59 protein-coding genes (2 of these 59 running past the window's edge) are annotated in these 55,353 nt (G+C 60.6%); 23 read left to right on the top strand and 36 right to left on the bottom strand.

Annotation, left to right across the window (positions count from 1 at the left end; genetic code table 11):
• The 9 genes from K0P03_RS34075 to tnpB form a co-directional block, all read right to left on the bottom strand.
• Nucleotides 1-267: the beginning of an ExeA family protein gene (locus K0P03_RS34075; protein ID WP_003501092.1), read on the bottom strand. 714 nt of this gene lie to the left of the window's left edge; 267 of the gene's 981 nt are visible here — the first part of the coding sequence; the start codon lies at nucleotides 265-267; the stop codon falls past the left edge of the window.
• Entirely contained in the window at nucleotides 264-1,916 is a 1,653-nt protein-coding gene (locus K0P03_RS34070; protein ID WP_003501095.1) for an IS481 family transposase, read from the bottom strand. The genes K0P03_RS34075 and K0P03_RS34070 overlap by 4 nt, the downstream gene beginning before the upstream one ends.
• Nucleotides 1,909-2,511 (bottom strand): recombinase family protein, encoded by a 603-nt coding sequence (locus K0P03_RS34065; RefSeq protein WP_003501098.1) that lies wholly within the window; start codon nucleotides 2,509-2,511, stop codon nucleotides 1,909-1,911. Before K0P03_RS34065 ends, K0P03_RS34070 begins: the two co-directional genes overlap by 8 nt.
• A 340-nt stretch (nucleotides 2,512-2,851) precedes the next feature.
• Nucleotides 2,852-3,772, bottom strand: a complete 921-nt coding sequence (locus K0P03_RS34060; RefSeq protein WP_003501100.1) for a LysR family transcriptional regulator — start codon at nucleotides 3,770-3,772, stop codon at nucleotides 2,852-2,854.
• Between the two features lie 12 nt (nucleotides 3,773-3,784).
• Nucleotides 3,785-4,783: a phosphonate dehydrogenase gene (locus K0P03_RS34055; protein ID WP_003501101.1), complete on the bottom strand. Its 999-nt coding sequence runs from the start codon at nucleotides 4,781-4,783 to the stop codon at nucleotides 3,785-3,787.
• 13 nt (nucleotides 4,784-4,796) lie between these two features.
• Nucleotides 4,797-5,603: a phosphonate ABC transporter, permease protein PhnE gene (phnE, locus tag K0P03_RS34050; protein ID WP_006473411.1), complete on the bottom strand. Its 807-nt coding sequence runs from the start codon at nucleotides 5,601-5,603 to the stop codon at nucleotides 4,797-4,799.
• A 70-nt stretch (nucleotides 5,604-5,673) separates the two neighbouring features.
• Nucleotides 5,674-6,522 (bottom strand): phosphate/phosphite/phosphonate ABC transporter substrate-binding protein, encoded by an 849-nt coding sequence (gene phnD / locus K0P03_RS34045; RefSeq protein WP_046802286.1) that lies wholly within the window; start codon nucleotides 6,520-6,522, stop codon nucleotides 5,674-5,676.
• On the bottom strand, nucleotides 6,519-7,328 hold the full coding sequence (gene phnC / locus K0P03_RS34040; protein WP_006473175.1) for a phosphonate ABC transporter ATP-binding protein: 810 nt from the start codon (nucleotides 7,326-7,328) through the stop codon (nucleotides 6,519-6,521). Before phnC ends, phnD begins: the two co-directional genes overlap by 4 nt.
• 208 nt (nucleotides 7,329-7,536) lie before the next feature.
• Nucleotides 7,537-7,731, bottom strand: a complete 195-nt coding sequence (gene tnpB, locus K0P03_RS34035) for an IS66 family insertion sequence element accessory protein TnpB (protein ID WP_006473174.1) — start codon at nucleotides 7,729-7,731, stop codon at nucleotides 7,537-7,539.
• A 252-nt stretch (nucleotides 7,732-7,983) separates the two neighbouring features.
• On the opposite strand from tnpB, the gene K0P03_RS34030 reads away from it, so the two are divergent.
• Both K0P03_RS34030 and K0P03_RS34025 read left to right on the top strand, forming a co-directional pair.
• Complete coding sequence (locus tag K0P03_RS34030; protein WP_272792098.1) at nucleotides 7,984-8,424, top strand: hypothetical protein; 441 nt, start codon at nucleotides 7,984-7,986, stop codon at nucleotides 8,422-8,424.
• Nucleotides 8,425-8,650: 226 nt separating this feature from the next.
• The gene (locus tag K0P03_RS34025; RefSeq protein ID WP_272792097.1) at nucleotides 8,651-9,460 is read left to right on the top strand and encodes a hypothetical protein; all 810 of its coding nucleotides are present in this window, start codon (nucleotides 8,651-8,653) and stop codon (nucleotides 9,458-9,460) included.
• On the opposite strand, the gene K0P03_RS34020 is transcribed toward K0P03_RS34025, so the two are convergent.
• Complete coding sequence (locus tag K0P03_RS34020) at nucleotides 9,457-9,957, bottom strand: DUF488 domain-containing protein (RefSeq protein WP_272792096.1); 501 nt, start codon at nucleotides 9,955-9,957, stop codon at nucleotides 9,457-9,459. The genes K0P03_RS34025 and K0P03_RS34020 overlap by 4 nt on opposite strands.
• 321 nt (nucleotides 9,958-10,278) lie before the next feature.
• Here K0P03_RS34020 and K0P03_RS34015 point away from each other — a divergent pair, with 321 nt between their 5' ends.
• Nucleotides 10,279-11,148: a hypothetical protein gene (locus tag K0P03_RS34015; RefSeq protein ID WP_272792095.1), complete on the top strand. Its 870-nt coding sequence runs from the start codon at nucleotides 10,279-10,281 to the stop codon at nucleotides 11,146-11,148.
• 2 nt (nucleotides 11,149-11,150) lie between these two features.
• On the opposite strand, the gene K0P03_RS34010 is transcribed toward K0P03_RS34015, so the two are convergent.
• Nucleotides 11,151-11,927: a hypothetical protein gene (locus tag K0P03_RS34010; RefSeq protein ID WP_272792094.1), complete on the bottom strand. Its 777-nt coding sequence runs from the start codon at nucleotides 11,925-11,927 to the stop codon at nucleotides 11,151-11,153.
• Between the two features lie 362 nt (nucleotides 11,928-12,289).
• Here K0P03_RS34010 and K0P03_RS34005 point away from each other — a divergent pair, with 362 nt between their 5' ends.
• Entirely contained in the window at nucleotides 12,290-13,060 is a 771-nt protein-coding gene (locus K0P03_RS34005) for a DUF5677 domain-containing protein (protein ID WP_272792093.1), read from the top strand.
• A gap of 162 nt (nucleotides 13,061-13,222) precedes the next feature.
• On the opposite strand, the gene tnpA is transcribed toward K0P03_RS34005, so the two are convergent.
• From tnpA to K0P03_RS33975, 5 genes are all read right to left on the bottom strand, one after another.
• On the bottom strand, nucleotides 13,223-13,549 hold the full coding sequence (tnpA, locus tag K0P03_RS35750; RefSeq protein WP_443020642.1) for an IS66-like element accessory protein TnpA: 327 nt from the start codon (nucleotides 13,547-13,549) through the stop codon (nucleotides 13,223-13,225).
• On the bottom strand, nucleotides 13,533-13,730 hold the full coding sequence (locus K0P03_RS33990; protein ID WP_272792091.1) for a hypothetical protein: 198 nt from the start codon (nucleotides 13,728-13,730) through the stop codon (nucleotides 13,533-13,535). The genes tnpA and K0P03_RS33990 overlap by 17 nt, the downstream gene beginning before the upstream one ends.
• A gap of 36 nt (nucleotides 13,731-13,766) precedes the next feature.
• The gene (locus K0P03_RS33985; RefSeq protein ID WP_272792090.1) at nucleotides 13,767-15,344 is read right to left on the bottom strand and encodes a hypothetical protein; all 1,578 of its coding nucleotides are present in this window, start codon (nucleotides 15,342-15,344) and stop codon (nucleotides 13,767-13,769) included.
• A 434-nt stretch (nucleotides 15,345-15,778) separates the two neighbouring features.
• Nucleotides 15,779-16,426, bottom strand: coding sequence for an SOS response-associated peptidase (locus K0P03_RS33980; protein WP_272792089.1), 648 nt, complete (start codon nucleotides 16,424-16,426; stop codon nucleotides 15,779-15,781).
• Nucleotides 16,427-16,455: 29 nt separating this feature from the next.
• Nucleotides 16,456-17,160, bottom strand: a complete 705-nt coding sequence (locus K0P03_RS33975; protein ID WP_272792088.1) for an SOS response-associated peptidase family protein — start codon at nucleotides 17,158-17,160, stop codon at nucleotides 16,456-16,458.
• Nucleotides 17,161-17,402: 242 nt separating this feature from the next.
• Between K0P03_RS33975 and K0P03_RS33970 the strand changes: the two genes are divergently transcribed.
• The 3 genes from K0P03_RS33970 to K0P03_RS33960 are packed head-to-tail and all read left to right on the top strand — an operon-like array spanning nucleotide 17,403 to nucleotide 22,841.
• Nucleotides 17,403-18,155 (top strand): ImuA family protein, encoded by a 753-nt coding sequence (locus K0P03_RS33970; RefSeq protein ID WP_272792087.1) that lies wholly within the window; start codon nucleotides 17,403-17,405, stop codon nucleotides 18,153-18,155.
• Nucleotides 18,076-19,587, top strand: coding sequence for a Y-family DNA polymerase (locus tag K0P03_RS33965; protein ID WP_272792086.1), 1,512 nt, complete (start codon nucleotides 18,076-18,078; stop codon nucleotides 19,585-19,587). The genes K0P03_RS33970 and K0P03_RS33965 overlap by 80 nt, the downstream gene beginning before the upstream one ends.
• Nucleotides 19,584-22,841, top strand: coding sequence for an error-prone DNA polymerase (locus tag K0P03_RS33960; RefSeq protein ID WP_272792085.1), 3,258 nt, complete (start codon nucleotides 19,584-19,586; stop codon nucleotides 22,839-22,841). Before K0P03_RS33965 ends, K0P03_RS33960 begins: the two co-directional genes overlap by 4 nt.
• A gap of 18 nt (nucleotides 22,842-22,859) precedes the next feature.
• On the opposite strand, the gene K0P03_RS33955 is transcribed toward K0P03_RS33960, so the two are convergent.
• Nucleotides 22,860-23,666, bottom strand: coding sequence for a hypothetical protein (locus K0P03_RS33955; RefSeq protein WP_272792084.1), 807 nt, complete (start codon nucleotides 23,664-23,666; stop codon nucleotides 22,860-22,862).
• A 456-nt stretch (nucleotides 23,667-24,122) separates the two neighbouring features.
• On the opposite strand from K0P03_RS33955, the gene K0P03_RS33950 reads away from it, so the two are divergent.
• The gene (locus K0P03_RS33950; protein ID WP_272792083.1) at nucleotides 24,123-24,383 is read left to right on the top strand and encodes a hypothetical protein; all 261 of its coding nucleotides are present in this window, start codon (nucleotides 24,123-24,125) and stop codon (nucleotides 24,381-24,383) included.
• On the opposite strand, the gene K0P03_RS33945 is transcribed toward K0P03_RS33950, so the two are convergent.
• Nucleotides 24,330-24,839, bottom strand: a complete 510-nt coding sequence (locus tag K0P03_RS33945; RefSeq protein ID WP_272792082.1) for a thermonuclease family protein — start codon at nucleotides 24,837-24,839, stop codon at nucleotides 24,330-24,332. The two genes, K0P03_RS33950 and K0P03_RS33945, sit on opposite strands and share 54 nt — an antisense overlap.
• Nucleotides 24,829-25,458: a hypothetical protein gene (locus K0P03_RS33940; RefSeq protein WP_272792081.1), complete on the bottom strand. Its 630-nt coding sequence runs from the start codon at nucleotides 25,456-25,458 to the stop codon at nucleotides 24,829-24,831. The genes K0P03_RS33945 and K0P03_RS33940 overlap by 11 nt, the downstream gene beginning before the upstream one ends.
• 79 nt (nucleotides 25,459-25,537) lie before the next feature.
• On the opposite strand from K0P03_RS33940, the gene K0P03_RS33935 reads away from it, so the two are divergent.
• The 15 genes from K0P03_RS33935 to K0P03_RS33865 all read left to right on the top strand — a co-directional run bounded on the left by K0P03_RS33935 (nucleotide 25,538) and on the right by K0P03_RS33865 (nucleotide 39,136).
• Nucleotides 25,538-26,098, top strand: a complete 561-nt coding sequence (locus K0P03_RS33935) for a lytic transglycosylase domain-containing protein (protein ID WP_272792080.1) — start codon at nucleotides 25,538-25,540, stop codon at nucleotides 26,096-26,098.
• 48 nt (nucleotides 26,099-26,146) lie between these two features.
• Nucleotides 26,147-26,470 (top strand): TrbC/VirB2 family protein, encoded by a 324-nt coding sequence (locus tag K0P03_RS33930; protein WP_272792078.1) that lies wholly within the window; start codon nucleotides 26,147-26,149, stop codon nucleotides 26,468-26,470.
• Between the two features lies 1 nt (nucleotide 26,471).
• Nucleotides 26,472-26,762 (top strand): type IV secretion system protein VirB3, encoded by a 291-nt coding sequence (locus K0P03_RS33925; protein ID WP_272792077.1) that lies wholly within the window; start codon nucleotides 26,472-26,474, stop codon nucleotides 26,760-26,762.
• Nucleotides 26,759-29,170: a VirB4 family type IV secretion/conjugal transfer ATPase gene (locus K0P03_RS33920; RefSeq protein ID WP_272792076.1), complete on the top strand. Its 2,412-nt coding sequence runs from the start codon at nucleotides 26,759-26,761 to the stop codon at nucleotides 29,168-29,170. Before K0P03_RS33925 ends, K0P03_RS33920 begins: the two co-directional genes overlap by 4 nt.
• Complete coding sequence (locus K0P03_RS33915; protein ID WP_272792075.1) at nucleotides 29,163-30,326, top strand: transglycosylase SLT domain-containing protein; 1,164 nt, start codon at nucleotides 29,163-29,165, stop codon at nucleotides 30,324-30,326. The genes K0P03_RS33920 and K0P03_RS33915 overlap by 8 nt, the downstream gene beginning before the upstream one ends.
• Before the next feature lie 10 nt (nucleotides 30,327-30,336).
• Nucleotides 30,337-31,053 carry a type IV secretion system protein gene (locus tag K0P03_RS33910; protein WP_272792074.1) on the top strand — a complete coding sequence of 239 codons (717 nt, stop codon included), beginning with the start codon at nucleotides 30,337-30,339 and terminating at the stop codon, nucleotides 31,051-31,053.
• A 6-nt stretch (nucleotides 31,054-31,059) separates the two neighbouring features.
• Nucleotides 31,060-31,233, top strand: coding sequence for a hypothetical protein (locus K0P03_RS33905; protein WP_272792073.1), 174 nt, complete (start codon nucleotides 31,060-31,062; stop codon nucleotides 31,231-31,233).
• Between the two features lie 4 nt (nucleotides 31,234-31,237).
• Complete coding sequence (locus tag K0P03_RS33900) at nucleotides 31,238-32,257, top strand: type IV secretion system protein (protein WP_272792072.1); 1,020 nt, start codon at nucleotides 31,238-31,240, stop codon at nucleotides 32,255-32,257.
• Between the two features lie 55 nt (nucleotides 32,258-32,312).
• Complete coding sequence (locus K0P03_RS33895; RefSeq protein WP_272792071.1) at nucleotides 32,313-32,549, top strand: hypothetical protein; 237 nt, start codon at nucleotides 32,313-32,315, stop codon at nucleotides 32,547-32,549.
• Nucleotides 32,550-32,564: 15 nt separating this feature from the next.
• Complete coding sequence (locus tag K0P03_RS33890) at nucleotides 32,565-32,936, top strand: hypothetical protein (RefSeq protein WP_272792070.1); 372 nt, start codon at nucleotides 32,565-32,567, stop codon at nucleotides 32,934-32,936.
• Nucleotides 32,937-33,089: 153 nt separating this feature from the next.
• On the top strand, nucleotides 33,090-33,824 hold the full coding sequence (locus tag K0P03_RS33885) for a virB8 family protein (RefSeq protein ID WP_272792069.1): 735 nt from the start codon (nucleotides 33,090-33,092) through the stop codon (nucleotides 33,822-33,824).
• A complete protein-coding gene (locus K0P03_RS33880; protein ID WP_272792068.1) occupies nucleotides 33,824-34,606 on the top strand; it encodes a TrbG/VirB9 family P-type conjugative transfer protein in 783 nt (260 codons plus the stop codon). Before K0P03_RS33885 ends, K0P03_RS33880 begins: the two co-directional genes overlap by 1 nt.
• Complete coding sequence (virB10, locus tag K0P03_RS33875; RefSeq protein WP_272792067.1) at nucleotides 34,603-36,024, top strand: type IV secretion system protein VirB10; 1,422 nt, start codon at nucleotides 34,603-34,605, stop codon at nucleotides 36,022-36,024. The genes K0P03_RS33880 and virB10 overlap by 4 nt, the downstream gene beginning before the upstream one ends.
• Nucleotides 36,021-37,019 (top strand): P-type DNA transfer ATPase VirB11, encoded by a 999-nt coding sequence (gene virB11 / locus K0P03_RS33870; protein WP_272792066.1) that lies wholly within the window; start codon nucleotides 36,021-36,023, stop codon nucleotides 37,017-37,019. Before virB10 ends, virB11 begins: the two co-directional genes overlap by 4 nt.
• On the top strand, nucleotides 37,016-39,136 hold the full coding sequence (locus K0P03_RS33865; protein ID WP_272792065.1) for a type IV secretory system conjugative DNA transfer family protein: 2,121 nt from the start codon (nucleotides 37,016-37,018) through the stop codon (nucleotides 39,134-39,136). Before virB11 ends, K0P03_RS33865 begins: the two co-directional genes overlap by 4 nt.
• A 134-nt stretch (nucleotides 39,137-39,270) precedes the next feature.
• On the opposite strand, the gene K0P03_RS33860 is transcribed toward K0P03_RS33865, so the two are convergent.
• From K0P03_RS33860 to K0P03_RS33780, 17 genes are all read right to left on the bottom strand, one after another.
• Nucleotides 39,271-40,029, bottom strand: coding sequence for an SDR family NAD(P)-dependent oxidoreductase (locus K0P03_RS33860; RefSeq protein ID WP_443020641.1), 759 nt, complete (start codon nucleotides 40,027-40,029; stop codon nucleotides 39,271-39,273).
• Nucleotides 40,030-40,128: 99 nt separating this feature from the next.
• Nucleotides 40,129-41,562, bottom strand: a complete 1,434-nt coding sequence (locus K0P03_RS33855; RefSeq protein ID WP_272792063.1) for an NAD(P)(+) transhydrogenase (Re/Si-specific) subunit beta — start codon at nucleotides 41,560-41,562, stop codon at nucleotides 40,129-40,131.
• Nucleotides 41,563-41,578: 16 nt separating this feature from the next.
• Complete coding sequence (locus tag K0P03_RS33850; RefSeq protein WP_272792062.1) at nucleotides 41,579-43,153, bottom strand: Re/Si-specific NAD(P)(+) transhydrogenase subunit alpha; 1,575 nt, start codon at nucleotides 43,151-43,153, stop codon at nucleotides 41,579-41,581.
• Between the two features lie 68 nt (nucleotides 43,154-43,221).
• Nucleotides 43,222-43,851 carry a CoA transferase subunit B gene (locus K0P03_RS33845; protein ID WP_272792061.1) on the bottom strand — a complete coding sequence of 210 codons (630 nt, stop codon included), beginning with the start codon at nucleotides 43,849-43,851 and terminating at the stop codon, nucleotides 43,222-43,224.
• Between the two features lie 143 nt (nucleotides 43,852-43,994).
• Nucleotides 43,995-44,693 (bottom strand): CoA transferase subunit A, encoded by a 699-nt coding sequence (locus tag K0P03_RS33840; RefSeq protein ID WP_272792060.1) that lies wholly within the window; start codon nucleotides 44,691-44,693, stop codon nucleotides 43,995-43,997.
• A gap of 78 nt (nucleotides 44,694-44,771) precedes the next feature.
• Nucleotides 44,772-45,704, bottom strand: coding sequence for a 3-keto-5-aminohexanoate cleavage protein (locus K0P03_RS33835; RefSeq protein WP_272792059.1), 933 nt, complete (start codon nucleotides 45,702-45,704; stop codon nucleotides 44,772-44,774).
• An 8-nt stretch (nucleotides 45,705-45,712) separates the two neighbouring features.
• On the bottom strand, nucleotides 45,713-46,720 hold the full coding sequence (locus K0P03_RS33830) for a branched-chain amino acid ABC transporter permease (protein ID WP_272792058.1): 1,008 nt from the start codon (nucleotides 46,718-46,720) through the stop codon (nucleotides 45,713-45,715).
• Nucleotides 46,721-46,724: 4 nt separating this feature from the next.
• Complete coding sequence (locus tag K0P03_RS33825; protein ID WP_272792057.1) at nucleotides 46,725-47,588, bottom strand: branched-chain amino acid ABC transporter permease; 864 nt, start codon at nucleotides 47,586-47,588, stop codon at nucleotides 46,725-46,727.
• Nucleotides 47,589-47,591: 3 nt separating this feature from the next.
• Nucleotides 47,592-48,293, bottom strand: coding sequence for an ABC transporter ATP-binding protein (locus tag K0P03_RS33820; RefSeq protein ID WP_272792056.1), 702 nt, complete (start codon nucleotides 48,291-48,293; stop codon nucleotides 47,592-47,594).
• Complete coding sequence (locus K0P03_RS33815) at nucleotides 48,286-49,014, bottom strand: ABC transporter ATP-binding protein (protein ID WP_272792055.1); 729 nt, start codon at nucleotides 49,012-49,014, stop codon at nucleotides 48,286-48,288. Before K0P03_RS33815 ends, K0P03_RS33820 begins: the two co-directional genes overlap by 8 nt.
• Before the next feature lie 20 nt (nucleotides 49,015-49,034).
• On the bottom strand, nucleotides 49,035-49,697 hold the full coding sequence (locus tag K0P03_RS33810) for a DAPG hydrolase family protein (RefSeq protein WP_272792054.1): 663 nt from the start codon (nucleotides 49,695-49,697) through the stop codon (nucleotides 49,035-49,037).
• An 11-nt stretch (nucleotides 49,698-49,708) separates the two neighbouring features.
• On the bottom strand, nucleotides 49,709-50,974 hold the full coding sequence (locus K0P03_RS33805; protein ID WP_272792053.1) for an ABC transporter substrate-binding protein: 1,266 nt from the start codon (nucleotides 50,972-50,974) through the stop codon (nucleotides 49,709-49,711).
• A gap of 93 nt (nucleotides 50,975-51,067) precedes the next feature.
• Nucleotides 51,068-52,327, bottom strand: a complete 1,260-nt coding sequence (locus tag K0P03_RS33800) for an ABC transporter substrate-binding protein (protein WP_443020643.1) — start codon at nucleotides 52,325-52,327, stop codon at nucleotides 51,068-51,070.
• Nucleotides 52,328-52,381: 54 nt separating this feature from the next.
• On the bottom strand, nucleotides 52,382-53,308 hold the full coding sequence (locus tag K0P03_RS33795) for a 3-hydroxyacyl-CoA dehydrogenase family protein (RefSeq protein WP_272792051.1): 927 nt from the start codon (nucleotides 53,306-53,308) through the stop codon (nucleotides 52,382-52,384).
• Nucleotides 53,309-53,311: 3 nt separating this feature from the next.
• Entirely contained in the window at nucleotides 53,312-54,106 is a 795-nt protein-coding gene (locus K0P03_RS33790) for an SDR family NAD(P)-dependent oxidoreductase (protein ID WP_272792050.1), read from the bottom strand.
• Entirely contained in the window at nucleotides 54,103-54,453 is a 351-nt protein-coding gene (locus K0P03_RS33785) for a cupin domain-containing protein (RefSeq protein ID WP_272792049.1), read from the bottom strand. The genes K0P03_RS33790 and K0P03_RS33785 overlap by 4 nt, the downstream gene beginning before the upstream one ends.
• Nucleotides 54,454-54,498: 45 nt before the next feature.
• Nucleotides 54,499-55,353: the 3' portion of an MBL fold metallo-hydrolase gene (locus K0P03_RS33780; RefSeq protein ID WP_272792048.1), read on the bottom strand. 129 nt of this gene lie beyond the right edge of the window; 855 of the gene's 984 nt are visible here — the last part of the coding sequence; its start codon lies beyond the right edge, outside the window — the gene reads right to left on this strand; its stop codon occupies nucleotides 54,499-54,501.

Here is a 55,353-nt window from a genome sequence, read left to right as displayed (position 1 = left end):
GAGCGATGGCAGCGAAGTGCGCCGCTTGTCGACCGCCAGCGATTTGGCGAGTGCGACCTTGCCGGCTTTGGTGAGTTCGGCCTCGATGCGGCGCAAAAGGTGGGTTTTCCCCGAACCGACCAGGCCGGAGACCACGACAAGCCGACCGGTCTGGACGGCCGCACACACCTCGCGGATGATCGTGCGCTGATGCTCGGTCTCAAAGTTGCCGGCCCCTTGGAAAGGCCGGTCGAGGCCGTAACTGGATTGAACGTCAGCGAGCATCATTCTTCCTTTCTTCGCGCCTGGAAGCGTTCGCGGATACGGGCCGCGATCATCTTTTTGTCGAGTGTTTCTCCAAGCAGTTCATTGATGAAGGCGCGGTCACCGGCATTCATCGCGCCGATCGGCCGGCCGAGCTGGTCGGCGATGGCCCCACGGGCTGCGAGGCCATTTGGATAAGCGGTCTCTATTGCGGGTTCCGGAAACGGTGTCCGCCGTACACTCAGCCCAGCCGTGGTCGGGGGCAGCGAAGGCAATGGACGATCCCCGCCGGTGACCGCGGCGCGGGGGAGCCCAAGTTGGTCTGCCAGGCGCACCACCTTGTCGAGCCGCTCTTCGAGCTTGCTCTTCTGGTATTTGCGATAGCGAAAGAGGGGAACCGCCCCGCGCGAAGGTTGGAATGGACCGAAGCGCTTGCCCTCATGCTCGACGAACAGTTCCTGATCGAACAGGCCCCAGAGCAAGGTCACCGTTTCGCCGGCAAGTTCGGGCTCGACCTCATAGGATGCGCCTTCGACCGATACGGTCGCGTCTCCAGCAACCGTCCGTCGTTCCGGTTCGCGCGCAAAGGCGCAGAACCGCTCCCAGGAGCACATCGCCCGCACCCCGTCAGGAGGAAGATGCCGCAGCCAATCCTCGATGCGTGCATGAGACTCTGTGCGATGGTCGCCGTTATTGTAGGTGACCAAGGCGCGCCTGAGCCAAAGGTTGGCTTCCTCTTCGTCCTTCGGCTTGTGGAAATGATAGAGGGTCTCGTGCACTTCCTTGATCGTGCGAAACGGCCGCTCGACCTTGCCTTTCGCTCGCGCCGGCGTGCGCCGCTCGCTGTCCGACGGGGGCATATGCGTGAGAACCCGGACACCAAGGCTACCCATGACGGACTGGAAAACGCGCGAGCGGCTCACCGGCCCGTTATCCATATGGATGGTCGTTGGAATCCCCTGAAGCGGCAGTTCCGGTTCAGGCTTGGCGGCGAAGGCATTGTAGAGAAAGCGCAAGGCGGACTCCGCGTCCTCGCCGTAGACGGAGCGGTATTCCTGATAGCTCGCGCCGGAGCGATCATCGACCACGGAGAACAGCATCAGCGTCGGCCGGCCGCGCCCTTCCTCGACCCAAAGCGGCGCTTCCACCTGCTTCAGGTCGGACGGGCTCATGTCGAAGTGCCAGAGTTCGTTGGAACGCCGCGCCTGGAATCGGACGGCAGCCACCGGGCGGGTGACGCGCGCATAATCCAGGCCGGAAACACGCAGCAGCCGATCGACCGTTGCGCGTTTCAAGATGCCGGGCGGTGCACGGACCAGGCCATCGGGCGTCACCACGCCGTCTTCCTCAAGCAGCTTGATGGCGCGCGCCGTGGAGATATGCCGCCCCTTCCGGTTCGCCGTTCTGATCTTCAGGGCCGCGATGATTTCGGCATAGGTTTCCATCTCCGGCTGCGGGGCGATCCGGGAGGTTCCGTGATCGGCGCGCCGTACGGATTTCGGGCGGTTCAACTCCCGCAGCGCCCGATACAGGGTCCAGATCGAGATGCCGTAGGCATCGGCGGCACGAGCAACAATCTCGGTACGGCCTGGATCACGGGGAGAAAGCAGCGACAATCGGCGTCGAAGATCGACAAGAGCCTCTCCGGGCGGCCGCTTTCTCCGCTCAGCCATGGACGTCCTCGGATTCCACTGTTTTGGGAGAGCCACCCTTCTTGCCGATATGACGATAGAGGGTTGCAACAGAAACCCCCATGCGCTGCGCAATATTGCGTACCGGTATGCTGCCTTCCTTCATCAGGGCGCGCGCCGCGGCAATATCGCCCGGGCGCATCGCGGGCGGGCGGCCACCCTTGCGGCCACGTTGCCGCGCCTCGACCAGTCCAGCCGTCGTGCGTTCGCGGATCAGAGCACGTTCGAACTGGGCGATCGCACCGAAGACATGGAAGGTCAGCATGCCGCCCGGCGTCGTCGTATCAATGCTCTCGGTCAAGGACACGAGCCCGATCTTCGCGCGCTCCAACTCTTCCGCCGTCGCGATGAGCTTCTTTAGCGATCGCGCCAACCGATCGAGTTTCCAGACAACGAGCGTGTCACCAGTGCGAAGCACGTCGGAGAGAATTCGGCCCAATTCCGGGCGGTCATCGCGAGCGCCTGACCCGCGCTCGGTAAACACCTTCTCGCAACCGGCGCGTCTCAGCGCCTCAAGCTGAAGCTCCGGATTTTGATCGATCGTGCTGACCCTGGCGTACCCGACCCGCATAGCCATCCAAATGTTCTTGAAAGTCGTTGGACACATAGCATTTTGCGACAACCGTTTCTATAACAGTTTTGAGAAGATTCCATCGCGCCATTCAAGGGGCGTGACGGCATGCGCTATGGCATGCTCAAAAACCCTCGTTTATGACAAACGATCCATGGAAACCAACTATGTGTCTGACGGCCGAATATTCGCGACATGGAGCAGGGAACCTTACGCATCGAAAATCGGGCGGTCCCCGATCTTGTCCCCCTTGTATGGGATACTCCGGGAATTGAGGCGGCGATACCAAAGGATGCGGTCGGCCAGGCCGTTACCATGTTCGAGCCGCAGGAATGCGCCAACTACTTCAAATCTTGCGGATATGACCCCGAGTAATGTGGACGTGCTCTAGGTCACCCAGAGGGGCGCTCGCATCGAGTATAACCTTAAGCGCGATTGCTTCCGGTGAACCATCCTCCATATGTACGGGATGTACAGCCCACACAGACTTTTCGAGAACCACATTCTCAACAGAAACCTCATAAAGCCTACCCGACGCGAGCTCATCGAGGACAGTGCTCCTCATCACGATCGAAATGCCGAGACCAGCTCGAACTGCATGCTTCACAGCCTCAGTGCTCCCGACATTGAATGAGATTGGGAATTGCTCTGCCGCTTGGCCGAAGGCCTCGCGGAGCACGGATCCGGTACCGGTTCCACGTTCTCCGCCAATGAGGGACTCTTGAAATAACTCTGCCGCTTCAATTGTTTTTCGCGTCCTCCAATTATGCTGTGGGGATACGATTATTACCAGCTTTTCCTTCCGCCAAAGGCGGGCTTGATATCCTTTTCGATCGTCCCACCATTCGGTAAAGGCTAGATCAATCTCCTTCCTCAAGAGCTTTTCGATGATTTCAGGATTTGAGGCAACGGCCACCTCAGGTGGCCGGCCTTGAGCATCCTGTAAACGCTTCAAGTGGACTGGCAAAATATAGGTACCGATGTTAGTACTGGCACCCAACGTAATCCGGCCGCTGTGCAGGCGGTCCAGAGATCTCTTCGTGACGGTCAAAAGGCTGCGTGCGAATGGCAAGAATACGAGCCCTTGCCGAGTCGGCACACACTTGTCCTTCCTCCTCTCGACCAGCCGCACCCCTAGTATATCCTCCAATCGTTTCACATTATGTGAGACAGTCGGTTGGGATATCTGAAGCCGTCGCGACGCCTCGTGAAAGCTGCCAGTTTCGATTACCTCTATGAATGCTGCGACATGCGAAAGGCTAAACATTACTTTCTCTAATCAAGGAATTAGTTGAACCTCGTTAATTGCCGCACGAGGTCTTCGGCCTTGGACAAAATCTATAATGTTGTCAGCAGCCTCGTGCTCGATAGCCAAACGCGACTTCGCCACTGCTGAGCCTATGTGGGGTGTCAAGATCGAATCATGTTCGCGATTGAGGAGACCCCCGTGGACCTTGTCAGGCCGGTCGGGTCTGGCCCAGTCCTCCATCTCATAAACATCAGCGGCGTAGCCTCCCAAGCGCCCCGCCTGCAATGCAGCGACAACAGCCTCTTCATCAACCACGCTTCCGCGTGCAGGATTAATAAGAAGTGCTCCTTTGGGCATTTTGGCGAGTTGTTCAGCGCCGAGGAGATGCTTCGTTTCGGCCGAAAGCGGGAGTGCACACACAAGAAAGGTAGACGACGAGATCAACTGGTCAAATTCAAGAGGCTTTACGTTCAGTCTGATCTCATCGGCTTTGTCCAGGGATTGACGATCCCAGTACGACACAATGGCGCCGAAGGTACTTAGGCGCTGTGCTATAGCTTTTCCGATCGCTCCCATCCCTAAAATGCCGATTGCTGTGCCCTGCAGCCCAAGGCCGTAAAACCGAGGGCGCCAACCTTTGTAATCCCTCCTGACGCTCTTGTCGCCTGGCAGAATGTGCCGCCCAAGAGCAATCATCAGACCGATTGTAAGTTCGGCTGTCGGGTCAGTGAGAAGATCGGACACTATCGTGACGTGGACTCCACGCTGCGTGCAGGCTTCGATGTCGAAGTTATCGAAGCCTTTCAGCGCACATGCCACAAGTTGAAGATCGGGAGCGTGCGCGAGTACAGACGCGTCGATCATGTCCGGCATGAACGCCATCATCGCCTTGGCGTCGCTCAATTCTGCGAGCAGTTTCTCGCGGGGCCATGTATCATCAGTATCGTTGCAAACTAAACGAGCGTGGGGAGATAGCTTTGAGATAATCTCCTCGTGGACGCGATGGGTGATTACTACCTTTGGGAGCATTTAATTTATCCTTCTATTGCAGCTGGCGGCGGAGGAGAGCGCCGACCTGGTCAACGATGGTGACCATCAGAAGGACAACGAGCATGATCGCAAGAACCTCCTGATAATTCATGATCCGGAGGGATGTCATCAACTCGAAACCGATACCACCAGCTCCCACAGTGCCCAGGATTGTCGAGGCGCGGAAGTTGTACTCCCACCGATAGATGGTCACATCGGCCAATTGCGGTAGAACTTGTGGCAAGATCGCCCGCGTCACGATCTGGAACGGCGACGCACCAGCTGCGCGTGCGGCTTCTATAGGCGCATTATCGCAATGCTCGATCGCCTCCGCAAAGAACTTGCCCACCATGCCAACCGAGTGAAGACCAAGAGCCAGCACGCCTGGGAGCGCTCCAAATCCCACTGCCGCCACGAAGACGATGCCCATAATCAGCTCCGGGATCGACCGTAGACCATTCAACAATCCACGCGAGATCATATAGATGACAGCGTTGGGTGCTGTTTTCCCTGAGGCGAAAAAGCCAACTGGAAGTGATATCAGTACCGCGATCGCAGTCCCAGCTATACTCATCGCCAGAGTGTCGATGAGAGGGCTGATCCACTCCAAGCCTCGGTTGAAATCCGGGGGAAACATTTCCGTACCGAGCTGCCAGAGCGCAGGAAACCCAGATCCCAGACGCTCCAGATCAAGAAGACCGGAGTGATAACTGCTAACAATGATCACACACGCAATTGCCAACGCGATCACGCCAGCTCTGGTCCAAGCTTTGTTTTGATGTTGAAGGATAGAGTCGTAGTCGGCCGACGGCTGTGTCATCACATATCCTGGAAGAAAGGACGCAGGCCAGCGCCTGCGTCGAAAGGTGAGAAACTGTCTCGAACGCGCCTTACTGACTCAGGTCCAAGTTCAGCACTTTACCGAGCTCACGGACGACGTCGTAGGCTTTGTCATCGATCGGAGCGAACCCATCGGCTTTGAAGGATGCCAATACCTTTTCGTCTTTAAGGTCGATGAAGGCTTTGGTGATCGCCTCTTTCAACGAAGTGTCAAGATCCGACCGCATGGTCCAGGGGTACTGCGGGAACGGATCGGACTCGGCGAGGGCGATAACTTTCTTAGGATCAATGGTGCCACGAGCGACCATTGAATTGTAGATGGGCAACGAAAGTCCGCCAATCTGAGCATTGCCATTCTGCACTGCAATAGCCACGGCATCATGCGACCCTACGAAGTTCTCGCTATAGTCTTTTCCAGCCTCAACTCCGGCCTTAAGCAGCATAGATTTCGGGATAAGGTGGCTTGAGGTGGAAGCCACGTCCCCAAACGCGACCTTTTTCCCTTTTGCATCTTCAAGGCTTTCGATGCCAGCCTCTGCATTGGCGACAACTACAGCGCGATAGGTAGTTTCGCCATCCTTCATAACTGCTGCGAAAGGCTCGATATCAGCCTTGGTTTTCGCGAGCGTGTAAGAGAGCGGCCCGAAATAAGCCAACTCAAGCCGGCCGAAACGCATCGCTTCGATCATTGACGAGTAGTCGGTCGTTACGATCAGTTCAATCTCCCGACCGAGTGTCTTCTCAAGATACTCCTCGAGAGGACGATTGTTTTTGATGACAGTGGCGGCGTTCTCGTCCGGTAGCAACGCGACGCGCAATGTCTCTGGATTTGAGCCAGCATGCGCCAACGAACTCCAGCCAAGAACGGCGAGGAATGCGAGGGACAGAAGCTTCTTCATAATGCGGCCTCCATGGCAGCTAAAGGTTGATCATACTCGTAGTTGGACAAATCTTGTGTTGTGGTCGGATTTCTTGGGGCGCTGCGGTAGATCGACGCACACATTTGATCGGTCAGTTCGTCGACAGCGGCGTCCGCAACCACTTCCCCGTCGCGCATAGCAATGACCCGGTCGCCGAACCGGCGAGCTAGATCGATCTGATGAAGGCTGATCACAGCAGTGATGCCGTCGGCTGTGCATATTTCGCGAAGCTGCGACAGGACCTCGACAGCCGTTTCAGGGTCCAGACTTGCAACGGGCTCATCTGCAAGGACCAGTTGGGGCTTCTGGACCAGCGCGCGCGCAATGCCCACCCGTTGCTGCTGACCGCCGGATAGTTGATCCGCCCTGACGAGAGCCTTATCAAGAAGGCCTACGCGTTCAAGGCATTCCAACCCCAGCCTTCGATCCGAACGCGGCATAGGGAACAACGTACGCCAGCCAGAGTGGTAGCCCAGGCGGCCCGTCATGACGTTGTCGAGCGCGCTCAAGCGCCCTATGAGTTGGTGCTGCTGGAATATCATCCCAGTTCGCCTTCGGTGAATGCGAAGCTTAGTTTCCGCATCCAGAGCACCAATATCGTTAGAAGTGATCGAACCAGACGTCGGCGCAACCAAGCCGTTGAGTGTCCGGATGAGGGTAGATTTGCCTGCGCCGGATCTACCGAGGAGCACGACGAACTGACCCTGGTTGAACGTCAATGTCGTTGTCTTCAAAGCTTGGGTGCCGTTGGCATAGGTCACGGCAACTCCGTTCAGAGCCAGCATCACAATAATCCTGATCGTTAGTGGTGCATCGATTGAATATTTGCATCACTATGGGCGACATATGACGTCCGTTTATCAGGCTCGTGAAACTTCAATGACAGCACTTAAACTCAGCTCTACCTCCTCGCGTAGCTGCGATGGAGAAATTTCACCCAGAGCCGCCTGATCATGACGGCCCGGTCCCAATTCTACACCACCTTGACGGATGCTATCCCATATTCGGCCAGATAAACCGGCCCTTCTCCAGCCGCCGGGTAAAAAGGCAGGCGCCCAGACCATCATGCCAGATGATCTTCAAAATATCCGATCTGCGGCCCCTGAAGACGAAGAGATGCCCTGACAACGGATCATGCTGCAGAACCTCCTGCACCCGAAGCGCCAAGGAGGGAAAGCCACAGCGCATGTCCGTATATCCGCGCCTTCCTGGCGGGCACCCTTGATCCCGAATATTCCCGTCAGCTGACCGAGCAACTACGACAGGCAGGCGTCCCGGTTTGACCATGCCGTCGCTGGCAATTAATCTGAGCACGTGGCGGATGTTTGCAAGCAGACCCGGATGTTTGCGAGCACATTGGCAAAGAGCGTGAGCACGACGCCCGCTCCATTGTCAGATAATTCGAGCAGAAAATGCCGATGTTTGCGAGCAGAGGCGCTTATGTTGGCAAGCCGCTACAAGTATCGACTGATCTCGGTGCTGGTGCTGATGGCACCTACCGCATGGGCTGCGGACAATCCGATGTGGCGTAGCGGCTTCACCTGGTCCTGCACTTATTCCTCGGTCATCCGATGCGAACGGGCAACCGATTGCGAGTCGAGCGGGGAGGGCGGCAAGATCGAAATGGCATATCGCGAGAATCTACTGATTGACGCCGAGGGAAAGCCCCATCCGATCAAGCGCCACTACGTCCAGACTGTCGCCGGCAGTCCGATCGGCAGTGAGGTGAAAATCGAACTCGATACAAACGAGGTGATCTGGCTTTCCCCTGCCGACCCGGCGGGGACATTTTCGGACAACTGGATCGGCGTGATGCTCTCACCAAAGTCTGGCGTGATCATGCAGGAACTTAGGCCACTGATCTGCAAGCCGACCAAATAGAGCGGGGTTCGATCATCCTTCAGAGGCTTTTCCAGTAAAGGTCGGAATAGCCGAAGTCGCCATCCTGATATGCGGGTCCGAATGCGATAGGAAGCACGTGAACGCATGATCAAAGAAGATTGTGCATCCCATTTCCTAAAGAGCAACTTTAAATTGACTTCACCATCGACGAATGGCGCTATTTCCTATGAACCTTCGATTCGGGCGGTCAGCCCCGGAGAAATCCATGGCGGTCGTCGACGCTCGAATACTCATCCTATGCAAGACCTATCCTTCGCCGAGTGGCAAATATGCCGAAACGACCTGCGTCGCCGGAATGGATGAGGGCGGAAAGCTCGTTCGCCTATTTCCAGTTCCGTTTCGGCTTATCGCCAAGGATCAGCAGTTCAAGAAATGGCAGTGGATCAAGGCGAAGGTCGAAAAGGCGCGGAAGGATCATCGATCAGAAAGCCTCACCATCAAGGTTGACACCATCCAAGGGTGTGACGTTGTCCAACCTGGCAAGGACTGGGCCGAGCGGAGGCGCCTTCTGTCGCCGGTTGCTGTGCATGCGCATTTTGATGCGATAGAGGCCGCCCGGCAGAGCAAGGGAATTTCACTTGCCCTGCTGAAGCCGACGCAGGTCGTTGGGCTAGACATCGAACCGGTGTCAAACCCGGAGTGGACTGAAGATGAACTTGCCAAGCTTGTGACGGAACAGAAGCAGGGCGGTCTATTCGATGATGAAGACAAGCCGTCGATTAGAACCCTTCAGAAACTGCCCTTCGATTTTTACTATCGCTATCGGTGCGGTGATGGTTCAGCCGCAAAGGAATTCAGGCATAAGCTCGTCGATTGGGAGGTCGGCGCGCTTTACTGGAACTGTCACCGCGCCCACGGCGAAAAGTGGGAGCGCCACTTCCGCGACCAACTTGAAACAAAGATACCGGCGAGAGATTTGATGTTCCTGATGGGCAATCAACACCGGTTTCAAGACCAATGGCTGATCATTAGCTTGATCTATCCCCCACACCAAATTCAGGGACAGTTACTCTAGGCTGATGCGGACGCACAGCGCGGCAGCTTGCCTTGGTTTCTGATGTAGCGGCCGGGATCATCGCCAAACAGGTGCATCATATTGTACCCGAAGGCACCCATCCGCTCGCCGACGATCAACCGGTGGCAGGTCTTTGGGTCGCGTTCAAAACAGAGTAAGCAGACTGCCTGTCCTTCGGATACTGCGGCAAGCTTCTCAATCGCGGCAGCCGACTCCGGTTGATCGACGTGTCCGGTGTATATTTCCCGGAAGCGTTCGTAGTCGCCCGCCTTGGCGGCTTCCCGGCCTTCCTTTGGATCTCCAAGTTCCTGCACTGCCAGATATTTGATCCCAGCGCTCTCCAGATGCTCACGCAGCGAGTTCTTCGAGAAGCCCTTTTTTCGGGACAGGGGCACGGCCCGGACGTCGGCGACCGTCTCGATGCCGACTGCGGTCAGCGTCTTTACGAAGCGGTCGATATCGGTACCCTCATAGCCGATCGTATAGACTGTTTTCATCAGACGCTCCTTCTCCGCCCATTTTAGTGGACTTCGCTGGCCTGGCGCTTGCCGACCGAGAAGGCGCCTCGATACTGCATTGGACGCCCGGCCGCCAGAGTAAAGCACCTATTTCCTTATCGACACTGAGAATCGAAATCCGGGATACCCTCGTTCGCACTCGGCGGACCTCGGTTTGGGAGATGAGGAATTGTTGGGCAGATGGAAGTCGCTTCGCCGAAATCGCGGATTGGTGTTCGACAACCGTGCGTCCACGATGCGAAGATGGCGCTTTTGCACAGTCCTGTTGCTATTGATCGTCGGGCAGGAGGGAAATTTTGCATGTCCAAGATCGATATAGGGCTTCGACAGGGTCGCAAGCTTGTCAATCTGCCCAACGAAGAGCGTGTCGCATTTATTGCGGAAGGCCTCCCGATTCTGCTCGAGAGTGCTCGCGGGCTTTATGCGGCGTCGAAGGCGGTCTCACACATGCCGCGAGAATCCAACGTGCTGAAGGGGCATGCGGAAGAAGAGGCCGCGAAAATCCTCATTTTGATGGACATCGTGCGTTGCCCGAAGAAGTTGATTGCCGGCAGGATCGGAACGCTGATGGGTTGGTATTACGACCATCTCGCTCGGCTCCTCTATGCAGAGGCCTGCCAATGGCGGCCGGTCGACCTGAAAGAACTGCGCAAGATCATCGATCGCCGGCGCGTGACGCACTACCTTGAAGGCGGCATGGGCGAGTTCATCGTGCCGAACGATCTTATCTACCAGCGGGAGACCCGCCTCTATGCCGACATCGAAGGCCTTGATGACGGCACCCTGCAGTGGGTCGCACCTGGCGGCTACGCCAGCATGTTCGATTTCAAGCCGAATGCATTGATCGTCGCGGAGGCGCTGGCCGCTTTCGGCGCATTCACGGTCGCTGGGCTGAACATTCTCTCGACGGTCTGGAGCGAGGTAGATTTTCAGGACGATACGAGCTGTCACGAAAGTGACCGCCTGATCGGCGCGACCCTAAACCAGCTAGCCGCGCGGGGGCTGGCCTCCGATGAGGCGACGAACGATCACGTCACAAGTCTCTATCAACGCTGGCAAATGCCGCTCTACGCGCTGGACATGAAGGCCAGGTTGGTGGAACGCTCTGCACTGGAAGAGGAGCAAGAACGCATGCTCTGGGCGGAGGTTGGCGTCGCCAACGACTATTGAGCCTACCCCTTGAGCGGCCCCATCGCAGCATAGGTATCTGGGAATTCGCTTTCCAGCAGCGCCTCTTTCATATCATTGAGTGCCTGGAGCTTGCGCATTGTCTCGGTGCTGACCGCGGAGAGGGTATGGGCGATCACGATACCAAGCAGCATTCCGAAATCGAGGCACGCCAATAGCGACCGGTCATACTCGAGTGCTCCACGGGGATGGAGTGCCGTAAGGTTTATCTGGATATGGGTACCGATATCTTCCGGCTCTTCCATGTGATGGTAGATCGAGCGCGGATTGGGATGGGCGCCCCAATCGATAGCGCCTTGATAGGCCAAATTGATCAGATCTGCTTTACCTGTATTGGGTTCTGCTTTGTCGATGGCAGCCGCCACATCCTTGACGGCCGACGTGAACGCCTTGCGCGCCGCTTTCATATCGGCTTCGCTGTCGTGGCGGTTCAACCAGAGAGCCTCAACCGCCGTGTCCGCTTTCATTAGGTATGCATAGCATGCCGATTCAAGGGCCGTGCGGAGCAACGGATAAATGGCGACCGCGTGACCGGTCATGGCGGTGGCGACGCTGCTTTCGTAAAGCGTGAAGCTGTGCATGAGCAGGAAAGCGGCCGTGGGGGCAAGTTCCTGTTCACCGGTAAGCAGGTCCTTCTGGAAAAAATCACAGAACCGTTCGGCCCCTTCGAGCAGGGGGGAGGGCTTTGCGACGGACTCGGTCACATTGATCTGAGCGATCCGGATATAGTCGCGGAAACCCTGTTCGGGCTTGAAAAACATAAGATCGCTCCGTCGGTTCGGTTGTATTGCGGAAAGCCTAGCGCAATCCTATGTAAAGCAAAGAAGCGTTTAGCCTAACAGGCTTAACAGGTGCGGGGGCAGTTCCCGCAGCGGCGCTCTGTGCCGTTGGCCTCTTCCTTCTTCTGCCCCTCATCGGGTGCAATTCTGGCTGTTCATGAATCTAGAGAGAAAGGGAACGCCTATGACCACAGAGACGACAACGCTAACGACCGGAACCAACCACTTTTGGAATGCAGTCCTGCAGACTATCGTGGCCTTCGGCACGGGCGCCGCGTCAGGGCTTACCCTGTTAGGCTAAACACTTCGATCATCAACGGCGGCAACGCCAGAGGAATGCCGCCATGACCGATACCTATACCCCTCCGGTGGTTGACGATGCCGAGTGGGTCGATTGGCTTGTTACCTTCAATGATCGCGCCCGCGATTTCATCGGCGAGTTCGCGCAGGAAACCTCTGGCAGCGACGATCCGAGGGGCTTGTCAGCGAAATTTGCGATCGCAGCGCGAGCGCTGACACTTTTCCGATCGGCGCTGGTGCTGTTGCAGAACGAAGAACAGCTCGCATTCCGCATTATGGCACGTGGTATCATCGAATGTGCCATGCATATGGAATCAGCATGCACCACGGATGAGTATTTGCCGATCCTTTATGATGACGACAAGGCCAGTCGGATATCGCGTGGCAAGCTCCTTCAGAAGACGACGGAACTCTCCGAGGATGCCAATCGCGAGCTGCAGCAATTCGTCATGGGGAACGGCGAGACCAAGCCCAAGAGCCTGAATATCGGCGAGCTGACCAAAGGCAGCAATTTCCCTCGTTTTCAGCTGTTCTATCGGCAAATTTCCGCCGACGCAGAGCATGTGACGTGGACGTCCCTGTGCCGACATCCGCAAGAAACATACGATAGGGTTAGCCTCGAACTCGATCCGCAGCTCGAGAAAGAAGAAATGTTCGACACGATCAGTCTCATCGCGCTTGCTGGCATGACGGTCGTGTTGCATCTACGCCATTCGCTTGGGATCACACAGAACGAGGCCGAGTTCTCGGCGCTCGGCCGTGGCTACATTGAACTGTATCGTAAAGGGACGGCCAGGCTCGGAGAGAAGCCATAGGAAGAGGTGAGGCGGCAAGTTAGTACCATCGCTGGCTGACAATTTCTGGCGGTCGCGTGAAACATTTTGTTACGTTATAACATATCGCATAAGATATATTATGGAACATTCGGATGTTTTACGTCTGAAGATATCCAAAGCATGCCACTCTAATGGGAGCCGTTAAAGAGCCCGGGGGACTGTGATGATTTCGATCATCCTGTCATCTTCAGACAGCGGCGGTGAGGCCATCTCGGAAGATGCCGGCGGCGGCGGCGAAATCGCAAGCGGCACGAAGCCCGTTGACGCGGAAACGTGCAGAAGCCCGCTTCGGTATTCCCGACGCCAACGGGTCAACAGTGACCGCGACAATCCATAACGCCGCGCCGTCACCGAGCCCTGCCGAAAGCCTTGCAGGCTCTCCTCGACGATCCGAACCTTCTCTTCATCCGACCAATCCCGTCGGCGACCAAGATCTTCGGCGGACAAGAGCTCAATGGGCGAAATCATTGTAGCGCATGACATAAGGCATGCACTTAAAGCCAATCAGCAAATCGGGGCAGACGGCCTTCGGCGGAGAGATACCGAGCATCAGCCGGTCGTGCTCCTTCAGCCCGAGTTCGGCGGCAATGGCATTTTGTGACGCAGAGGAGCGTGGCCGAGGCGGCGACAATGACGGAATGACGATCATCGTCGGGCTACAATCGATCCTATAAGGTTTAAAGCGCTATGTGCGAGGACGGGTCTTTTGACTAGGCATTTGCCCCCACCATGGTAGGAATTCCGCGATATCGAATGGGTAGTCCTTGGGCATTGATAGCTTAGATGCTTCGCGTTGCCGAACCTCGCGTATGCCCCATGAATGATATTGAGTTTCCGTCGCAGCAAGGAACGCCGTTAGAAGTTGGTTCTCGTCTGATGTGGCGAGGAGGTCATCCAAATCTTGGATCGGGCAGAACACTGGCGGGCGCATGTCTTGCGCTATTATTTCCGGGTCTTTCTGAGTTGCTAGAGCCTGGGCATCAGTGATCAGCTTTTGCCGCAGAGGGCCACCCATTTGCGTCCAGGCTTCCATGGTCAAAACCACGCCAACGGCATCTTCGGCCACATCGAGTTCCAAAATACCACGGCGGACGTGCGAGAAAAATTTCCAAAGCTGGAATATGGCCTTAGCAATTTGAGCGTAGCCTTTTTCGGCATTCTCGATCGGGTTCTCACCGTACTGCGCTTCAAAAGTCAGTTTGGTTGCCTTGCATTCGAAAACCGCAACAACCCTGTCGCTCCGCTTAAGTATGACGTCTGGTGTCTCGACGTCACTCCTTTTGTACCGGTACTTGATTGCCGGCAGGGGTTCGAAGTCGGGACAATGCGCTTTAATCGAGTGCCGGGCATACGCCTCGAAGCGCTCATTTGCATCGTTCATGATTTCCTGACCGCCGGAGATCAGATCGTAGAAGAGCCCAACAGTTGCCCGCATCAATATTAGCTCCGGCAACGGTGCAATGAAATGATTACGGTTAGCAAACGAGCGAATAATGGGCTTCACTCTGAGGTAACTCGGTTGGTAGATTACCGGCAGCTTTGTCCCTAAGCCCGTTTCCGCCTTTTCAAGTAGGTCCATGGATGCTTTTCTGACCTCGTGGATTTCGCCGGATACAATGGGGAGAACGGCATCGACCAGCTTGTCTTCCAATCCAATTGCATGAAGCCCGCAAACTTTTGAGGTCCAGGCTCCTTGCGTCAGCACGCCGAACAGGGCGAAGCAGACACTCACGAAATCAGTGACACTTATTCCATACTTCGATTCAAAGAACTGGGCGCATTTGCCCTGACCATAGATGTAGATATGGCGATATAGGTCTTGTGAACGCCGCCATCCTCTCTGCCACTGGAAAGTCCGATGGCCGATGCGGTGCATTTCAAGGAGGATGTTTTGATCGTTGATGCGGCCTCTATTCTCCACATCTTCAACGCGACCAAGCATATTGATCATCGCGGCAACCGTGTCGAATTTGGAGGTGTCGACGCGCCTGTAAGAGGTCAGGCCCTTCGGGGTATTCAGCAGGAGGGAAATCAGGGTTTCGAGGTTCCACTGATGGACCTTCCAACGCGAGGTTATCTCCGTTGTCACCGCGTCCTGCGGGAAAGACATCATGCCGCCGACTAGATGCTCTCTCCTATCCTGCAGAGCATGGATTGCCCAGAACATTTGGAGCAGATCGCGGTCATTCGTGTCGGCAAGAATGCTTTTCAAGCGTGGCAGTGGTGCGGGCTGCGCGATCTTACGACGTGATTTACTGCCCAAATGTCGCACTCCGCATCAGTGTAAAAGCCGCGAGGGCGACCCGAAGGATGGAAGATCCTACAACAATATTCTAGATGTTCACAAATATATAATTCAATACTTGAGATTCCCTTACTCGAGAAACACACGAAATTAGGAACCATTCTCCGAATCAGACTGCAAGGTGAACTACGTTTTTAGTTCTAAAATTATTGCTGTGTTCCCATCGGCGTCTTCGCCTACCTCTTTGATCTCATAAGGCGACCGCTGACCAAGCGTGCTTTCATTATAGACCTCGACTATCTCTCGTAGTTTCTTCATCGTTTCCTCGTCGTCTTTTGAAACAAGTAGGGCCACTGAGATATCTCCGCACCTTTGAAAAACCATATGTAACTTAGGTAAGCCCTCATCGCCAGTCGCCAGCTACACGTCCCCAGCTACCATCGGCGGTGTTGCTAACCTAGGATGGACGCTTCCAGCCCGGCCGCTTTCTTCTTCACCCACAGATCCTTGGTCCTCTCCATCACGATACGTTCGGGCGGAAAAACCCGTTGCTGAAATGCTAGCAGGTCATCAAAGCTGCCATGGAGCCATTGCTGGTATTCGTCGCGATGAAGCAGCACCGGCATGCGGTCGTGGACCGGCGCAACTGCCTCATTGGCGTCTGTCATGACCCCTGAATAGACTGGCCCCCACTCGTCGCTAACGCGCCAGAGCCCGCCCCAGGCGAAGATCGGTTCATCGCGCATGCTGAACCAGGTCCGGGTCATCTTGCCCTTCTCGCCTTCCGCCTCCGCAAAATGCGTGACAGGGATCAGGCATCGCCACTGCGGTTTTCGCGCCAGGCCGACCCACATACCCTTGGTGAGTTCACGAACATTGTTGACTGGTTTCGGTTTGGCGTCGGGCTTCATGCCTTTTAACCGGAGGGGAAAACCCCAGGTCATCGAGCGCAGCTCGCGAACGCCGTCTTGCTCGGTGACGACCATGCCGGGCGTTCCGGGATAGACCTCATCTGGCGCGTTGGATTGCATCGGATTCGGCACGCCGAAATGAGCGGCCACCTCGGCGGCCGTGACGCGGACGGTGTATAGATTACACATGCGACGAACCTTTCCACTCGGACATCGGTCTAGATAAACACGTCGCCCCGGTGGCGTGAAGCCTTGGAAGGCGGCGTGCCGCTCTGCCATCGATCTCGTGTTTGCAGAACCTCGAAATCATCCGATGAAGGAGGCTCGCAAAACTGGAACGCGATGACGTCCTCAATCGATCCATGCAGCCATCGATCGTATTCTTCCAGCTTCAACAGGAGCGGCATCCGATCGTTCAACGGTCTGATCCTGTCGTTCGCGTCCATTGTCAGGCCGGCGAACACCGGTCCGAACTCGGGCGTGTTGCGGCAGATACCGGCCCAGGCCATCAATGGCTGACGCCGGAGGGAGAACCATGTCCTCGTCTTCGAGCCCTTGGCCCCATCAGGATTGGCAAAATGCGTCAGCGGTATCAGGCACCGATATCTCTGATCGACAATGATGCGATCCCAGAGCGGGTTCGTGAGATCTGCGACAAGACCGATGCGGCCTGGCGGTTCTCCGCTATGGCGCATCTCCCCGGTTTGACGAGGAAAGCCCCAGGTCAGGGATTTCAGGAGCCGGAGGCCATCCTTCTCGAGCACGATCAGGCCGGGCGTGCCCTCGACGGTCTCCGGGGGAACGCTCGTCACCGAGGAGACGTCGACGCCGAAATGCTCGACAATCTCTTCAGCCGTGCGCGAAGTTGCATATAGCCGGGACAAATCCAGCCTCCGGTCCAGTTTGGTCCTCGAACGCTCCACAAGAACAAATTAGGAACAATTGGCCGCTTCTAGCCGTATTGGGACGAATCTTTTTTGCGGTCCCGGGGGAGCCGTCATCTCGATGATTCGCAAGCAAAAATCCCTTGCTGAAAAAATCGGAGACAATTTTCCTATTTTCGGGTGGCTTGACTCTTTTTCGAGAGAGGAACAGATACAGAACAAATGCACCCGAAACGACATGACGTCGCTTGCCAACACGAACGCCTTGGAGTCCGTGAACGATGAATGCTGCCCGAAACAGGGTGATAACCGACCTGCGCGAACGCATTGCCTCTCTGGAGAGCCCTGCGTCGCGGAAGGCTGGTTCGTTGCCGTTTCAGGTGGCGGCGATCGACGCGGCGCTTCCGGGCGGCGGGCTTGCCTACGGCGCGCTTCATGAAGTTTCGGGCGGCGGAACCGGAGCCGTCGATGGCACCGCGGCCGCGCTGTTCGTCGCCGGCATCGCCGCCCGCACGGCGGGGCCGATCGTCTGGTGTCTGACTCGGCCCGATCTGTTTTTCCCGGCGCTTGCGCAGGCGGGGCTTCATCCCGACCGCGTCTATTTCGTCGAAAGCGACAAGGAGGAGGATGTCCTCGCGAATGCCGAGCAGGCGCTGGCTTATGGCGGGCTGGGCGCCGTTGTCGCCGAGTTGGTGCGGTTGCCGATGGTGGCAAGCCGCCGGCTGCAGCTCGCCGCTGAAAAGACCGGGGCGATGGCGATCGTCGTCCGGCGCTGGCGTCGGCCGACGGAAGCCTCCGACTTTGGCCAGCCGACCGCCTCGACCACCAGATGGCGGGTGAGCGTCCTCCCCTCGGAGGAGCTGCCAGTCGCCACCGTCGGTCGGGCAAACTGGCTGTTGGAATTGATGCGCGTGAAAGCGGGCGAGTGCGCTGAGTTTATCGTTGGAGCCTGTGATGCCTCGGGTCGTATCGATCTATCTACCGGACCTGCCGACCGACAGGATCAGACGGGCCGATCCCTCGCTGCCGGCTGAGCAGCCGATCGCCGTCATCGCACGGAGCGGTTCCCGGCGCTGGGTTGCGGCCGCCGATCCGGCAGCGCGGAAGGTTGGTGTGAAGTTGGGCATGCCGGCGGCGAAAGCACAGGCGCTCTTCCGCGACCTGATGCTTGTCGACGCCGATCCGGCGGCCGACGCAGCGGCGCTGGAACGCATCACGCTTTGGGCGCTGGCACAATATTCTCCGATCGTCGCAATGGATCTCCCTGACGGGATCGTCATGGATACGGAGGGCGCCGACCACCTGCAGGGCGGCGAGCAGATCATGCTGACCGCCACCGCGAACCGGTTTCGCGCCAAATCCCTCACCGCCCGCGTCGCCATCGCCGACACCTGGGGCGCGGCGCACGCCTGCGCCCGCGCGATTGAACGCGAAACCGTTGTCGTGCCGGTGGGCGAAACGGCCCGCGCTGTCGATCGTCTGCCGATTTCCCTGCTGCGCCTTCCCGACCAGGTCGTTGGTGATCTGAGGACACTCGGCTTCCAGACCATCGGCCAGTTGTCGGCGACGGCCCGCGCGCCCCTCGCCCTTCGCTTCGGTCCGGAGATTGGACGCCGGCTCGATCAGATGTACGGGCGCATGGCAGAGCCCATCGATCCGATCCGCACGCCTGATATTGTCGAGGTCAGCAAAGCCTTTGCCGAGCCCATCGGTGCAGCCGAGACGATCAACCGGTATGTCGCCTGTCTCGTGACGAACCTCGTCGGCGAGCTGCAGCGTCGCGGTCATGGCGTCCGGCGGACCGACCTCATTATCGAAAAGGTCGATGGCACCCGGCAAGCCATTCGCGCCGGCACGGCCAAGCCATCGCGCGATGTTGCGTGGCTCACAAAGCTGTTCCGCGATCGCACCGAGAAGATCGAGCCGGGTTTCGGCATCGAGCGGCTGATGCTGGTCGCTGTGATGAGCGAGCCGCTCGAAGAAGTTCAAAAAGCTTCTTCGCTCGTGGAAGATCAGGTGACGGACGTCGTGCCGCTGATCGACGTTTTTGTGAACCGTGGCCAGAAGGTCTACCGGGTGACGCCGGTCGCCAGCGACGTTCCGGAACGCAGCGTGCGGCGGATCGATCCGGCGGCGGCCGCAGCCGGCGCGACCTGGACACAGCATTGGCCGCGGCCGGTTCGCCTCCTGGCCCGGCCGGAGCTGATCGAGGTGATCGCGCTCATGCCGGACCATCCGCCGGTGTCGATCACCTGGAGAGGCAAGCGGCGTCGCGTTAAGCGTGCTGACGGACCAGAGCGAATCTTCGGCGAATGGTGGACCCGCGATGCCGAATATGCGGCGGTGCGCGACTATTTTGTCGTCGAGGATGAGGCTGGCGAGCGGCTGTGGATCTACCGCAGCGGCGACGGGGTCGATCCCGCGACCGGATCGCATCGCTGGTTCATGCATGGGATATTCGCATGAGCTACGCAGAGCTTCAGGTCACGACGCATTTCTCGTTTTTGCGCGGCGCCTCGTCGGCCGCCGAGCTGTTTGCGACGGCCAAGGCGCACGGCATCTCGGCGCTTGGCGTGGTCGACCGCAATTCTCTGGCGGGCATCGTTCGGGCGCTGGAAGCGTCGCGCGAAACGAAGGTTCGTCTGGTCGTCGGCTGCCGCCTGGATCTCCAGGACGGGATGTCGATCCTCGTCTATCCGACCGACCGCGCCGCCTATTCCCGGCTGACCCGCCTCCTCACCCTCGGCAAAGGCCGCGGCGGCAAGGCCGCCTGCATCCTCCATCTCGACGATGTCGCCCAATATGCGGAGGGATTGATCGGGGTGCTCGTCCCCGACCTGCCGGACGAAACCTGCGCCGTGCAGCTGCGCAAGATGGCGGACATCTTTGGCGACCGCGCCTATATGGCGCTCACCCTGCGCCGCCGGCCGCGCGACCAGCTGCGCCTGCACAATCTGTCGAACCTCGCCACCCGCTTCAACGTGCGCCCGGTGGTCACGAACGACGTGCTGTTTCACGATCCGGAGCGCCGCCAGCTGCAGGATGTCGTGAGCTGCATCAGGACGCACACCACCATCGATGACGTGGGGTTTTCGCGGGAACGCCATGCGGACCGCTACTTGAAACCCCCGGAGGAAATGGAGCGGCTTTTTCCCCGCTATCGTGAGGCGCTGGCGCGCACGATGGAGATCGTCGCGCGTTGCCGGTTCTCGCTGGAGGAGCTGACGTACCAGTACCCCGAGGAAGCCATCGTTCCCGGCAAGGATGCACAGGCCTCGCTGGAGCATTATGTCTGGGAAAGCGTGCCGGACCGGTATCCGGAGGGACTGCCGGCGAAGACGCTGCAGATCGTCCGGCACGAACTCGACCTGATCAAGGCGATGCAATATGCGCCCTATTTTTTGACCGTCTTCTCGATCGTTCGCTACGCCCGCTCCCAAGGCATCCTCTGTCAGGGGCGCGGCTCGGCGGCCAATTCCGCCGTCTGCTATATTCTCGGCATCACCTCGATCGACCCAGAAACCAACGACCTGCTGTTCGAGCGGTTTGTGTCTCGAGAGCGAGACGAGCCGCCGGACATCGATGTCGATTTCGAGCACTCCAGGCGCGAAGAGGTCATCCAATGGATCTACAAGACCTATGGGCATGACAAGGCGGCGCTATGCGCGACCGTGACCCGATACCGTGCCAAGGGCGCGATCCGGGACGTCGGCAAGGCGCTGGGCCTGCCGGAGGATGTGATCAAGGCGCTCTCGTCGGGCATGTGGTCCTGGTCGGAAGAGGTCAGCGATCGCAACGTTCGCGAACTCAATCTCAATCCGGAAGATCGTCGCCTGGTCCTGACGCTGAAGCTCGCGCAGCAGCTGGTGGGTGCGCCCCGACACCTCGGCCAGCACCCCGGCGGCTTTGTGCTGACACATGATCGGCTGGATGACCTCGTGCCGATCGAGCCCGCGGCCATGCAAGACCGACGCATTATCGAATGGGACAAGGATGACGTCGAGGCGTTGAAAATGATGAAGGTCGATGTGCTGGCGCTCGGCATGTTGACCTGCATGAGCAAGGCGTTCGACTTGATCCGCGAGCACAAGGGGCGCGATCTCGATCTCGCGAAGATCGAGCCGGAGGACGCGAAGACCTACGAGATGATCCGGCGGGCCGACACCCTCGGCACGTTCCAGATCGAGAGCCGGGCGCAGATGTCCATGCTTCCGAGGATGAAACCGCGGACGTTTTATGATTTGGTCATCCAGGTGGCCATCGTTCGTCCGGGGCCCATCCAGGGCGACATGGTCCATCCCTACTTGCGGCGCCGCGAAGGCAAAGAGCAGCCGGAATATCCGACGCCGGAGCTGGAAGCCGTGCTGAGCAAAACCCTCGGCGTGCCGCTGTTTCAGGAATCCGCGATGCGAGTCGCGATGGTCTGCGCCGGATTTACCGGAGGTGAGGCCGACCAGCTCAGAAAGAGCATGGCCACCTTCAAATTCACCGGCGGGGTCAGCCGCTTCAAGGACAAGCTCGTCAACGGCATGGTCGCCAATGGCTATTCTGCGGAATTCGCCGAGAAGACGTTCTCGCAATTGGAGGGATTTGGTTCTTACGGGTTCCCGGAATCGCATGCGGCATCATTCGCCCTCATCGCCTACGCCAGCAGCTTCGTGAAATGCCATTATCCGGACGCCTTCTGTACCGCATTGCTGAACTCCCAGCCGATGGGATTTTATGCGCCCGCCCAGATCGTTGGCGATTGTCGCCGGCATGGCGTGGAGGTTCGGCCTGTCTGCATCAACCATTCGCGCTGGGACTGCACATTGGAACCGGTTGGCGATGGCGAGCGCCATGCCGTCCGTCTCGGCATGCGCATGGTGCGCGGATTGGCGACCGCAGATGCGGCGAAGATCGTCGCGGCGCGCGCCGATCAACCGTTCGAGAGCGTCGACGATATGTGGCGCCGCTCCGGTGTGCCGGCGGCTTCGCTTGTGGAACTGGCCGAAGCCGACGCCTTTCTGCCCTCCCTTGGGCTTGAGCGGCGCGACGCGCTCTGGGCGATCAAGGCGCTGCGCGATGAACCGCTCCCGCTGTTCGCGGCCGCGGCCGAACGCGAGGCGCGCGCTATAGCCGAGCAACAGGAGCCGGATGTCGAACTGCGGCAGATGTCGGAAGGGCACAATGTCGTCGAGGATTACAGCCACACCGGGCTGACCCTGCGCGAGCATCCCGTTTCCTTTCTCCGCCGGGATTTCGAGGAGCGGAGCATCGTCACCTGCCTGGAGGCGATGTCCGCGCGTGACGGTCGTTGGCTGATGACAGCGGGCCTCGTTCTTGTCCGGCAAATGCCTGGCAGCGCGAAGGGAGTGATGTTCATCACCATCGAGGATGAAACCGGCCCTGCCAACGTCGTCGTCTGGCCAAAGCTCTTCGAGCGCCGGCGGCGCGTGGTGCTCGGCTCGTCGATGATGGCGATCAACGGCCGGATTCAGCGGGAAGGCGAGGTCGTGCACCTCATCGCCCAGCAGGTGTTCGATCTCTCCGTCGATCTATCGAGCCTTTCCGAACGCGACACCGCTTTCCGGCTCCCTTCTGGCCGTGGCGATGAATTCACACATGGAGGTGGACCGGACCCGCGCGTCCGGCAAGCGCAAGCCGTGCGCCCCCGCGATATGTTCACGCGTGACCTCCATATCGACACTTTGAAGGTGAAGGCGCGCAACTTCCACTAGCCGGAAGTTCGATGACTGCTATTCCAAAGCCCTCACTCCCCTGCCAACGCATGTATCCCCGTCCCAACAAGGCACATTTGCCCGCGCTCCCCATCGATGATGCACCGCGCCTCGCAGCGAGAATGATATAATTTCAATCGTGGGGATCAGATTTCTGAGGGGGGTGCCGCAGCAATCGACAACAACTCCGTCGCCCGATTTTTTCCGTGCCGAAAACCCTGCATGCTCCTTCAGCCATCGAAGCCAACGACCGCAGACGATCCTGATCGTGTTGGGACGGCTCCAAAATCCGTTGATCCGGTTCTCGGACACGCTGATTAACCCCATTTGGAAGGCGTCCCGAATGGCATACCGCGCCGTCGTGCATCCGACGCCGGCGCGCGCGGCGATCTCAGGGAGAGACATATTCGATTTTCCACGGTCCATCACCTCCCGGGCAATAACCGAAAGCACTGCAAGCTTGCTGATTGTCAGCGTTCTGGCGATGCAAGTCGGGATGATGCAGTTTTTGGCGAGCGAGCGGCGCCGCAGCCAGGATGCAGCTCGCCTGTCTTCGGGCATTGACGGACGTCGGTGGGCCGGCTTGGCGGTCGTCGGCCTGATGTGACCAACCGAACGGGTCTGAAACCCAGGTTGCGCGCGAATCGCCCTCCGCTGATGCTCGATAACTGGTGCGAGATATGCCATCTCGCAGTCGTCTACGAGTCCCTCCCCATTCAGTATCCAGGCGGATTTCGCGCAGTCGTCAATCTGCTGGAGGGTGCGCGCGGCGAGTAGGCGCGACAATAGGTTCGGCCCGTAGGCCGCTGTTGATGCAACAAGCATTTTCTCTCCTCGTTGTGGTCAGCGGAGAGAAGTCCGGGACGCAGGACGCACGTATTCGTGGCAAGAATTAGCTTGCAGCGGCCTTATCAATGTGCGAAAAAATCAGTGGCTATAAGACTTTTGCGCACATCTCTGTGTGTCACTGAACCCGTCTCTCCGAGGCGGGTTTTATTTTGTCTACGGCATGAAACCTCCCTGGCTCATTCGCCCACAAGGCGAGTCACCAAGTTAATTATAATTTACTCCACGAACAAACATAATCAGCGGTCGCCGCGAAAACGCCGCTTTTCACTCGTGGAAAGGTTGAGCGAGACATTCGGCCGGCGGAATCACTCTCGTCCGTTCCGACATCGCCTTGCCGGACTTCGCACTGGCAAGCGCGCACGCAGGCAAAGCAAACCCCGCACCTCAACGACGCGAAACCGTTGCGTCGGTGACCGGAAAGGATGACCGCAAATGGCCAGTGAAAGTGCTGCAGAGCTTGTGCAATTCCTCGCAGACGAACTAAGGCGCCGCGACACCAAACCTCATGAATTTGCCGAACTGACCGGCATTGCTGAAGAGCGATTGGAGCTTCTGCAGGAAGGCGCATGGCAGCTCATGACCCTGCGGGAAGTCGCCATGATTACGGAATGCCTTCACATCGATCTTTCGGAGGTCTGGTCATTGCTGGCCCAGAAGCAGGGAGACGGGATGAACGAAGCGCCCCGCCCATAGGCCGGCGCGGCTGTCTTTGGCGTCTTTCTCCGCGATCGCGTAGGATGCCGATACCGGAGCGCCCGAAGGGAACACGGCCGCAAATGCCCCACCCGACGATATGAGCGCCGTTCCGACATCGACCGTCATCCCATCGATCTCGGCTGCGCAGACGACGAACGTGGCGCCATCCTTGGCGTTGCCGACAGGCTGACAACCGATCGAACCCGTCGAGAACAGTGCCGCTATCGATGCGATCGAACGCATCCCGCAGTCGACCTCGTCACCGTCAGGAGATCGAAACGTCGTGCCGCGCAGACATGCCTGAACGCCGAAAATCCTGTATCTTCGGCGCTCGTAAGCCCAGGTATCACCCGTTTCAAAGCTCACGTCAGACGGAAATGAGATGGTCTTGTCCTGCGCAGCGGCTGTGGACGCGACCAGCATGGCGAAGACCATCGAAAATTCAATCCGCATTCTGGAACCCCATCGATCGTGAGAGAGATTGCGACGCTTCGAGGTCAGGCCGACGGCTGCGCCCGTCCTGTGTTCGTCCGATGGACGCCAGTCCGAGAAACACCATGCTGTCATCGTCATTGACTGTCTTGAAGGGCTCCCCGTCGCCACCAACGAGGACGAAGCATGACGCCGGGGTCGTCTCGTTTTCAGCCGGGGTCAGCACCAGGGTCTTGCAGAGAATGACCTTGGCACGCCTGTTATAGACCGTCTCGGCGTAGTCGCGCGCCGCGTCGGTGCAACGCCATGTCTGCACGCGATTATAAACGACGTTTTCGGTTGGGCAGGCGGTCAGCCCACGCAAACTGATTCTTTGCCCCGCTATGCTTCGCTCGACCGGGCCGTCGATCTCGACACTCCCATTCAGCTTCTCGACCGACCTCGCCACCAGGTTTCCCTCGGCGTCGAAACGCTCCAGCACGAATGCCTTCGTCCCCTGCTCCACAAATTGGCGGAGGTATTCTGGAGGCGGTTCCCCGTAGGGATTTTCGCCCTGCGCGATGGTGAATGCCGCGGCGTCTCCCGCCAGGGATATGAGGGCGAATCCGATTACTTTGAGTTGTTGTCGCATAGCAGCCATGCCATTTCCGAATTGACAGAGGAATCCCTTACGAATTAACTATAGTTTACCATTCGATGCGGCAACCCGGATAAACGAATTGAAAACCACCCTGATTTTTCTCCTCCTCTCGACGTCGGCTACGACCGCGCAAGCGTGCGATCCTGTCGATAGCGACCGGGTGCTGAAACTGGTGCGGACCACCGCCACCGAGGAAGAACTGGACCCCGATCTGGCGCTCGCGGTAGTTGATGTCGAGAGTTCCGGCGGCAGGCACCAGGTCTCCGACGCCGGCGCCGTAGGGATCATGCAGCTGATGCCCGAGACAGCCTCCGACTATGGAGTGACCGACCGGTGCGATCCGGAATCGAACATTCGCGCCGGCGTCCGCTACCTCAAGAAGCTCTATAGCAAGTTCGACGACCCATTGCTGATGCTGGCCGCCTACAACGCCGGTCCGGAGCGCGTCTATCAGAAGGGCGGCATCCCCGAGTTCAGCGAGACGGCCCAGTACATCGTCAAGGTCATGAACCGCTGGACGCTGAACGCCAAGGCATCGGCGGCCGAGGAAAAGCGCCGCGGGAACAGCGATGTCCGCAAGGAAACGGTCGCGCTCGCGCCCTCCCCCTGGCGCGACCAACACGTTTGGACCGCCGACTAGCGCTGGTTCCCCCAAACTTCATCCTCCCAAGATCAGAAGGACATCCGCATGACAATTTCCACGATGAAGCCGCGCCTGCGCGGCAAGGGCTTCCTGTCGCTAGCCCTACTTGCGACCTCAATCGCTCTGGTTCCGGAAAGCGCCTATGCGCAATCGGCCGCCCCCGTCGAAGGCATCCTCGAATGGTTCACCGGCGTGCTGCAGGGCAACGTCGCGCGCTCGCTCGCGATCATCGCCGTCTGCTTCCTCGGCTTCCTGTTCCTGACCGGCCGCATGGCCTGGCAGGGCGCGATCTCAATCGTCATCGGCATCGCCATCATCTTCGGCGCCGCCGAACTGGTCGACGCCATGAAGGCGGCGGGGGGCGTCTGACATGCGTGACGACGCTCCCGATGTTGAACCGCTCATCCAGCCGCTGACCCGGCCGCCGATGTATTTCGGGGTCGATATCATCGTGTTCGTGGTGAACGGGATTTTCGGGATCGTCGTCTTCATCGCGTCGTCGAATTTCCTGGCGCCGCTGATCGTCCTGCCCGTCCATTTTATCGCGCTGTACCTTTGCCAGCGGGACATCCACATCGTCCGCGTGGTCCAGGTGTTCCTGTCGATGCGGCGGGCGATCCGCAACAGGCGCTTCTGGAAAGCGGGGAGCTACGCCCCATGAACATCGTCAATCATGATCTCAAGTTCGGCCGCGAACGTGCCCGCGATCTCGGGATCGGCACGCACGTCCCCTATCTCCGCCATGTCGACGAGGAGACGATCGTCACCAAGTCCGGCCTCCTGCTACAGGTCATCCGGCTCTCCGGCCTGCCCTACCAAACCATGGACCAGGCGGAGATCAACGCCCGCCTCGCCAACCGTAACATGACGGTGCGCTCGCTCGGATCGTCACGCTTCGCGCTCTATGCCACCATCATCCGCCGGCAGATCAAGCCGGCAATCGACGGCGAATTCGACAATCCCTTCGCCGACGAGCTGAACGCCCGCTACATGGATGGGCTGCAGCACCGGACGATGTTCGTCAACGAACTATACCTGACCGTGATCCGCCGGCCGATGACCGGGCGCGCCGGCAAAGTCGACCGCATGTTCGACATCTTCCGCATGGCGGATAATGAGGTCGAAGCGCGCGGCGAGGCGCTGCGCGATCTGAAGGACATGGTCTCGGGCATTGTCGGTGATTTCCGCTCCTATCGCCCGGAAATCCTTTCCTGCGTCGGCCGCGACGGCGGCCTCTATTCCGAACCCGCCGAATTCTTTGCCAAGATCCTCGCCGCTGGCGACGAGCGGACGATGCCCCTGCCCCGCATGTCGCTGGCCGACTACGTCGGGACCGGTCGGATCATGTTCGGTCGCAAGGCGACGGAGATCTGGTCGGCGGACGGCGCGACCTCCAAGGTCGCCGCCATGGTGTCGATCAAGGAATACCCGCCGATGACGACGCCCGGCCAGCTCGATGGGCTGCTGCGCCTGCCCTACGAATTCATCGTCACCCATTCCTTCGCACCGGAGGACCGGACGACGGTCACGGAGGCGATCGCCACCATCAGCCGGCAGATCAGCAATTCCGACGACGGCGGCACAGCGGTCGAGGATGATATCGAGACGGCGCGGGACCGGCTGGCCTCGGGTGAAGTGGTCTTCGGCAAACATCACATGACCGTGGCCGTGCTTGAGCGCGACCTGTCGCGGCTCAATCGTGCCGTCGCCGACGTCACGGCCGAGCTGGCGCGCATGGGCGTCGTTGCTGTTCGCGAGGACCTCAATCAGGAGGCGGCCTGGTGGGCACAATTGCCGACCAATTTCGCCTATATCGCCCGGCAAGGGTTGATCTCGTCGGTCAACTTCGCCGGCCTGTTCTCCGCGCACAATTTTCCCTCTGGGCAAACGCACAGGGTTCATTGGGGGCTGCCGATCTCGCTTTTGGAAACCACCAGCCAGACCGCCTATTTCTTCAGCTTCCACGAGGCGGATGTCGGCAACTTCACTGTCATCGGCCCGACCGGCTCGGGCAAGACGGTTGCGCTGTCCTTCCTGCTCGCCCAAGGTATGCGTGTCGAACCACGTCCGCGCTGCGTCTTCATCGACAAGGATCGCGGCGGCGAGATTTTCGTGCGGGCCATGGGCGGTCGCTACGAGCGCCTGTCGCCGGGCGAGCCGACCGGCTTTGCGCCGCTGCAGCTTGAAGACACGCCCGCCAACCGCAGCTTTGGCAAGACCTTGGTCTCCTACCTCGTCACGCCGTCTGACCGAGTGCTGAATGCCGAGGAGATGGCAGTCATCTCCGACGCGGTCGACAGCATCTACACCGATTTCGAGCGGCCGCAGCGGCGTCTCGACATGCTCGCGGAAGCGCTGCGCGGACGCATGCGCTCCGGCATTGGCGATCTCGCCGACCGGCTGAAGGAATGGACCACAGGCGACAAAGGCTGGCTCTTCAACAACCCGATCGACAAGCTGGATTTCGCCGGTTCGGTGATCGGCTTCGACATGACGGAGATCCTCTCCGACAAGCGCACGCGCTCGGCGGCTCTCCTTTATATGTTCCACCGCATCCAGGAGATTCTCGACGGCCGCCCCTCGATGATCTTCCTCGACGAAGGCTGGCGCCTGCTCGATGACGACGTGTTCTCAGGCTTCATCAAGGACTGGCTCAAAACCATCCGCAAGATGAACGGCATCGTCGGCTTCGGCACGCAGTCGGCGGCCGACGTGGTGCGCTCCGACCTGCGCAACACGATCATCGAACAGACGATGACCAATATCTTCTTCCCGAATGCATCCGCCGACGAGGAGAGCTACCGCAAAGCGTTCGGCCTGTCCGAAAAGGAATTCCGCTTCGTGAAGCAGGCGGACAAGACGAGCCGCACCTTCCTCATCAAGCACGCCCAGGACTCGGTGATCGCACGGCTCGATCTGTCGGCGATGCCCGACCTCGTGAAGGTCTTGTCCGGGCGGCCGGAGACGGTGCGCGAGTGCCAGACGCTGCGCAAGAGCTATGGCGAAGAGCCTGCCGCCTGGCTCCCGCATTTTTGTGGCTGGACCATTCCGGAGGCGCCCGATGCGTAGAACGATCCTGCTCCTGCTTTCTGCCGCGCTCGTCACAGCTACGGTGCCTGTAGCATTCGCGGATATTCCCGTCATCGATGATGACGTCAAGGAAAAGCGCGCCGAGGATGAAGGGCATTCCAAGCAGGACACCGAGACGCAGACCGACCAGCTCGAAGAGCAGTCGGTGACGAACTGCAATATCTCCCAGAAGGAGAAGAACCGCCGCCTCTACCGCTCGCCGGCGCAGGCCGTAAAAGAGGACGCCAAGAACGTCGAGCTGATCAAGCATTACGCGGAAAAGTACAATGTGCCGGTCGGCCTCGCCTTGTCGGTGGCGCATGCGGAATCCGGCATCTCGACCTGCTCGGGCTCGCCGACCGGGGTGAAGGGCGTGATGCAGCTGACCAAGCGGACCGGCAAGGGCATGGGCTTCGACCGCGACATCAACGAGGAAAATATCGAGGGCGGCGTCAAATACCTCGGCATGGGCGTCAACAAGTGCGGCAGCACCGATTATGCCTGCCTTGCCTCCTGGTACAACGGCTCGACGGCGGCGGAGCAGAAGAATTGGGCCGGCAAGGTCGGCCGGAACCATGGCTGGTTTAATTCATTCGCCGGCGGCTCGAACATCGAGGACATCTCCTCGCCGTCCTATAAATCCTATGTTGAATATGGCTCCGGAGCGACGCGCAGCTCCAACAGCGCGGCGGCCGGGGCGGTCGACCGTGCGGTTTCGGGGATCGACGCGAGCACGGCGCGTGTCCAGGAAGCGGGCCGCCGCATCGATGCGCTGTCGGCTTCGGTCGGCGCGTCGGAAATCTACCAGGATGCCTGGGACGACAACACGCAGGCTCGCGCCGTCAATGCCGAGCTGCTCAACAACTTGATCACCGCCCGCAACCTGTTCAACGAACTGCTGCAGGCGCGCATGCAGATGAATCTGTCGAAAACGTCCGAGACGGCCAAGACCCTCAAATCCGACACCAAGGTCAATCCCTACAGCTGCGACCCGGTCATCCTCGAAGAGATGAAGGTGCCACGCGAGGACTGGCCGCGCTGCGCGGTGGTCGCGGCCGCCGACGCCGATACAGAAATTCTCTCGTCCGGCGGTACGGACCGCTCGATCGGCAACAATCTTCTATCCATCCAGAACGCCGCCAACGCGGCCGATTAAGGGGATTCCCATGAACAAGCTGCTTATCGTCTCCGCTGCGATTGCCATCTCGACGCCGGCGCTCGCCGACATTCCGGTGATCGACAACACCAATCTCGCGATCGCCAAGAAGAATGCTGAGAACACCGGCGAGATCATGAAGACCAACACCAACATCCTGGAAAAGACGAAGGAGATCCTCGGCGCGCTCTCCGGCAGCCGTGACGGCTCGATGGGCATTTCCTCGACCGGCCTCGGCGGCAATATGTCCGTCTCGGCCGCACCGTCCTTTTCCTCGATCATGAACGGCGGCACGCTGTCCTTCGGCGGCCTCGGCTCCGATGCCCAGAATATCGCTGCGACGCTGATCAACGGGCTGCAGCTGGTGAAGCAGGTCAAGGCGATCGTCGAGGGCGAGGATGCCGGCGCGATGAACAACGCCTTTTCCGGCGCCGTCAATACGGTGGCGCTGCTCTCGGCGCTGACGCAGCAGGCAACCAAGGGCGTGTCGCAGCGTGAGCAATCGCTTCAGTCGGCCACCGGCCAGATCGGCTCGGCCGAGGACGTCAAAGGTTCGGTCGACGCCAACACCCGCATGCAGCTGGAGACGGCGCGCACCATCAACGAACTGATCGGCGTCTCCAACGGCGCGGTCTCGGCGCTGAACACCGAGATGCAGATGCGGCTGACCCAGCAGTCGGAGACTGCCAAGATGCTGCAATACAAAGATGTCAACCCGTTCAAGTGAGGCCGTATGAGATTGCCCGTTGCCATCATGCTCTCCGGTCTGGCGGTGCTCGCCGGTTGCCAGACCAAGGGTGAGAAGAAAGCCCCCTGCCCGCCGATCTCGGGATATGTCGAGGCCGACGACCTGTGCGGTCCGGCCATGCCGGTCAATGACGTCTTCGCGCCCGTCCTGAAGGAATAGGCGGATGGCGGCGACCACGATCATTTCGGACATTTTTGCCAAGCTCGACGCCATCGGCGAGACGTTCATCAAGAACGCCTATGACGGCCTCGCAATGCAGGTGAATGTCCTGTTCGGGTCGATGCTCACCCTTTATGTCCTCTGGTGGGGTTACATGATCCTCGCCGGTCGCGACGGCTTCTCCGTGCCGGAAGCCGCCTGGCGCCTCGGCCGCGCGTTCTTCATCTATTATATGGCGACGAACTGGGGGGCATTCTCGGCCACGCTCTACAAGCTCGTCCAGGAAGTGCCTAACCTGATCTCCGACACGATCATCGAGTCGATCGCTGGTTCCGGTGGTGCGCTCGATGGCGGCACGGGTGACACGACGGGCGTCGTGAAGATCCTCGATGCGGTGTTTGAGACCGCAGGCAAGATTTACGAACAGGTTGCGACCGGCACCTTCGAATATGTCGGCGCTCTTATCGGTGCGATCGTCTTTGTCGTCGCCATGATCTTCATCGCCGTCGCGGCCGCCGCGATCCTCGCCGCCAAGCTGATGTTGTTCATCACCCTGGCGCTGGCGCCGGTGTTCATCATCCTCGCCCTCTATCGCTGGACCTTCCGCTTCACCGACGGCTGGCTGTTGCTGATGGTCAACCTGATGGTGACGCAGACCCTGATGATGGCGTTCCTCGCCTTCTTGTACCAGCTGATCGAACTGGCGATCGACACGGCCAACAATACCGCGACGGAAAGCAAGCTCTCCTATGTCGCGCCATTCGTGATCGTCTGCCTCCTCGGGATCGTCGTGTTCCGATTCATCCCGGCTTTCGCAAGCGCGATTACTGGTGGGACCGCGCCCGGCCAAGGGGACGTTCCCTTCCAAGGGGGGCGAGAATCGTTCCGCCGGGCTGGCTACCAATTTACCGGCCGGGCGCAGGTCTTGAGGGCCGGGCTCGGTCGTCGTCGAACGTCCGCCGATGTCCAGGCTGCGCGCGCAAGGGCTATACAGCGGGAAACAGAAAAGAACGGGCAACTTTAGGCTGGCCGCGGTTTGAATTGCGCGATAAACTATAATTTACAAAATGGAGGCTTGCATGCAGCACCCTTGGAATGATCCCCGTCGCTATCAAGCGGCCCTCCATCAGCAGGCCCAGATCAACGAGGAAGCAGCTGACCACGCTCGCGCCGAGTCCAGCAAAGGCAGCGGTTTCGGCTTCCTGGTGTTTATGGCTGTGGTCATCTTCGTCAAACCGATCGCCGAGTATTTCATCGAACTTTACGACACGCTGGCCGGTTATGCGCACAACATGGGCGCATTCTTCGGTCTCTGAGCGAGGAGGTTTCTGATGAAGGGAAAAACCTCGATTGCGCTTGTGATCGGTCTTCTCCTGCCCAGTACGGCGTTCTCGCAATCGCAAAGCTCGATCCTGCCAGTTTTGACCGGCTCCTATGCCCCTGCCGAAGGTGGTTGCGGAGCTGCAGTTGCAGCATTCATCTATATCGAGGACAAGGGCATCGGCGCGAACAAGACCGCCGGCAAGGTTCTGTCGGTCAAGCAGGATGACGGTTCCTATGTGCTCGATGTGCTATGGATCGAGGCTGGTTCCGACGAAGCTGACGGTGACCGTGACACTGTCCGGATAGAAGTGAAGGATGATCGGTCCTTCTTTTTCTCCAACACAGCCTCCAAGAAAACACTGATGAAGTGGTGCAGCTAGTCTCCTGACGGCTGCACAATGGAGCTGATCGACGTCAACAATCCATGCCATCCAATGCTCGTTGCACGGTGACTTAGCCGGCAGAGGCGAGCGCTTGGCCTATAGAGTAAACTATAATTTATCCCGCCCAGGCGGCGGCAATGGATATGTGAAATGCACAACGCAGAGCCGACAACGAATACGCCCGAAACTCCGCCAATCGACCTTTCCGCCTATTGGAAAGCCGGCGCCACCTGGGAGGCGGAGCTGTATCGCAAGGAGCGCCGCTCGCGGAAGATCGCCTGGACCATCGCGACCGTCGCCGGCATCTCCACCTTGCTCAGCTTGTCCGCTCTCAATCTCCTCGTCCCGTTGAAGCAGTTCGAGCCCGTGGTGGTGATCGCCGACAAGACGACCGGCTTCGTCGAGGTTGCCCGATCCCTGGACGAGAGCATGCTTTCCGAAAACGATGCGATCAAGACGGCGAACATCGTGCGTTATATCCGGGCGCGCGAAACCTATGACCCACGGGCGCTGAAGGACAATTACGATCTCGCCCAGCTCTATTCGACCGGCCAGGCTTCAGCTGACCTCCGACACGAGTTCGAGCCGTCGAATCCGCAATCGAAAGACAAGGCGCTCGGCCGCAACACCCGCATCGCCGTCACCATAAAATCCGTCTCGTTCCTCAACGCCTCCACAGCAACCGTGCGCTTTTCAACAGAAACCCGGCGCGACAATACCCTTCGACGTGAACATTGGGTCTCGGTCGTGCGCTTCCGCTATACGACGGCGCCGCTCAAAAACGAATATCGCTTCGACAATCCGCTCGGCTTCCAGGTCGTCGAATACAGGCGCGACCAGGAATCGCTGCCTGAAGTCCTGCCGGCAGACAAGGCAGGGCGCTGATGCGGAAAGAAATCCTTGCTCTCGCAGCGCTCGCGCTGCTCGCCACAGCGATCACATCCACGGCAGCCGATCCCCGCATCCGGTATATCACCTTCAACAACAATTCCGTGGTGACCGTACCTGCCGGTCTCGGCGTCTCGACCATGATCCAGCTCGGCAGCTCCGAGGTGATCGAGACGATCTCCGCGGGCGACACGGCAAGCTGGTCGATCGTCCCGAAGAAGGGCTCCGGCATCCTGTTCGTAAAGCCGCTGCGCGAAAACGCCGAGACCAACGTCAACATCGTCACCAATCAGCGCGTCTATGCTCTGCTTCTGAAGGGCTCGGCCGCGGCCGACCTGCGCGCCGCATTCCAGGTGCGGTTCAATTATCCGGACGAGGACGTCAACGCCCGGCTGCTGGCCGCTGCGCAGGAGAGCGCCAAGGATCCGCTTCTCAAGGATCTCGATCCAAACCGCCTGAACTACGATTACGTGTTCAAGGGCGACACCAGCCTGAAGCCGCGGGTCGCTTTCGACGATGGCACGCATATGTATCTGGAGTTTCCAGACGAAATCCCGGCCATCTTCGTCGTCGAGGGCAAGCGCCAGGAATCGCTCGTCAACCTGCGCACCCAGGGCAAATACGTCGTCGTCGACAAGATCGCGGCGCAGTTCACTTTGCGCGCCGGCGACAAATGGCTTTGCCTCTACAACCGGCAGGCCAATCGCCAGTCCTTCGATCTCATCGAAGACGCCTATGGGCCGAAGCGCCTCGGCAGCAAGGAGGAGCGCCAGCGATGAGCAAGATCGACTTCGACCATCTCGACGGGCAAAGCAGCGTCGCCAGCGACCGCAACGGCCGTCTCGGCAAGTTCGCGCTCCCCGTCCTGCTTGTCGTCGGCGCCGGTGTCCTCGCCTATGTCAACTGGCCGAGTGGTCCGCAGACCTCCAACCTGACCGAAGGCACCGGCGAGACCTTCGAAACCTCCAACACCAGCATCCGCGATTTCCCCGACGAGCCGGCAAAACAGGCGGCCGATCCGAACCTGGTGCAAATCCCGGTCGAGGAGAAGAAGCCGGCGGATTCCGCAACGGTCGACGTCACCGTCAATCAGGGCGACGATCTGGAAAAGCTGCGCCAGATTGAGGAAGAACGTCGTCGTGCCGAAGAGGAGCGGCTTCGCGCGGAAGAGGCACGCCGGCGTGCCGAAGAGGATGCGAGGCTTGCCGCGCTGGAGGCGAAGCGCCGGGAGGAAGAGGAGAAGGCGCGCTGGGAACGGCTGCGCTCGGAACAGATCATCGTCGACGGCTCCGGTCGCGAAAGCTTGGCGGCCAGCGACCAGTCGGTAACGATCGCCGAGGACGGCCAGCTCGTCGCCGTCCCCGGCGCTGAGAGCGACGCCAACAAGGCGTTCCTCGCCCAGTCGGAAAAGCAGACCGCCGGTATCGTCAAGGCAACACGCTTCGACCGGACCGACGCGCTCGTCGCCCAGGGCACGATGATTCGAGGATTCCTGGAGACGGCGATCAACACGGACCTGCCAGGGATGGTGCGCGCCGTCGTGCGCGAGGACGTCCGTTCGCTCGACGGCGCTCGCATCCTCATTCCGAAAGGCTCGCGCCTGATCGGGGAATATAAGTCCGGCCTGGCGCGCGGGCAGAAGCGCATCTTCGTCGTCTGGTCGCGTGTCATTCGTTCCGACGGCCTCTCCGCCGAGATCGCCTCGCCCGGCGCCGACCGGCTCGGCCGGGCCGGGCTGACCGGCGAGATCGACACGCATTTCTGGGAGCGTTTTGGCTCCGCGATCATATTGTCGGTGATCGGCGGCGCGGCGGAGTATGTCTCGGCACTCGGCGACACGGCGTCGGAAAGCGCCCGCTCGATCTCGACCGTCGATCCGATCACTGGCGCGGTCACGACGATCACCACCCAGCCGAGCCGCACGTCGGCCGAAGCCCGCTCGATTGCCGCCGAAAAGTCGTCGGCCATCCTCCAGGACATCGCCAACGAAGCATTCAAGGAAAGCTCGAAGATCCCGCCGACCATCTATGTCGCCCAGGGCGAGTCGATCATTGTCTATCTGCGGCGCGATCTCGATTTCTCGGCGTTTTACGCTGACCCGGTCCGGCAGGAGATGATGCGGCTGAAGCGTGGCGGGCAAATCCGACGGAATGTCGATCCGACGCCCTATTATCCGGTGGCCCCGGTTTACAAATGAAGCAGTACCCGTTTCTCGACAAAGCGCTTGAGCGGCTGAAGCCGTTTCTCTCTGACGAGCGCGTTTCGGAAATCTCGGTCAACCGCCCCGGCGAACTGTTCATCGAACGGCTCGGCGTAGGCGGCATGGAGCAGGTGGTCGATGCGCAGTTTTCCGCCGAATGGATACGGACGCTGAGCGAGCGCGTCGCCGGCTCCACCAACCAGGTCGTCAACGACGAACACCCCATTCTGTCGGCATCGCTCCCGACCGGCGAGCGTTTCCAGTGCGTGTTGCCGCCGGCCGCACCCGACGGCGGCGCGATCTCGATCCGCAAGCAGGTGATCCACGATATCGGCCTGGACGTCTATAAAGATCGCGGCGCGTTCGAGGACACCAAGGTCGGTCGCCAGCTGACGCTTTCGGCCGCCGAGGAAGAGCTTGCCGCCATGATGCAGGGCGATGTCGACGCGATGCTGTTTCTGCGGACGGCCGTGCGCTCACGGGTTTCGATCGCCGTTTCCGGCGGCACATCGACCGGCAAGACCACCTTCCTCAATGCGCTCCTGAAGGAAGTGCCGGAGGAGGAGCGCATCGTCACCATCGAGGACACCCGCGAGCTAAAGCCGGTCACGCCGAACACGGTCGCGCTACTTGCCTCGAAGGGCGATCAAGGCCGTGCCAAGGTGACGCCGCAGGAGCTGCTGGAAGCCTCGCTGCGGATGCGACCGGATCGGTTGATGCTGGGCGAGCTGCGCGGCGCCGAAGCGTTCTCGTTCCTGCAGGCAATCAATACCGGCCATCCCGGCTCGTTGACGACGGTCCATGCCAACTCGGCGCGCTCGGCCTACGACCGCTTGGCGCTGATGGTCATGCAGAGCGGCGTCGCGCTCGAAAAGCAGGAGATCATCGACTACCTGAAGGAGGTCATTCCTGTCGTCGTCCAGCTGACGCGCCTTCCGGACGGTCGCCGCGTCGTCTCGGAAATCGTCTTTACCAAGGGGGACACGCTATGAACCCAGCGATGCTGCTGTTCGGGATGGTCATTGCCGCGGCCATCGCAGTATTCGTTGCCTCGCTTGCCTATGCCGGCCTCTATTATGCATTCGACAATTCGACATGGATGTTCCAGGCGCTGCAGGACGATATGCTGGCGTCCTATCGGGCGGCGCGGCTCGATCTCGCCGCCGGCGACTGGCATCGGCCGGCAATAGCGGCCGTGGCCGGTCTGTTCGCCGGCAGCGCCATGCTTGTCGCCGCGATGACCGGCAAGAAGAAATCGACCGACGCCCGCTTCCTTGGACCGATGGAAGCCCGCGCCCTCGGTCTGACGCGCACTGGCGGCGTGTTCGTCGGCCGGATCGGCGGCAGCTTGATCAGGGTTCCGGGCGGCTTCACCCAGCGCGGCTCTGGCCGGCGGCGGTTTTTGAAGCCGATGCTGTTCGGCGGCAAGAAGCTCTGGATCGATGGGGATGATGTCGGCGGCTTCGTCATCGGCCCGCCCCGGTCAGGCAAGGGCGCCTCACTGATCGTGCCGAATTGCCTGCTGTGGCCCGATAGCATCGTCGTGCTCGATATGCGTGGCGAGACCTATGAGGCGACGGCCGGCTTCCGCTCGAAATTCTCCCGCGTTCTGCGCTTCTCGCCGGCCGACGAAAACGGCGATACCGAATGCTATAATCCGCTCGATTTTGTCGCGATCGATCCCGATCAGCGCGATATCGACATCAACTCTATCGCGACGGCATTGCTGCCGACGCCAAAGGGGGATGCCTACTGGATCTCCGACGCCCGTGCGTTGTTCGCCGGCGTCACCTCCTGGGTGCTGGAAAACCCTGATATCGTCGACAAGGACAAGAATCTTGGCACGGTCCTCAATGTCGTCGAAGGTGGCGATCAGCCGCTTCGAGACTGGCTGGAGGAGGTCGCCAATCCCGAGCTTCGCGCCGCCTGGATCAGCTCCTTCACCTACACCACCCTCGCCCGCTTCGCCGTCATGGCCAGCAAGCAGTTCGACGGGGTGTATGGTTCACTCGCCGCGGCCGTCCGGCCATTCAAGAATAACCGCATCCTACGCGCGACGGCGCGGTCGACATTCGACATTCGGGCGATGCGACGCGAGAATTTGAGCCTCTATCTCGATTTCCGCATCCAGCAGATCGCCTCGATCGGCCCTATCTTCAATGTGCTGATGGTCCAGTTCATGGACTATATGTCGCGCAACATGATGAAGAGGGGCGAGCGCCGGGTGCTGGTCCTGCTCGATGAATTTCAGAACCTCGGCAAGCTGGAAAATGCGCTCACCGTCGCCACCGTCCTCGGCGGTTATGGCATTCCATGTTGGTTCTTCGTGCAGTCGCTACGATCGATCGACAACGTCTACACCCGCGAGGGCAGACAGACGCTGGTGAATTCCGCCCGCGCTCAGATCTTCCTCGGCGCGCAAGACCCGGAGGATCAGCGGTACGTGTCCCAGCTGCTCGGCGAGCGGAAGGAAGTTACGATCGACAAGGCGGTCTCGACAGGCGTGACTCTGTTCGATCGCAAGGGTGCGACTATGTCGCACAAGACCACGATGCGGCCTCTCATGCGGCCTGATGAGCTGGGCTCAATGAACGAAACGCGCTGCATCATTAAGCTACGCAATCAGCAGCCGATCTTCGGGATTCGGAACTTCTACTATGCCGACAACGAACTGCTAAAACGCGCCTGGTTGCAGATGCGCGCGCCGAAATGTCAGCCCATTGCCAATAATGCAACCAGCTTCACGATCCTGAACCCGGAAAATATTGGACTCTCGGATAGCCCACCTCCCGCTGACACAAGACCGGGAGGGAAGTTTGCTGCGAAATGCTCGGCCGCCATGATGCCGTCGCGTATATTTGATCCCAAACAGATTCACCAACTGCCAAACACTTCGCATACGTCACCGCACGGCGACGAGCATATCGGTCAAAGTTCAGCGGGAAATGCTCCGGACTTCAAGGCAGCGATGGAAAAGAGCGCGCAACGAAAAGCTGTAGCAGATAAATCGCTCGAAAAGATATTGACGATGTTCGAGAGCACGCCCGCGAGAAAACGGGAGGTGAAGAAGGTCCAGGAGCAAATCGTGTCGGTGTTTTCCGACGAATAGTTCCAGTTTCAGGGTGATGGCTGGCCTCTAAGTGGCCACCTGCGCTCAGAATGTTATTCCCAACGACTCGTGCATGAAAGCAGCTTCTTCTGAGGAGACCAGAGCGGCGATCTCTTCCGGCTTGCCGTTTCCAACTATCGGATGTAGCTGCCACCATTGACGTCGAGCGTGGCGCCGTTCAGCGAGTCCTGTGAGTAGCGTAGCACGAAAGCGACAAGTTCAGCGATTTCCGCCGGCTCAGCCATGTCGCCAATAGGTATTTCCCCCATTGCTGCGAGCTTATCATGTGCGGCGATGAAATCCTCAGCCATGTCGGTGCGGACCAGGCCCGGTGCGATTGACACCGCCGTTACGCCCTCACGACCGAAACTACGTGCGATTGCTTTTGTGAGATTGATCAACGCCGCCTTCGTCGCTCCATAGGGCATGGCGTCGGAAGCACAGCCGCGTTGGCCGGCACGGCTCGCAATGTTCACAATTCGCCCGCCGCCCTCCGTTCTAAAATGCCGGATTGCCTCTCGGGAAAGATCGGTGGCTGCGAAGAAATTGACCTGAAACTCATTCTGCCAGGCTACCTTCCAGTCCTCTGTCGAACTTTCGATCGAAATCTCCGTGCAGATACCTGCGTTGTTGACGAGACCATGAATGCGGCCGGCGAATGCAACTGCTTTGCGCCACAATTCGAATGGTCCTTCGACGTCGGAAAGATCGGCTTGCGCAATCAGCCCGTTGCCTCCTATACGGGCCAACAAAGCCTGTGCTGTCGTCTCGTCTTTGCTGTAGTGAATGATCGGTCGTGCGCCTTCCAAGATCAGGCGTTCCACGATAGCTCTCCCGATACCGCCTGTGGCGCCGGTGACTAAAATGGTTTGTCCCTGCAACGGTTTGTCCATTTGCATTCCCTTCATAAGACGGCGTCAAACCCGCAGCTTGGCCTTTTCAGAAAGGCGACACGCCCTTACTCCGCTAGAATCGAAATCAACCGACCCTCTTCAAGCCAACGCGGGTAGCAGTTGGTCAATACTCTTCTTGGCGTCGCCGTAGAACATGCGGGTGTTGTCCTTGAAAAACAGCGGGTTCTCGATGCCGGAATAGCCGGTGCCCTGGCCGCGCTTGGACACGAACACCTGCTTGGCCTTCCACACTTCGAGCACCGGCATGCCCGAGATCGGCGAGTTCGGATCGTCCTGCGCGGCCGGGTTGACAATGTCGTTGGAGCCGATGACGATGACGACGTCCGTGTCCGGGAAGTCCTCGTTGATCTCGTCCATTTCCAGAACGATGTCGTAGGGGACCTTGGCTTCGGCCAGCAGCACGTTCATGTGGCCCGGCAGGCGGCCGGCGACGGGGTGGATGGCGAAGCGCACGTTCTTGCCCGCGGCCCGCAGCTTGCGCGTCAATTCCGACACAGACTGTTGCGCCTGCGCCACCGCCATGCCATAGCCCGGCACGATAATGACACTGTCGGCATCGTTGAGGGCTGCGGCAACGCCGTCGGCATCGATGGCGATCTGTTCGCCGGTGATTTCCATCTGCGGGCCGGTGGTCGCGCCGAAGCCGCCAAGGATGACCGAGACGAAGGAGCGGTTCATCGCCTTGCACATGATATAGGAGAGGATCGCACCCGAGGAGCCGACCAGCGCGCCGGTGACGATCAGGAGATCGTTGCCGAGCGTGAAGCCGATGGCCGCGGCCGCCCAGCCCGAATAGCTGTTCAGCATCGAGACGACGACCGGCATGTCGGCGCCACCGATGCCCATGATCAGGTGATAGCCGATGAAGAAGGCGGCCAGCGTCATCAGCACCAGCGTCCAGACGCCCGCGCCGTTGACGTAGAGCAGCAGCAGCAGGATCGACAGGGCTGCGGCACCGGCATTCAGGAGATGCCCGCCGGGCAGCTTCTTCGCCTTGCCATCGACCTTACCGGCCAGCTTGCCGAAGGCGATGACCGAACCGGTGAAGGTGACCGCGCCGATGAAGACGCCGAGGAAGACCTCGACCTTCATGATCGCCAGTTCCACCGGTTCCTTGTGGGCGAGCAGCTTGGCAAAGCCGGTCAGCGTCGCACGCGCAGCCTCGTCGAGGCCGGCGACATTTGCCGCCTCGAGATGGGCGTTGAAGCCGATGAACACGGCGGCTAGGCCGACGAAGCTATGCAGCGCCGCGACAAGCTGCGGCATCTCGGTCATCTGCACGCGCGAGGCGACGAAATGGCCGAGCACTGCACCGCCGGCGATCATCAGGAGCACGATGAACCAGTTGCCGACATCAGGCCCGAAGACCGTGGCGACGACCGCAAGCGCCATGCCGGTGATGCCGTACCAGACGGCGCGCTTGGCGCTTTCCTGGCCGGACAGACCACCGAGGGAAAGGATGAAGAGAACAGCTGCCGCGATGTAAGCGGCCGAAACAATACCGATCGTCATGATGAAACTCCCCCGATCACGACTTCTGGAACATGGCGAGCATGCGCCGGGTGACGAGGAAACCGCCGGCGATATTGATCGTGGCGATCAGGACGGAAAGCGCGGACAACACCACCACCAGCCAGCTGGTCGAGCCGATCTGTAGAAGGGCGCCGAGAATGACGATGCCCGAGATGGCGTTGGTGACGGCCATCAGCGGCGTGTGCAGCGAGTGCGAGACATTCCAGATGACCTGGAAGCCGACGAAGCAGGCGAGCACGAAGACGACGAAGTGGCTCATGAAGGCCGACGGCGCATAGGCCCCGACGATCAGCAACAGCAGTGTCGCGACAGCGAGCAGCGTCAGCTGGCTCTTGGTTTGCGCCTTGAACGCGGCCGTCTCGGCGGCGCGCTTTTCCTCCGGCGTCGGCTCCTTCACCTTTTCCTTCGGCTTCTGGGCGGCGATCGCCGCGATCTTCGGCGGTGGCGGCGGATAGGTGATCGCGCTTTCGAAGGCGACGGTCGATCCACGGATAACGTCGTCTTCCATGTTGTGGACGATTTTGCCGTCCTTGCCCGGCGTCAGGTCGGCCAGCATGTGGCGGATGTTGGTGGCGTAAAGCGCCGACGACTGGGCGGCCATGCGGCTCGGGAAATCCGTATAGCCGATGACGGTGACGCCGTTGTCGGATACCACCTTCTGGTCGGCGACGGTCAGATCGCAGTTGCCGCCGCGTTCGGCGGCGAGATCGACGACGACCGAGCCCGGCTTCATCGCGGCGACCATGTCGGCCAGCCAGAGTTTCGGCGCATCGCGGCCGGGGATCAGCGCCGTGGTGATGACGATGTCGATCTCGGGTGCAAGTTCGCGGAACTTCGCCAGCTGCTTCTCGCGGAATTCCGGCGACGACGGGGCTGCATAACCGCCGGTCGCCGCGCCATCCTGCTGGCCGCCGTCAAAATCGAGATAGACGAATTCCGCGCCCATCGACTCGATCTGTTCGGCGACCTCGGGGCGCACGTCGAAGGCATAGGTGCGGGCACCGAGCGAGACGGCGACGCCGGCTGCGGCAAGACCCGCGACGCCTGCGCCAATCACCAGCACCTTGGCCGGCGGCACCTTGCCGGCGGCCGTCACCTGGCCGGTGAAGAAGCGGCCGAAATTATTGCCGGCCTCGATGACAGCGCGGTAGCCGGCGATGTTGGCCATCGACGACAGCGCATCCATCTTCTGGGCGCGCGAAATGCGCGGCACCATGTCCATGGCAATCACGTTGGCGCCCTTGGCGCGAGCCTGTTCCAGCAGTTCGCCGTTCTGGCCGGGATAGAAGAACGAGATCAGCGTCTGGCCGGGAACGAGATGTGCGATCTCGGAAGGCTCGGGCGGACGAACCTTGGTGACGATATCCGAGACCGCAAAAAGTGCGTTCGCATCATCGACCACCGTCACGCCGGCGGCGCGATAGGCGTCATCCGATATGCCGGCCTTCGCGCCAGCGCCAGTTTCGATCAGGCAGTCATGCCCGAGCTTCCGCAACGCCTGTGCTGACTCAGGCGTCATCGCAACGCGAAACTCGTTGTCCGCTCGCTCTTTCAATGCTCCGACATTCATATGATTCCCCGTCAGAAAACTTTTGCGTGGCGCGTCGGGCCGGCTATGGCGCCAGAAACCGAAAGCGCTCAGCCGACGAGCTTCGCTTCGGTGGCGGCGCGGAAGTCCGCCTCGCTGACACCATCGGCCAGTTCGACGATCTTGAGTCCGCCGGGCACCACGTCCAAGACACCGAGGTTAGTGATGATGCGGTTGACCACGTGCTTGCCGGTCAGGGGCAAGGTGCACGCCGTCAGCACCTTTGACTCGCCCGCCTTGTTCGTATGGTCCATGACGACCAGCACGCGATCCACGCCTGCGACAAGATCCATTGCCCCTCCCATGCCCTTAACGAGCTTGCTCGGGATCATCCAGTTCGCGAGATCGCCGTCCTCGGACACCTCCATGGCGCCGAGAATGGCCATGGCGACCTTGCCACCGCGGATCATCGCGAAGCTGGTAGCACTGTCGAAGTAGGCCGTTTGCGGCAGTTCGGTTATCGTCTGTTTGCCGGCGTTGATGAGGTCGGGATCTTCCTCACCATCGTAGGGGAACGGCCCCATGCCCAGCATCCCGTTCTCGGATTGAAGCGTTACTTCGATCCCGTCGGGAATGTAGTTCGACACCAGTGTCGGGATGCCGATACCAAGGTTTACATACCAGCCGTCTTGCAATTCCTGCGCGGCCCGTGCGGCCATCTGATTCCGGTCCCAGCTCATTTATTCTGCTCCATTTTCTGATGTGGGTGATCAACACCTCATGACGCAGCCGTGCCGAATGGACGGCCGCGAGCCTTTGCAACTTGCTTGGGGAGAAATCGGTTCTTCACCGCGTTCAAGATGATCGCCGCTCTCTCCTTGTCTCAGGCAGCTTTGCGAACCGTGCGCTGCTCGATGCGCTTTTCGTGGTCCCCCTGGATGATGCGGTGCACATAGATTCCTGGCAGGTGAATGCTGTCAGGGTCGAGACTGCCTAGCGGCACAATCTCCTCGACCTCGGCCACGCAGACCTTGCCGCAGGTCGCCGCCGGCGGGTTGAAATTGCGTGCGGTCTTGCGGAAGATCAGATTTCCCGACGTGTCGGCCTTCCAGGCTTTTATGATCGACAAATCTGCGACAAGCCCAGTTTCGAGGATGTACTCGTCGCCGTTGAAGACCTTCACGTCTTTCCCGACGGCAATGACCGTGCCGACCCCTGTACGGGTATAGAATCCGCCGATCCCAGCGCCTCCCGCGCGCATTCGCTCCGCCAGCGTTCCCTGCGGATTGAATTCGATTTCCAGTTCTCCTGACAGATACTGGCGCATGAATTCCGCGTTCTCGCCGACATAGGAGGAGATCATCTTGCGGATCTGCCGGGTTTCCAGCAGTTGGCCGAGGCCGAAACCATCAACTCCGGCATTGTTTGAGGCCACTGTCAGGTTCCGGGTCCCCGCATCGCGGATCGCGGCGATCAGCAGCTCGGGAATTCCGCACAGTCCAAAGCCACCTGCTGCGATCACCATTCCGTCAAAAAGCAGGTTATCGAGCGCTGCGGATGCACTCGCATATATCTTATTCATGTCGTCCTCCGGTTTCGTTGCTGCCTGTCGCGCCGATGGCCAGGACCGGTCGGCGGCTCAGTATCAGGTTGGGCAGGATCAGAACGCGGTGCGATCCGCGCCCTTCAGGCCGAGGATTTCGCGCGCCTCTTCGGGGGTGGCGACCTCGCAGCCCAGGTCTTCGACGATCCGGCGGATCTTGCTGACCTGTTCGGCATTCGACTGGGCCAGCTTGCCGCGGGAAATGAAAAGGCTGTCCTCTAGCCCGACACGGACATTGCCGCCCATCTGGCTGGCGGTGGTGGCAAGGCTCATCTGCGCGCCGCCGGCCCCCAGCACCGACCAGCGATAATCGTCGCCGAACAGCCGGTCGGCGGTGCGCTTCATGAAGATCAGGTTGTCAACCTCCGGGCCGATACCGCCCAGGATGCCGAAGATGAACTGGATGAAGATCGGCGCCTTGAACAGTCCGATATCCATGCAGAAGCGCAGATTGTAGAGGTGGCCGACATCGTAGCATTCGTGCTCGAACTTGATATCGTGCGCCGAAAGCTGCGTGGCCGCATTCTGTATGTCCGCGAAGGTGTTGCGGAAAATATAGGCGTCGGAGTTGGTGATATAGTCCTTCTCCCAGTCGAACTTCCAGGTGTCGTAGCGTTTGGCCAGTGGATGGAAGCTGAAGTTCATCGAGCCCATATTCATGGAGCACATTTCCGGCGAGAAGCGCAAAGCGGGGGCGATACGCTCGTCGATGGTGTTGTTCAGGCTGCCGCCGGTCGAAATGTTGATGACGGCGTCGGTAGATTGCTTGATGCGCGGCAAGAAGGCGGCGAAGGCCTCGGGATCGATCGTCACGCCGCCGTCATGCGGACGGCGAGCATGCAGATGCAGGATCGACGCACCGGCTTCGGCGGCGGCGACGGCCTGCGCGGCGATGTCGTCTGCCGTATAGGGCAGCGCGTCCGACATGGTGGGCGTGTGGATCGCGCCGGTCACGGCACAGGTGATGACGGTCTTGGGGCGTTTGGCCATGGCAGGTCTCACTTCTTGGGTTGAATGTTCAGCACGCGGCGCGACAGCGGGAAGAGTTCGGCTCCGGTTCGCGACCGGATCAGGCCCCAAAGCCCGCGCGGTGCTTTCAGCATCACGAGGATCGCGACGAGGCCGAGCGCGATCAGGTAGATCGTGCCGAGGTCGGCCATGGTCTCGCGTAGCGCGAAGAAGACCAGGGTGCCGATGATCGGGCCTTCGATTGTGCCGATCCCGCCGATGACGACGATGAAGATGACGAAGGCCGTCCAGTCGTTGACGGAAAAGGCCGCCTCGGGGGAGATGCGTAGCTTCTGCAGGAAGATCAGCGCGCCCACTAATGTCGTCAGCCCGGCGACGGCGACATAGACCACGAATTTCGTGCGCCAGATATCGACGCCCAGACTGCGCGAGGCCAGCTCGTTGTCGCGGATCGCGGTGAGGGCAAGGCCGTGGCGGGAGCGCAGGATGAGAAAGGCTGCGCCGATCACCGCGGCCATCACGCCGAGCGCCAGCCAGTAGGCGAGAGCTTCGCGCATGTCGCGCCCTTCCGCCAAGGATTTTACGATAGTTGCGGGCAGCGAGGCGCCCGATCCGCCGCCGAGGGCGGAGATCTGTGCGGCGCTCAGCCGGAACACCTCGGCGATGACCCAGGTGCCGATGGCGAAATAAGCGCCGCGCAGACGGAAGATCAGCGCGGCGACCGGCATCGCGATCACCGCGCCCGCGACGGCGGCGAGCGGCAGCGCGAGAAGGATCGGAAGACCGGCCAGCATGGCCAGCGCGAACAGGAGGTAGCCGCCAAGGCCGACATAGGCCTGCTGTCCGACCGAGACGAGGCCGGCATAGCCCGCCAGCAGGTTCCACAGCGAGGCGAGCGCCATATAGAGGAAGATTTCCCCCATCAGGCGCATCTCGGCCCGGCCCGCCCACCAGGGCGCGAAGGCGAGAGCGATCAGGATCAGCGCGGCAAGGATCATGGCTGCCTGCGCGGTGGTCGAGGTGCGGGTCACGCGCATCGGCTTAGCCCTCCATTTTCGGGAAAAGGCCGCGCGGGCGCAGCGCGAGAACGACAAGGAACACGATATGTCCGGCGAGGATCTGGAAACCGGGATTGATCTGGCCGCCGAGGGCCTGCGCCACGCCGAGGATCACGCCTCCGGCGAGCGTGCCCCAGAGATTACCGAGCCCGCCGATGATGACGGCCTCGAAGCCGAAAATCAGGCGGCTGCCGCCGATGGCCGGATCAAACGACGTGCGGATGCCGAGGAACACGCCCGCCACGGCCGTCACTGCCAGCGACATCGCCATGGCAAGGCCGAAGACATGCGCCCGGTTCAGACCCATCAGTTGCGCGACGTCCTGCCGGTCCGAGGTGGCCCGGAAGGCACGGCCGAGCGCGGTGCGGTAGAACATCCATTGCAATGCGCCGATGATGACGATGGCGGTGGCGAAGACGATGAGCGGCAGCACCCCAACCGTCAGCCCGCCAATCGACAGGCTCGCCGTTTCCAGCGCGCCGGCCTGCAGTTTCTGCGGGTCGGCGGTATAGGTCATCAGCAGCGTATTCTGCAAAATCACGGACAGGCCGAAAGTGACCAGAAGCGGCGGCAGGATATCCTCGCCCATCGTCCGGTTCAGGATGCCGCGCTGCAGGACATAGCCGAACCCCGCCATGGCCGGCACCACGACGATCAACGCCAGGAGGGGCGAAAGGCCCAGCAGCGTCATGGCCGTCAGCGCCAGATAGGCTGCCAGCACGATCAGATCGCCATGGGCGATATTGACCAGCCGCATCACCCCGAAGATCAGGCTCAGCCCGGCTGCGAACAAGGCGTAAAGCCCACCCAGCAAGGTTCCCTGCACCACCGCGTTCAGCCAATCCATCCGTCACACCCCGAAATAGGCGCGGGCGATGGCCTCGCGCGTGACCTGCGACGAGGCGCCTTCGAGCGACACCCGGCCCTCCTGCAGGCAGTAAAGGCGGCTCGTCACCGACAGCGCCTTGGCGATATCCTGTTCGACGATGACCGCCGCCATGCCCTGCGCGACGATGCCGGGCAGCGCCTCGTAGATCTGCTTGATGATCACGGGGGCCAGACCGAGCGAAATCTCGTCCATCAGGATCAGTTCGGGGTTCGCCATCAGCGCCCGGCCGATGGCGACCATCTGCTGCTGCCCGCCGGAGAGTGACGTGGACTGCTGGTTGCGCCGTTCCTGCAGGATCGGGAACAGCCGATAGACTGCCGCAAGATTCCACGGGCCTTTCCGTCCGGTCTGTCCGCCGATCACAAGGTTTTCCTCGACGCTGAGCGACGGGAACAGAAGCCGTCCTTCGGGAACCAGTGCGATGCCCAGCGCCGCGACCTGATCGGCCCGTAGCGCGCCAATCGGCTGGTCCTTCCAGCGAATCTGCCGCGGCGCATTGCGGATCAACCCGGCGATGGACCGCATCAGGGTGGTCTTGCCCGCCCCGTTCGCTCCGATGATCGCCAGGACCTCGCCCTCGGCAACACGGGCGTTCACCGCGCGCAAAGCCTGGAAATCGCCGTAGCAGGCATCGAGGTTTTCGACTGTCAGCAGATCAGGCATCGGCTTCGATCCCCAGATAGATTTCCCGGACTTCACGGCTGGCCATGATGATCTCCGGCTCGCCCTCGGCGATCTTGCGGCCGAAATCGATCACCATCAGCCGATCGACCACCGCGAGCAGGGCATGCACGACATGTTCGATCCAGACGATCGAGACGCCCGTCGAGCGGATGTCCCTGATGGTCTGCACCAGGGCGTGGCATTCGTTTTCCGTCAGCCCGCCGGCGATCTCGTCCAGAAGCAGCAGCTTTGGTTTCGCGCACAGCGCGCGCGTCAGTTCCAGACGCTTGCGCTCCAGGAGCGGCAAGCCACCGGCCATGGTATTGGCGCGGTGCAGCAGGCCGGTGCGGTCCAGCATGTCGAGCGCCGTCTCCTCGGCCTGGGCTGCGCCAAGGCCCGCGCCCTGCATTGCGCCGACAAGGCAATTCTCGAACACCGTCATCGCGCCGAAGGGCTGCGGCACCTGAAAGCTGCGGGCGATCCCTGCGCGGCAGCGGCGGGCGGCGGGCCAGAGCGTCACATCCTGTCCTGCGAAACGGACCGTGCCCCGGTCCGCCATGACCGCGCCGGTGATGAGATTGAACATCGAGGTCTTGCCGGCCCCGTTCGGCCCGATCACGCCGAGCGCCTCGCCCTCCGCCAGGCTCCAGCTCTGGTCGTCGGCTACCGTCACGGCGCCATAGGCCTTCGTCACGCCATCGAGGCTAAGGATGCTGGCCATCGCGGCCTCCGTTCTGCGGTTCAAAACGCCGTGTCGCCCGTCACTTGCCGGTAAAGCACCGGCAGGATGTCGGACAGGTAGCCCATCTCCTCGGTGGCGTGCTGATGGAGCCGGCGCGCGAGCTCCTCCGTCGCCAGATCATGCCGCAGGCTTTCCGCGGCGGCGGCGCTGATGTCCGGTGCCCCGTCGCGGGACTCGACGAAGCCGAGGAAGAAGCGGGACCGCATCTCGCAGCCCCACGGCGTGTTCCGGACGAAATGCACCATCCGGCCGAGGTTCAACGGCTTTTCCAGGGAGCCGATGCGGGCGGAAACGGCGATGCCGTCGAACTGGTCGAATTCCGGGCTGCCGAGGAATTCCCCGGGCGGCTGGAACTGGATTTTCAGCTTGAACACCGGACCGTCTGCGCCGCCCAGGTACTCGTGCACCAGGTGGCTGGCGCCGACATAGACGCCGTTCTCGCGGCCTTCCCAATCGCTGAACAGGTGATCCGTGGGGTGCCAAAGCTTGTATTGCTCGGTCCCGCCCAGCCAGCCGAACCACCAGTGAACCATCTTGGCGCGGCAGTTCGGCATGCGGGTCAGGGCGGCTACGGTTCGGAAGCCGTCGGGATAGGCCATCGTGCCGGATTCGAACGGGAGATAGCCCGGCAACAACAGATCGGAGACATTTTCAAAGCGCATGTCGTGAAACCTCAAAGCGTCGGCAGCGGCTCGACGGGCCGGGTGACTGGGATATCCACCGATGTGGGATTGGCTGCGATTTCCAGCGTGAATCCGTCCTGGGACTGCCACCACTGCCCGCCGAGGATCACGGATTTGGCGACATTGGCGATCGGCGAAGCGCCGAAGTTTGCCCGGCCCATCGTGGTTTCCACGTCCAGCTTGCGGATGGCGGCAACGATGCTTGCCCCGTCGGTCGGATCACTCGCGCCGCGCAGGGCAGCCAGCCCGATGTCGATGAGGCCGTGTTTCAGGCCCAGCGTCTGGATCCAGGGCTTGCCGGTTTCCGCCGTCCAGGCCTTGGCGATATCGCGTGCGCTTTCGCCGGTCGCGGCCGAGACAAAGGGAAGATCGGGGTGCCAAGCCAGTTCGGTGGTCAGGCCGCTGGCGGCAGCGCCGATTCCTTGCAGTATATTGGGCAGCAACAGCGACTTGCCGATGGTGGCGACCTTGGGGCGCAGGCGCTGCTGAGCGGCCTGTGTCCAGAAGGTCGTGAAATCGGGCGGGATCATCGAACCCATCACGATATCGACGCCCGCATTTCGAAAGGCTGCGATCTGGGTGCTGAAATCGTTCGACATCGGCTGATAGCGACCGGGATCGATCACCTCATAGCCTGCGGCGGCAAGGGCCGGCGGAAAGCCGAATTTCGGATCGCCCCAGGCATTTCCGTCGGCATCGTTGGGCAGGAGGAGGCCGACCTTGCGGTTGTTCGGAACGGTTTCCCAGAGCTTCAGATAGGCCGCGATCACGTCCTCCAGGCCGAAGCCGAAGAGGAAGGTGCTCTGGAACCCGGTATCGGGCGTACTTCCCCGGCCCATGACAAAGGGCTGCCAGGGGCAGGAGGTCGACAGGCTGGGTGTTCCGTTGATCTCCGCCTGATCAGCGACCGGCAGCACCGTATCCGGTCCCCCGGCCGCCAGCAGCAGCACCACCTCGTTTTCAAGGATCAGCTGCGAAGCAACCTCGGCCGCGCGGTTCGAGTTCGACTGGCTGTCCTTGACGATGATCTCGACCGGCCGTCCGCCCGCACCCTTGGACAGCGCAGCCTCGAAACGTTTGAGAACAAAGGCGTCCGGTTCGGCAAAAAACGCGAGGGGACCAGTGCTTGGGGTCACAAGCCCCACCCGCAGGGCATCGCCCGCGGCTTCCGCGCGGCCGGCGCGGAGGATCATGGGTGCAGCCAGAAGCGCCCCGGAGGCCACAAGCAGGTTTCGGCGTGATATCATGGACTTCATCTCGTTCTCCCAGTGATGTTCACGCCGCCTGTCTCTGCACGGAGCACCAGCGGACGGCCCTGCGCGCGATACGCGACGGCTGAGCCTGTCTTGTCAGAGCAGTGTCAGTTCACCGCCCAGCGGAATCTCCGGCGCATGGGCGTTGGCGACGATCTTCAGATTCAGCGCGCCACCGTCCTTTGCCCACTGGCCGGCGACGAGAGGCGTCTTCGTGACGTTCTTCACAGGCCCGACCGCCCAGTTCACGGGGCCGACGATGGTTTTCAGATTGGTTGCCGCGATGGCCGCCACGATGGCCGCCGGATCGTCCAGATCGTCGGCCCGAGCCACTACATCGGCCACCACCTCGAAAAGCGCATGCTTGAACCCGATGGGCTGGGTCCAGGGCCGGCCCGAAGCCGCCGTGTAGCCGCTTGCCAGATCGGCCGAGGAAACGCCGGTCAGCGACGAAGCGAAGGGATGGCTGGGCGACCACCAGACTTCCGACGAGAGGCCGATACCCCGGTCGCCCAGACCCGCGATGACGCTGGGGAAGAGAAGGGCCTTGCCGATGGTGACGATGCGCGGCTTGAAACCCTGCTGCGCGGCCTGCGACCAGAAGGTGCCGAAATCCGGCGCGATCATGTTGCCGGTGACGATCTGGCATCCGGCCTGCTTGAAGGCGTTGATCTGCGCGCTGAAATCGTCGCTCAGCGGCTGGTAACGGCCGGGGTCGGTCAGGGTGTAGCCTGCGGCGGCCAGCGGCTTGGGCAGGCCGCGTTCCGCATCGCCCCACGCATTGCCGTCGGCATCGTTGGGGAACAGGCCGCCCACCGTTTTCGCCACATCCGCCTTGCTCCACAGGTCGAGGAAGGCGCCGATCACGTCCTCCAGCCCCCAGAAGAAATGGTAGGTGCTTTCGAAGCCGCTCTCCGGCTTGCCGCCGCGGCCGAAGAAATAGGGCTGCCAGGGGCAATCCGTGGTGATGCAGGGCGTGCCGTTGATCTCGGCCTGGTCCGAAACCGGGTTCACCGTATCCGGCGTCGAGGCCGCGACGATGATGTCGACCTCGTCCCTGAGGATGAGTTCGCTCGCCACTTCGGCGGCGCGGTTTGGGTTCGACTGGCTGTCCTTCGAGATGATCTCGATGTGCCAGCCCTTGCCGTTGTTCTCGATCCCCGCCGCGAATTTCTCGGCGACGGCCTTCAGGATATAGTCGTCTGCTTCCGCGAAGCCGGCCAGCGGGCCGGTGCGCGGGCTGACATGGCCCACCTTCAGCGTCGGCATCTGCGCATAGGCGCGCGTGGCCCGCAGGATCGCGGGGGCCGCCAGCAGGGCAGAAGCCCCGGCCAGGAAACGGCGGCGGTTCATCAGCGATGTCATTCCATCCTCCCAGTAAAATGTGGGGCGTCTGCCGCCCGCGTCCGTTCAGTCTTCGAGTATTCCCTCCAGCGCGCGCAGATGGCGCACGACCTTTTCACGCACCGCCTTCGCCTCCTCCGGCGTCCAGCGGCGAAACCCTTCGCCCGACTTCATCCCCAGCCGCTCTGCGGCCACGAGTTCTCGCAGGAGAGGGGACGGCCCCGGCCGATGCTCCAGATCGGCAAGAACGGTGTCATGGATGTCCAATGTCAGGTCGGTGCCGACCAGATCGGCGTTCTCCAGCGGCCCAAGCACCGCGAGGCGGCGGCCGAAGCTGGCCTTGATGACGGTATCCACTGCCTCGGCGTCGCAGATGCCGCGCTCCACAAGGGAGATTGCCTCCCGCCAGAGCGCATGCTGTAGCCGATTGCCGATGAAGCCCGGCACGTCTTTCTCCACCCTGACAGGCGTTTTCCCGGCGTCGGCGAGCAGCGCCATCATCCTGGACATCGCCGTCTCGGAGGTGTCGGCCGTGCGGATCACCTCGACCAGCGGGATCAGATGCGGCGGGTTCCACCAATGAGTGCCCAGGGCGCGGCTCTTGTCCTTCAGCCCTTTCATGATCTCGGTAATCGGCATGACCGACGTGTTCGAGGCGAGGATCGCTCCGACCGGGGCATGCGCCTCGATCTCGGCGAACAGCGCCTGCTTGAGCGCGATCTTCTCAGGCGCCGCCTCGAAGACGAACGCCGCCTTCGCGACGGCCGCGGGAACGGTCTCGACGATCTCGATCCTTTCCAGAATGCCGGTTATGCCGGCATCGTCCTCGCCCATGAGACGCAGGCTTTCGGCGATCCGCCCGGAAAGCGAGGCGCGCGCCTCGGCCATTGGGTCGGTGATTGCCACATGCTGGCCGGCGCGCGCCAAAGTCAGCGCGATGCCGTGCCCCATCAATCCCGCGCCGATCACTGCCGTCTGTATGTTCTTGCGCACCGATCAGCCCGCCGTGTAGCCGCCGTCGGCATAAAGGATATGCCCGGTGTAGAAATCCGATGCCCTCGAGGCGAGGAACAGGAGCGGCCCCGCCAGATCCTCCGGCTCCCCGAGGCGCCCTTTGGGAACGCGCGTGAGAAAACCGTCGCGCACCGCCTGCGCGTTCTCCGTCTCCTCGAACATCCAGGCCGTCAGCGGACTGCGGAACACGGTGGGCGCGATCGCATTCACGGTGATGCCGGTCGGTCCCAGCTCGCAGCCGAGCGCCTTGGTGATGCCATCCACCGCAGCCTTGCTCGCGCAATAGGCGGTGTAGCCCGCCGGGTGCCCGAGCAGCCCGCGCGCCGAGGAGACGAGCACGATCTTGCCGCCGTCTCCCTGCGCCTTCATCTGGCGGGTCGCCGCGCGCGCCAGTAGCCAGCTTTGCGTGACATTGGCGTCGATCACCGACAGGAAGGCCTCGGGCGCCATGTCCTCGATCTTCGCCACCTTGTTCATGCCGGAGGCGACGACGAGGATGTCGAGCCGGCCGAAATTCTCGACGGCGGCCCGCACCAGCGCGGCGCAGTTGTCTTCGCTGTCGGGCCGGGCGTTCACCTCGACGACCGCCGCGCCGTCCTCGCGGCATTGCTGCGCGATGGCGGCAAGCTCGGCGGCCTTGCCCGCGGCCAGCACCAGCGAGCACCCGGCGCCCGCCAGCACCCGCGCGGCGACCATTCCGAAGGCGCCTGATGCGCCGGTGATCAGCGCGACCTTGCCCTTCACGTCGAACATCGAAAGCGGATCGTGCAGGCTCATTGCGACACCTTCGAAGGATAGGGGACGACGACGACCATCTTGCAGACGTCGTTCGTTCTGTTGACGATCTCGCGCACTTCGCCGGGAGCGATCGTGCAACTGTCCAGCGCTCGCAAAACGGTTTCCTGCCCGCCCACGATCACCGTCATCTGGCCTTCGAGCACGAGGTAGACCTTTTCGAACGGCGTGGAGTCCGGCCCCGCGCCGCCCCCCGGCAGGAACTGCGAATAGCCCAGCCACTGATTGGTCGGCCCACCTTCCTCGAAACCCTGAAGGCGCAGCCCGACCACCCCGCGGTGGTTTGGAGCTTCATAGGGTTTTGCGTCACCGAAATGCTTAACCAGCATCCTTTCCTCCCACTTGCGCGAATGTGTTGCTCCGGATGCTCGGCATTAGGGGGATGCCCGCCCTGCCTCCACGTTTCCATCAATGCGGAAACTCATCAGGTCCTCTCCCACCAATAGGGGGCCGTCATAGGTTTCGCGCGTAGCGGTTACGATCTCTTGTGGAGTCTGCTCCGGCGTTCCTGGCGGGTGCAGCAGAACCAGATGCGCATAGACCGCCAATTGCGGTTTGACCGCAGTGAACACCCCTCCTGCCTCTCGCGGGGTCGTGTGATGAGCAAGAATCCGCTTGATAGCCGGGTTATCCAGCATGTCGTCCGCAGCCATAGCAACCTCGTGAATCACGAGGTCCGCCCCTTCAGCATGTTTGATCAGGTTTGGCTCGTATTTGGTGTCACCTGAAAGAACCACGGTGTTCTCGCCGTAGTCGATGCGATAGCCGACCGAAGGGTGGATCAATTCACCATGATTCACCTTGAAAGCGGTTACCTTCAGTCCGTCCTTCTCGTAGACGACAGGTTCGGTGTTCTCATCGAATTGGGTCACTGCAAACAGCGTGCTTTCTGGTGGTAGCTTTTCATCGGCTTCGCGGATGCCAATGTCGTTGGCAAACGCGGCCCGCAGCCCCTCGGTCAGAGCTTGGAGCCCATTGGGGCCACTGACGGGCAGGGCTCCTCGTCGTCCCCCATGTGGTGGCAACCGCGCGGTCAGCCAAAGATCCGGCAGGCCGTTTACGTGGTCTGAATGGTAGTGGGTGAAGAATATCTGGTCGAGCTTGCCAGGGGAGACACCGATCTGCTGGAGTCTTTGGATAGCGCCACGGCCCACATCGAACAGCAACGCCTGCCCGCCTGCGGTTACGAGGGTCGCTGGTCCAAAACGGTCAATACGCGGGTCGGGCGT

It is taken from the genome of Shinella sp. HY16, assembly GCF_028534175.1.
Classification (GTDB): Bacteria; Pseudomonadota; Alphaproteobacteria; order Rhizobiales; family Rhizobiaceae; genus Shinella.
The sequence above is the reverse complement of the archived record's forward strand: the minus strand, read 5'-3'. Positions and strand labels throughout refer to the sequence as shown.

Coding starts and splice junctions, on each gene's coding strand:
- K0P03_RS34070 (WP_003501095.1), bottom strand. CDS start 1,916: ATGGCTGAGCGGAGAAAGCGGCCGCCCGGAGAGGCTCTTGTCGATCTT.
- K0P03_RS34065 (WP_003501098.1), bottom strand. CDS start 2,511: ATGGCTATGCGGGTCGGGTACGCCAGGGTCAGCACGATCGATCAAAAT.
- K0P03_RS34060 (WP_003501100.1), bottom strand. CDS start 3,772: ATGTTTAGCCTTTCGCATGTCGCAGCATTCATAGAGGTAATCGAAACT.
- K0P03_RS34055 (WP_003501101.1), bottom strand. CDS start 4,783: ATGCTCCCAAAGGTAGTAATCACCCATCGCGTCCACGAGGAGATTATC.
- phnE (WP_006473411.1), bottom strand. CDS start 5,603: ATGACACAGCCGTCGGCCGACTACGACTCTATCCTTCAACATCAAAAC.
- phnD (WP_046802286.1), bottom strand. CDS start 6,522: ATGAAGAAGCTTCTGTCCCTCGCATTCCTCGCCGTTCTTGGCTGGAGT.
- phnC (WP_006473175.1), bottom strand. CDS start 7,328: ATGCTGGCTCTGAACGGAGTTGCCGTGACCTATGCCAACGGCACCCAA.
- tnpB (WP_006473174.1), bottom strand. CDS start 7,731: ATGCGCTGTGGCTTTCCCTCCTTGGCGCTTCGGGTGCAGGAGGTTCTG.
- K0P03_RS34030 (WP_272792098.1), top strand. CDS start 7,984: ATGTTGGCAAGCCGCTACAAGTATCGACTGATCTCGGTGCTGGTGCTG.
- K0P03_RS34025 (WP_272792097.1), top strand. CDS start 8,651: ATGGCGGTCGTCGACGCTCGAATACTCATCCTATGCAAGACCTATCCT.
- K0P03_RS34020 (WP_272792096.1), bottom strand. CDS start 9,957: ATGAAAACAGTCTATACGATCGGCTATGAGGGTACCGATATCGACCGC.
- K0P03_RS34015 (WP_272792095.1), top strand. CDS start 10,279: ATGTCCAAGATCGATATAGGGCTTCGACAGGGTCGCAAGCTTGTCAAT.
- K0P03_RS34010 (WP_272792094.1), bottom strand. CDS start 11,927: ATGTTTTTCAAGCCCGAACAGGGTTTCCGCGACTATATCCGGATCGCT.
- K0P03_RS34005 (WP_272792093.1), top strand. CDS start 12,290: ATGACCGATACCTATACCCCTCCGGTGGTTGACGATGCCGAGTGGGTC.
- tnpA (WP_443020642.1), bottom strand. CDS start 13,549: ATGATTTCGCCCATTGAGCTCTTGTCCGCCGAAGATCTTGGTCGCCGA.
- K0P03_RS33990 (WP_272792091.1), bottom strand. CDS start 13,730: ATGATCGTCATTCCGTCATTGTCGCCGCCTCGGCCACGCTCCTCTGCG.
- K0P03_RS33980 (WP_272792089.1), bottom strand. CDS start 16,426: ATGTGTAATCTATACACCGTCCGCGTCACGGCCGCCGAGGTGGCCGCT.
- K0P03_RS33970 (WP_272792087.1), top strand. CDS start 17,403: ATGAATGCTGCCCGAAACAGGGTGATAACCGACCTGCGCGAACGCATT.
- K0P03_RS33965 (WP_272792086.1), top strand. CDS start 18,076: ATGCCTCGGGTCGTATCGATCTATCTACCGGACCTGCCGACCGACAGG.
- K0P03_RS33960 (WP_272792085.1), top strand. CDS start 19,584: ATGAGCTACGCAGAGCTTCAGGTCACGACGCATTTCTCGTTTTTGCGC.
- K0P03_RS33955 (WP_272792084.1), bottom strand. CDS start 23,666: ATGCTTGTTGCATCAACAGCGGCCTACGGGCCGAACCTATTGTCGCGC.
- K0P03_RS33950 (WP_272792083.1), top strand. CDS start 24,123: ATGGCCAGTGAAAGTGCTGCAGAGCTTGTGCAATTCCTCGCAGACGAA.
- K0P03_RS33945 (WP_272792082.1), bottom strand. CDS start 24,839: ATGCGGATTGAATTTTCGATGGTCTTCGCCATGCTGGTCGCGTCCACA.
- K0P03_RS33940 (WP_272792081.1), bottom strand. CDS start 25,458: ATGGCTGCTATGCGACAACAACTCAAAGTAATCGGATTCGCCCTCATA.
- K0P03_RS33930 (WP_272792078.1), top strand. CDS start 26,147: ATGACAATTTCCACGATGAAGCCGCGCCTGCGCGGCAAGGGCTTCCTG.
- K0P03_RS33925 (WP_272792077.1), top strand. CDS start 26,472: ATGCGTGACGACGCTCCCGATGTTGAACCGCTCATCCAGCCGCTGACC.
- K0P03_RS33920 (WP_272792076.1), top strand. CDS start 26,759: ATGAACATCGTCAATCATGATCTCAAGTTCGGCCGCGAACGTGCCCGC.
- K0P03_RS33915 (WP_272792075.1), top strand. CDS start 29,163: ATGCGTAGAACGATCCTGCTCCTGCTTTCTGCCGCGCTCGTCACAGCT.
- K0P03_RS33910 (WP_272792074.1), top strand. CDS start 30,337: ATGAACAAGCTGCTTATCGTCTCCGCTGCGATTGCCATCTCGACGCCG.
- K0P03_RS33905 (WP_272792073.1), top strand. CDS start 31,060: ATGAGATTGCCCGTTGCCATCATGCTCTCCGGTCTGGCGGTGCTCGCC.
- K0P03_RS33900 (WP_272792072.1), top strand. CDS start 31,238: ATGGCGGCGACCACGATCATTTCGGACATTTTTGCCAAGCTCGACGCC.
- K0P03_RS33895 (WP_272792071.1), top strand. CDS start 32,313: ATGCAGCACCCTTGGAATGATCCCCGTCGCTATCAAGCGGCCCTCCAT.
- K0P03_RS33890 (WP_272792070.1), top strand. CDS start 32,565: ATGAAGGGAAAAACCTCGATTGCGCTTGTGATCGGTCTTCTCCTGCCC.
- K0P03_RS33885 (WP_272792069.1), top strand. CDS start 33,090: ATGCACAACGCAGAGCCGACAACGAATACGCCCGAAACTCCGCCAATC.
- K0P03_RS33880 (WP_272792068.1), top strand. CDS start 33,824: ATGCGGAAAGAAATCCTTGCTCTCGCAGCGCTCGCGCTGCTCGCCACA.
- virB10 (WP_272792067.1), top strand. CDS start 34,603: ATGAGCAAGATCGACTTCGACCATCTCGACGGGCAAAGCAGCGTCGCC.
- virB11 (WP_272792066.1), top strand. CDS start 36,021: ATGAAGCAGTACCCGTTTCTCGACAAAGCGCTTGAGCGGCTGAAGCCG.
- K0P03_RS33865 (WP_272792065.1), top strand. CDS start 37,016: ATGAACCCAGCGATGCTGCTGTTCGGGATGGTCATTGCCGCGGCCATC.
- K0P03_RS33860 (WP_443020641.1), bottom strand. CDS start 40,029: ATGGACAAACCGTTGCAGGGACAAACCATTTTAGTCACCGGCGCCACA.
- K0P03_RS33855 (WP_272792063.1), bottom strand. CDS start 41,562: ATGACGATCGGTATTGTTTCGGCCGCTTACATCGCGGCAGCTGTTCTC.
- K0P03_RS33850 (WP_272792062.1), bottom strand. CDS start 43,153: ATGAATGTCGGAGCATTGAAAGAGCGAGCGGACAACGAGTTTCGCGTT.
- K0P03_RS33845 (WP_272792061.1), bottom strand. CDS start 43,851: ATGAGCTGGGACCGGAATCAGATGGCCGCACGGGCCGCGCAGGAATTG.
- K0P03_RS33840 (WP_272792060.1), bottom strand. CDS start 44,693: ATGAATAAGATATATGCGAGTGCATCCGCAGCGCTCGATAACCTGCTT.
- K0P03_RS33835 (WP_272792059.1), bottom strand. CDS start 45,704: ATGGCCAAACGCCCCAAGACCGTCATCACCTGTGCCGTGACCGGCGCG.
- K0P03_RS33830 (WP_272792058.1), bottom strand. CDS start 46,720: ATGCGCGTGACCCGCACCTCGACCACCGCGCAGGCAGCCATGATCCTT.
- K0P03_RS33825 (WP_272792057.1), bottom strand. CDS start 47,588: ATGGATTGGCTGAACGCGGTGGTGCAGGGAACCTTGCTGGGTGGGCTT.
- K0P03_RS33820 (WP_272792056.1), bottom strand. CDS start 48,293: ATGCCTGATCTGCTGACAGTCGAAAACCTCGATGCCTGCTACGGCGAT.
- K0P03_RS33815 (WP_272792055.1), bottom strand. CDS start 49,014: ATGGCCAGCATCCTTAGCCTCGATGGCGTGACGAAGGCCTATGGCGCC.
- K0P03_RS33810 (WP_272792054.1), bottom strand. CDS start 49,697: ATGCGCTTTGAAAATGTCTCCGATCTGTTGTTGCCGGGCTATCTCCCG.
- K0P03_RS33805 (WP_272792053.1), bottom strand. CDS start 50,974: ATGAAGTCCATGATATCACGCCGAAACCTGCTTGTGGCCTCCGGGGCG.
- K0P03_RS33790 (WP_272792050.1), bottom strand. CDS start 54,106: ATGAGCCTGCACGATCCGCTTTCGATGTTCGACGTGAAGGGCAAGGTC.
- K0P03_RS33785 (WP_272792049.1), bottom strand. CDS start 54,453: ATGCTGGTTAAGCATTTCGGTGACGCAAAACCCTATGAAGCTCCAAAC.